The 55,529-nt window shown below is 60.9% G+C and carries 50 protein-coding genes and 6 tRNA genes; 18 read left to right on the plus strand and 38 right to left on the minus strand.

Annotated elements, in window-relative coordinates:
• Window positions 1-129 precede the first annotated feature (129 nt).
• Window positions 130-1,395: a putative Na+/H+ antiporter gene (locus tag B9Z43_RS04100; protein WP_108322825.1), complete on the plus strand. Its 1,266-nt coding sequence runs from the start codon at window positions 130-132 to the stop codon at window positions 1,393-1,395.
• 4 nt (window positions 1,396-1,399) lie between these two features.
• Here the strand turns inward: B9Z43_RS04100 and B9Z43_RS04105 are convergent, their stop codons facing one another.
• Genes B9Z43_RS04105 through B9Z43_RS04130 form a run of 6 tightly spaced genes read right to left on the minus strand, consistent with a single transcriptional unit; the run spans window position 1,400 to window position 6,799 of the window.
• Complete coding sequence (locus B9Z43_RS04105) at window positions 1,400-2,035, minus strand: ABC transporter ATP-binding protein (RefSeq protein ID WP_108322826.1); 636 nt, start codon at window positions 2,033-2,035, stop codon at window positions 1,400-1,402.
• Window positions 2,022-2,816, minus strand: coding sequence for an ABC transporter ATP-binding protein (locus B9Z43_RS04110; RefSeq protein ID WP_108322827.1), 795 nt, complete (start codon window positions 2,814-2,816; stop codon window positions 2,022-2,024). The genes B9Z43_RS04105 and B9Z43_RS04110 overlap by 14 nt, the downstream gene beginning before the upstream one ends.
• Window positions 2,813-4,669 carry an ABC transporter permease gene (locus B9Z43_RS04115; protein WP_108322828.1) on the minus strand — a complete coding sequence of 619 codons (1,857 nt, stop codon included), beginning with the start codon at window positions 4,667-4,669 and terminating at the stop codon, window positions 2,813-2,815. The genes B9Z43_RS04110 and B9Z43_RS04115 overlap by 4 nt, the downstream gene beginning before the upstream one ends.
• Before the next feature lie 29 nt (window positions 4,670-4,698).
• Window positions 4,699-5,436, minus strand: a complete 738-nt coding sequence (locus B9Z43_RS04120) for a nitroreductase (protein WP_108322829.1) — start codon at window positions 5,434-5,436, stop codon at window positions 4,699-4,701.
• The gene (locus tag B9Z43_RS04125) at window positions 5,433-5,873 is read right to left on the minus strand and encodes a thioesterase family protein (RefSeq protein ID WP_108322830.1); all 441 of its coding nucleotides are present in this window, start codon (window positions 5,871-5,873) and stop codon (window positions 5,433-5,435) included. Before B9Z43_RS04125 ends, B9Z43_RS04120 begins: the two co-directional genes overlap by 4 nt.
• The gene (locus tag B9Z43_RS04130) at window positions 5,870-6,799 is read right to left on the minus strand and encodes a histone deacetylase (protein WP_108322831.1); all 930 of its coding nucleotides are present in this window, start codon (window positions 6,797-6,799) and stop codon (window positions 5,870-5,872) included. The genes B9Z43_RS04125 and B9Z43_RS04130 overlap by 4 nt, the downstream gene beginning before the upstream one ends.
• Window positions 6,800-6,992: 193 nt before the next feature.
• On the opposite strand from B9Z43_RS04130, the gene B9Z43_RS04135 reads away from it, so the two are divergent.
• The gene (locus tag B9Z43_RS04135; RefSeq protein ID WP_108322832.1) at window positions 6,993-7,523 is read left to right on the plus strand and encodes a phasin family protein; all 531 of its coding nucleotides are present in this window, start codon (window positions 6,993-6,995) and stop codon (window positions 7,521-7,523) included.
• A 142-nt stretch (window positions 7,524-7,665) separates the two neighbouring features.
• Here B9Z43_RS04135 and B9Z43_RS04140 read toward each other — a convergent pair whose 3' ends face one another.
• Window positions 7,666-8,613: a patatin-like phospholipase family protein gene (locus B9Z43_RS04140; protein ID WP_233250008.1), complete on the minus strand. Its 948-nt coding sequence runs from the start codon at window positions 8,611-8,613 to the stop codon at window positions 7,666-7,668.
• 105 nt (window positions 8,614-8,718) lie between these two features.
• Between B9Z43_RS04140 and B9Z43_RS04145 the strand changes: the two genes are divergently transcribed.
• The 5 genes from B9Z43_RS04145 (at window position 8,719) to hemP (ending at window position 14,071) form a co-directional block, all read left to right on the plus strand.
• Entirely contained in the window at window positions 8,719-9,762 is a 1,044-nt protein-coding gene (locus B9Z43_RS04145) for an extracellular solute-binding protein (RefSeq protein ID WP_108322833.1), read from the plus strand.
• Between the two features lie 142 nt (window positions 9,763-9,904).
• Window positions 9,905-12,070, plus strand: coding sequence for a TonB-dependent siderophore receptor (locus B9Z43_RS04150; protein WP_108323284.1), 2,166 nt, complete (start codon window positions 9,905-9,907; stop codon window positions 12,068-12,070).
• A gap of 14 nt (window positions 12,071-12,084) precedes the next feature.
• Complete coding sequence (locus tag B9Z43_RS04155; RefSeq protein WP_108322834.1) at window positions 12,085-12,780, plus strand: Fe2+-dependent dioxygenase; 696 nt, start codon at window positions 12,085-12,087, stop codon at window positions 12,778-12,780.
• Window positions 12,781-12,791: 11 nt separating this feature from the next.
• Window positions 12,792-13,877, plus strand: coding sequence for an alpha-hydroxy acid oxidase (locus B9Z43_RS04160; protein ID WP_233253946.1), 1,086 nt, complete (start codon window positions 12,792-12,794; stop codon window positions 13,875-13,877).
• Complete coding sequence (gene hemP / locus B9Z43_RS04165) at window positions 13,874-14,071, plus strand: hemin uptake protein HemP (RefSeq protein WP_108322836.1); 198 nt, start codon at window positions 13,874-13,876, stop codon at window positions 14,069-14,071. Before B9Z43_RS04160 ends, hemP begins: the two co-directional genes overlap by 4 nt.
• Before the next feature lie 62 nt (window positions 14,072-14,133).
• On the opposite strand, the gene ahpF is transcribed toward hemP, so the two are convergent.
• The 3 genes from ahpF to B9Z43_RS04180 form a co-directional block, all read right to left on the minus strand.
• A complete protein-coding gene (gene ahpF / locus B9Z43_RS04170; protein ID WP_108323286.1) occupies window positions 14,134-15,684 on the minus strand; it encodes an alkyl hydroperoxide reductase subunit F in 1,551 nt (516 codons plus the stop codon).
• 183 nt (window positions 15,685-15,867) lie between these two features.
• Window positions 15,868-16,431, minus strand: coding sequence for an alkyl hydroperoxide reductase subunit C (gene ahpC, locus B9Z43_RS04175; protein WP_108322837.1), 564 nt, complete (start codon window positions 16,429-16,431; stop codon window positions 15,868-15,870).
• Window positions 16,432-16,537: 106 nt separating this feature from the next.
• Window positions 16,538-16,924 carry a DUF423 domain-containing protein gene (locus B9Z43_RS04180; RefSeq protein WP_108322838.1) on the minus strand — a complete coding sequence of 129 codons (387 nt, stop codon included), beginning with the start codon at window positions 16,922-16,924 and terminating at the stop codon, window positions 16,538-16,540.
• A 130-nt stretch (window positions 16,925-17,054) separates the two neighbouring features.
• Here B9Z43_RS04180 and B9Z43_RS04185 point away from each other — a divergent pair, with 130 nt between their 5' ends.
• On the plus strand, window positions 17,055-17,183 hold the full coding sequence (locus B9Z43_RS04185) for a DUF3149 domain-containing protein (RefSeq protein ID WP_199222241.1): 129 nt from the start codon (window positions 17,055-17,057) through the stop codon (window positions 17,181-17,183).
• A 14-nt stretch (window positions 17,184-17,197) separates the two neighbouring features.
• On the opposite strand, the gene cfa is transcribed toward B9Z43_RS04185, so the two are convergent.
• The gene (gene cfa, locus B9Z43_RS04190; RefSeq protein ID WP_108323290.1) at window positions 17,198-18,367 is read right to left on the minus strand and encodes a cyclopropane fatty acyl phospholipid synthase; all 1,170 of its coding nucleotides are present in this window, start codon (window positions 18,365-18,367) and stop codon (window positions 17,198-17,200) included.
• 213 nt (window positions 18,368-18,580) lie between these two features.
• On the opposite strand from cfa, the gene B9Z43_RS04195 reads away from it, so the two are divergent.
• Both B9Z43_RS04195 and B9Z43_RS04200 read left to right on the plus strand, forming a co-directional pair.
• The gene (locus tag B9Z43_RS04195; RefSeq protein WP_108322839.1) at window positions 18,581-19,339 is read left to right on the plus strand and encodes a 3-hydroxyacyl-CoA dehydrogenase; all 759 of its coding nucleotides are present in this window, start codon (window positions 18,581-18,583) and stop codon (window positions 19,337-19,339) included.
• Between the two features lie 89 nt (window positions 19,340-19,428).
• On the plus strand, window positions 19,429-21,237 hold the full coding sequence (locus B9Z43_RS04200; protein ID WP_108322840.1) for a gamma-glutamyltransferase family protein: 1,809 nt from the start codon (window positions 19,429-19,431) through the stop codon (window positions 21,235-21,237).
• A gap of 8 nt (window positions 21,238-21,245) precedes the next feature.
• Here the strand turns inward: B9Z43_RS04200 and B9Z43_RS17005 are convergent, their stop codons facing one another.
• Window positions 21,246-22,421, minus strand: a complete 1,176-nt coding sequence (locus tag B9Z43_RS17005) for a hypothetical protein (RefSeq protein WP_146186073.1) — start codon at window positions 22,419-22,421, stop codon at window positions 21,246-21,248.
• A 252-nt stretch (window positions 22,422-22,673) separates the two neighbouring features.
• Window positions 22,674-24,635 (minus strand): acetate--CoA ligase, encoded by a 1,962-nt coding sequence (gene acs, locus B9Z43_RS04215; RefSeq protein WP_108322843.1) that lies wholly within the window; start codon window positions 24,633-24,635, stop codon window positions 22,674-22,676.
• Window positions 24,636-24,811: 176 nt separating this feature from the next.
• Here acs and B9Z43_RS04220 point away from each other — a divergent pair, with 176 nt between their 5' ends.
• From B9Z43_RS04220 to murI, 3 genes are read left to right on the plus strand one after another with little or no spacing between them, the layout of a single operon-like run.
• A complete protein-coding gene (locus B9Z43_RS04220) occupies window positions 24,812-25,414 on the plus strand; it encodes a TIGR00645 family protein (protein ID WP_108322844.1) in 603 nt (200 codons plus the stop codon).
• Window positions 25,415-25,450: 36 nt separating this feature from the next.
• On the plus strand, window positions 25,451-27,004 hold the full coding sequence (locus B9Z43_RS04225) for a fumarate hydratase (RefSeq protein WP_108322845.1): 1,554 nt from the start codon (window positions 25,451-25,453) through the stop codon (window positions 27,002-27,004).
• Window positions 27,005-27,049: 45 nt separating this feature from the next.
• The gene (murI, locus tag B9Z43_RS04230) at window positions 27,050-27,901 is read left to right on the plus strand and encodes a glutamate racemase (protein WP_108322846.1); all 852 of its coding nucleotides are present in this window, start codon (window positions 27,050-27,052) and stop codon (window positions 27,899-27,901) included.
• Here the strand turns inward: murI and B9Z43_RS04235 are convergent, their stop codons facing one another.
• From B9Z43_RS04235 to B9Z43_RS17245, 5 genes are all read right to left on the minus strand, one after another.
• Window positions 27,902-29,209, minus strand: coding sequence for an MFS transporter (locus B9Z43_RS04235; protein ID WP_108322847.1), 1,308 nt, complete (start codon window positions 29,207-29,209; stop codon window positions 27,902-27,904). It abuts the gene before it with no gap.
• A gap of 11 nt (window positions 29,210-29,220) precedes the next feature.
• The gene (locus B9Z43_RS04240) at window positions 29,221-29,844 is read right to left on the minus strand and encodes a DUF6806 family protein (RefSeq protein WP_108322848.1); all 624 of its coding nucleotides are present in this window, start codon (window positions 29,842-29,844) and stop codon (window positions 29,221-29,223) included.
• Between the two features lie 19 nt (window positions 29,845-29,863).
• Window positions 29,864-29,955: transfer RNA gene (locus B9Z43_RS04245), tRNA-Leu, on the minus strand.
• Between the two features lie 40 nt (window positions 29,956-29,995).
• Window positions 29,996-30,388 (minus strand): MAPEG family protein, encoded by a 393-nt coding sequence (locus B9Z43_RS04250; protein ID WP_108322849.1) that lies wholly within the window; start codon window positions 30,386-30,388, stop codon window positions 29,996-29,998.
• 97 nt (window positions 30,389-30,485) lie between these two features.
• Window positions 30,486-30,656 carry a hypothetical protein gene (locus B9Z43_RS17245; RefSeq protein ID WP_199222242.1) on the minus strand — a complete coding sequence of 57 codons (171 nt, stop codon included), beginning with the start codon at window positions 30,654-30,656 and terminating at the stop codon, window positions 30,486-30,488.
• 199 nt (window positions 30,657-30,855) lie between these two features.
• Here B9Z43_RS17245 and B9Z43_RS04255 point away from each other — a divergent pair, with 199 nt between their 5' ends.
• Together B9Z43_RS04255 and B9Z43_RS04260 are read left to right on the plus strand one after the other, a co-directional pair.
• Entirely contained in the window at window positions 30,856-31,134 is a 279-nt protein-coding gene (locus B9Z43_RS04255) for a cupin domain-containing protein (RefSeq protein ID WP_108322850.1), read from the plus strand.
• Window positions 31,135-31,157: 23 nt separating this feature from the next.
• Window positions 31,158-32,057, plus strand: coding sequence for an alpha/beta hydrolase (locus B9Z43_RS04260; RefSeq protein ID WP_108322851.1), 900 nt, complete (start codon window positions 31,158-31,160; stop codon window positions 32,055-32,057).
• 45 nt (window positions 32,058-32,102) lie between these two features.
• On the opposite strand, the gene B9Z43_RS04265 is transcribed toward B9Z43_RS04260, so the two are convergent.
• From B9Z43_RS04265 to B9Z43_RS04315, 11 genes are all read right to left on the minus strand, one after another.
• Window positions 32,103-32,176: transfer RNA gene (locus tag B9Z43_RS04265), tRNA-Cys, on the minus strand.
• 81 nt (window positions 32,177-32,257) lie between these two features.
• Window positions 32,258-32,333: transfer RNA gene (locus B9Z43_RS04270), tRNA-Gly, on the minus strand.
• Window positions 32,334-32,405: 72 nt separating this feature from the next.
• Window positions 32,406-32,479 (minus strand) — tRNA-Cys (locus B9Z43_RS04275).
• 95 nt (window positions 32,480-32,574) lie between these two features.
• A tRNA-Gly gene (locus tag B9Z43_RS04280) sits at window positions 32,575-32,650 on the minus strand.
• 97 nt (window positions 32,651-32,747) lie between these two features.
• Window positions 32,748-35,171 (minus strand): endopeptidase La, encoded by a 2,424-nt coding sequence (gene lon / locus B9Z43_RS04285; RefSeq protein ID WP_108322852.1) that lies wholly within the window; start codon window positions 35,169-35,171, stop codon window positions 32,748-32,750.
• A 99-nt stretch (window positions 35,172-35,270) separates the two neighbouring features.
• Window positions 35,271-36,536 carry an ATP-dependent Clp protease ATP-binding subunit ClpX gene (gene clpX, locus B9Z43_RS04290; RefSeq protein WP_108322853.1) on the minus strand — a complete coding sequence of 422 codons (1,266 nt, stop codon included), beginning with the start codon at window positions 36,534-36,536 and terminating at the stop codon, window positions 35,271-35,273.
• Between the two features lie 107 nt (window positions 36,537-36,643).
• On the minus strand, window positions 36,644-37,252 hold the full coding sequence (clpP, locus tag B9Z43_RS04295) for an ATP-dependent Clp endopeptidase proteolytic subunit ClpP (protein WP_108322854.1): 609 nt from the start codon (window positions 37,250-37,252) through the stop codon (window positions 36,644-36,646).
• Between the two features lie 121 nt (window positions 37,253-37,373).
• The gene (tig, locus tag B9Z43_RS04300; protein WP_108322855.1) at window positions 37,374-38,687 is read right to left on the minus strand and encodes a trigger factor; all 1,314 of its coding nucleotides are present in this window, start codon (window positions 38,685-38,687) and stop codon (window positions 37,374-37,376) included.
• A 64-nt stretch (window positions 38,688-38,751) separates the two neighbouring features.
• Window positions 38,752-38,838 (minus strand) — tRNA-Leu (locus tag B9Z43_RS04305).
• 150 nt (window positions 38,839-38,988) lie between these two features.
• Window positions 38,989-42,150: an efflux RND transporter permease subunit gene (locus tag B9Z43_RS04310; protein WP_108323292.1), complete on the minus strand. Its 3,162-nt coding sequence runs from the start codon at window positions 42,148-42,150 to the stop codon at window positions 38,989-38,991.
• 5 nt (window positions 42,151-42,155) lie between these two features.
• Window positions 42,156-43,310, minus strand: coding sequence for an efflux RND transporter periplasmic adaptor subunit (locus B9Z43_RS04315; protein ID WP_369910051.1), 1,155 nt, complete (start codon window positions 43,308-43,310; stop codon window positions 42,156-42,158).
• An 85-nt stretch (window positions 43,311-43,395) separates the two neighbouring features.
• Between B9Z43_RS04315 and B9Z43_RS04320 the strand changes: the two genes are divergently transcribed.
• Window positions 43,396-44,478, plus strand: coding sequence for a squalene/phytoene synthase family protein (locus tag B9Z43_RS04320; RefSeq protein ID WP_108322857.1), 1,083 nt, complete (start codon window positions 43,396-43,398; stop codon window positions 44,476-44,478).
• A gap of 14 nt (window positions 44,479-44,492) precedes the next feature.
• Entirely contained in the window at window positions 44,493-45,332 is an 840-nt protein-coding gene (hpnD, locus tag B9Z43_RS04325; protein ID WP_108322858.1) for a presqualene diphosphate synthase HpnD, read from the plus strand.
• Window positions 45,333-45,357: 25 nt separating this feature from the next.
• On the opposite strand, the gene B9Z43_RS04330 is transcribed toward hpnD, so the two are convergent.
• Window positions 45,358-46,008 carry a glutathione S-transferase family protein gene (locus B9Z43_RS04330; protein WP_108322859.1) on the minus strand — a complete coding sequence of 217 codons (651 nt, stop codon included), beginning with the start codon at window positions 46,006-46,008 and terminating at the stop codon, window positions 45,358-45,360.
• A 142-nt stretch (window positions 46,009-46,150) separates the two neighbouring features.
• On the minus strand, window positions 46,151-46,855 hold the full coding sequence (locus B9Z43_RS04335) for an HAD family hydrolase (protein WP_108322860.1): 705 nt from the start codon (window positions 46,853-46,855) through the stop codon (window positions 46,151-46,153).
• 20 nt (window positions 46,856-46,875) lie between these two features.
• Here B9Z43_RS04335 and hemH point away from each other — a divergent pair, with 20 nt between their 5' ends.
• Window positions 46,876-47,964, plus strand: coding sequence for a ferrochelatase (gene hemH, locus B9Z43_RS04340; RefSeq protein WP_108322861.1), 1,089 nt, complete (start codon window positions 46,876-46,878; stop codon window positions 47,962-47,964).
• Between the two features lie 19 nt (window positions 47,965-47,983).
• On the opposite strand, the gene B9Z43_RS04345 is transcribed toward hemH, so the two are convergent.
• The 7 genes from B9Z43_RS04345 to B9Z43_RS04375 all read right to left on the minus strand — a co-directional run bounded on the left by B9Z43_RS04345 (window position 47,984) and on the right by B9Z43_RS04375 (window position 55,482).
• Complete coding sequence (locus B9Z43_RS04345) at window positions 47,984-48,850, minus strand: alpha/beta fold hydrolase (RefSeq protein WP_108323294.1); 867 nt, start codon at window positions 48,848-48,850, stop codon at window positions 47,984-47,986.
• A gap of 7 nt (window positions 48,851-48,857) precedes the next feature.
• Entirely contained in the window at window positions 48,858-49,949 is a 1,092-nt protein-coding gene (locus B9Z43_RS04350) for a branched-chain amino acid ABC transporter permease (RefSeq protein WP_108322862.1), read from the minus strand.
• 10 nt (window positions 49,950-49,959) lie between these two features.
• Window positions 49,960-50,946 (minus strand): branched-chain amino acid ABC transporter permease, encoded by a 987-nt coding sequence (locus tag B9Z43_RS04355; RefSeq protein WP_108322863.1) that lies wholly within the window; start codon window positions 50,944-50,946, stop codon window positions 49,960-49,962.
• On the minus strand, window positions 50,943-51,668 hold the full coding sequence (locus B9Z43_RS04360; RefSeq protein WP_108322864.1) for an ABC transporter ATP-binding protein: 726 nt from the start codon (window positions 51,666-51,668) through the stop codon (window positions 50,943-50,945). Before B9Z43_RS04360 ends, B9Z43_RS04355 begins: the two co-directional genes overlap by 4 nt.
• Window positions 51,665-52,429, minus strand: a complete 765-nt coding sequence (locus B9Z43_RS04365; RefSeq protein WP_108322865.1) for an ABC transporter ATP-binding protein — start codon at window positions 52,427-52,429, stop codon at window positions 51,665-51,667. The genes B9Z43_RS04360 and B9Z43_RS04365 overlap by 4 nt, the downstream gene beginning before the upstream one ends.
• Before the next feature lie 177 nt (window positions 52,430-52,606).
• The gene (locus tag B9Z43_RS04370; RefSeq protein ID WP_108322866.1) at window positions 52,607-53,794 is read right to left on the minus strand and encodes a substrate-binding domain-containing protein; all 1,188 of its coding nucleotides are present in this window, start codon (window positions 53,792-53,794) and stop codon (window positions 52,607-52,609) included.
• 194 nt (window positions 53,795-53,988) lie between these two features.
• On the minus strand, window positions 53,989-55,482 hold the full coding sequence (locus B9Z43_RS04375) for a sigma-54-dependent Fis family transcriptional regulator (RefSeq protein WP_108322867.1): 1,494 nt from the start codon (window positions 55,480-55,482) through the stop codon (window positions 53,989-53,991).
• Between the last annotated feature and the right edge of the window lie 47 nt (window positions 55,483-55,529).

Consider the following 55,529-nt stretch of genomic DNA (forward strand, 5'->3'; position numbering starts at 1 on the left):
GCAAGAGCGTGATATTAACCAGATATTAGCGAGTCAATCTGATCAGCTAATATCGCTATAGGGTGTTACGCCATCGGTGGCGCAACAGGCATGTGCGATGGTCGGGCCGCCTCGCACCGGAGCCTTGCCTTGACTTTTCCCACCGATTCCTTCCTGCAATGGATGGCCGCTGCTGTGTTTGCACTGGCCCTGATCCACTCATTTTCCACACGCTTTTTTGAGCACCTGGCTCACACGCACCCTCGGCATGCCGGTCTTTGGCATCTGCTGGGCGAAGTCGAAGTCGTCTTCGGTCTTTGGGCTTGCTTGTTGATGGCCACGTTCTTCGCGCTGATCGGTCAAGACCGGACACTGAACTACCTCGAGTCGCGCAATTTCACGGAACCCCTTTTCGTCTTTGCCGTCATGGTGATCGCGGGCACACGCCCCATCCTGAGTCTGGCGCGAAACTTCATCCTGCGAATCACCCAGCTATGGCCCCAGCAACCCACGTTGGCGCTTTACATGGTGGTGTTGGTGCTGGTGCCCTTGCTCGGCTCGTTCATCACCGAGCCTGCCGCCATGACGCTTGGGGCTTTGCTGCTGCGAGACACCTTGTTCAGTCGGGATGTGTCAGAACGGCTGAAGTACATCACCTTGGGCGTGCTCTTCGTGAACGTGTCCATCGGCGGAACCCTGACCCCTTTTGCCGCCCCACCCGTGCTGATGGTGGCCCAAGTCTGGCAATGGGATTTCAGCTTCATGCTGTGGACCTTTGGCTGGAAAGCGGCCGTTGCGGTGTTCATCAACGCCTTGGGGGCCACGCTGATGCTGCGGCGCGAATTGAGCGCCTTGGCTCCAAGTGATCCCTCGCACGAGGCGCCTGTGCCTGCCGGCATCATGGTCATGCACCTTCTTTTTCTGGGCGGCGTTGTCTTTTTTGCGCACCACCCGGTGGTTTTCATCGGGCTCTTGTTGCTGTTTTTGGGTTTTGCGAGCGCTTGGCGCCAGCACCAGAGCGAGCTGATTCTGCGAGAGGCGCTGCTTGTGTCGTTTTTCCTGGCCGGGCTGGTTGTGCTGGGCGGTCTGCAGCAATGGTGGCTGGAGCCGCTGCTCATGAGTCTTCCGAGCGATGCCGTTTTCTATGGTGCCACAGCGCTCACGGCCATCACCGACAACGCTGCCATCACCTACTTGGGTTCATTGGTGCCCGGCTTGAGTCAAGAGTTCAAAGTGGCCTTGGTCGCCGGGGCCGTCACAGGCGGCGGCCTGACCTTGATTGCCAATGCGCCCAACCCGGCGGGCGCAGCCATCCTCAAGGGCTATTTCACGGACAACAGCATCGCCCCGCTGCGCTTGCTGCTGGCTGCCTTGCCGCCCACCGTGGTGGCGACACTGGCTTTCAGGTGGCTTTGACCGTTCAAACCACCCGGCCGCCCACCAAAGTCAACACCCGCTGCGCGTGCAAAGCGAGGATCTGGTTTTGCTCGGCCACCAGCATGGTCACGCCCTCGCGGGCCAGTTGCAGCAGCGCATCGCGCATGGCCGCCACCAGCACCGGGGCGATGCCCTCGCAGGGTTCGTCCAGCAGCAGCAAGCGGGGGCCGGTCATCAGGGTGCGGGCCAGGGCCAACATTTGCTGCTCGCCGCCGCTCATCTGGCTGGCGGGGCGCTGCAGCATGGGCTGCAACTGCGGGAACAAAGCCAGCACACGGGCGTAGCGCTCGGCAGGCGTCCCTTGCCCTTCGGTTTGCGCAGCGATCCACAAATTGTCTTGCACCGACAGGCTGGTGAACAGACGCCGGTCTTCGGCCACAAAGCCCAGCCCGGCCCGCGCACGGCGGTGGGCTGGCCAGCTCTGAATGGCCTGACCGTCCCAAGTGATGCGACCCTGCACACGCGGGCCGATGCCGATCAAGGCCTGCAGCAGCGTGGACTTGCCCGCGCCGTTGAGGCCTTGCAACACCACGAGTTCGCCCTCGCCCACTTGCAGGCGCACGTCAAACAGCGCCTGCGCATGGCCCCACCAGGCGTTCAAGCCTTCAACCGCGAGCATCGCGCTGCCCTTTCATGTCGGAATGCATGCCCAGAGACATGTCGAAATCAAGCCCCAGGTAACGCTCGCGCACCTGCGGGTCTTGGGCCACGACCTCGGGCGTGCCGTCGGCCACCAAGCGCCCTTGCATGAGCACCAGCACCCGGTCGGCCACGCCAAAAACGGCGTCCATATTGTGTTCGGTGTACAGCACCGTGACGCCATCGGTGGCCACCTGACGCACCAACGCCATCATGTCGGCGCGCTCAGCAGGGGCCAGTCCGGCCGCGGGTTCGTCGAGCAACAAAATGCGCTCACCCTTCTCTGACAGACCCGCCAATGCCATGGCCAACTCCAGCCGCTTTTTGGCACCGTAGGGCAAATCGGCCACCGCGGTCTGGGCTTGATCGCCCAAGCCCACTTGGGCCAAAGCCTGCAGGGCTTGCGCAGCATGACGGCCCGCCAAGCGATCCCACCACGACAGCCGTTCGCGGGACAAAACCAGCTGCAGGTTTTGCTGCACAGTGAGGGCTTCAAAGGTTTGCGCCACCTGAAAGGTGCGGGCCATGCCCTGCGCCTGACGCTGGGCAGGCTGCAGGCCAGTGACGTCTTGGCCACGCCAGACCACGCGGCCACTGCCGGGCGTTTGCTGCCCTGCCAGGCAAGCAAAGCAGGTGGACTTGCCCGCGCCGTTGGGGCCAATCAGGGCCACGCACTGGCCGAGCGGCACCTCAAAACTCACGCCGTCGAGCGCTTTGACGCCACCGTAGTGGCGCAGCAGATCTTGAACGATCAAGCTCATGCAGGCCTCCGCCGAGACAACCACCAAGACTGCAAACCACCCAGCACCCCGCTGGGCGAGAGCACCATGACCGCCATGATCACCAGGCCCAACACGCCACGCCAGTAATCCAGACCTTGTCCAAGTTCGGCACCACCCCAGACCAACAAGGCGCTGCCCACCAGCGCACCCCACAGTTGGTGCACGCCGCCGAGCAAGATCACCAACAGCGCATCGACCGAGGTGCTCACGCTGGCCACCGACGGGAAGACCGCGCCCTTGATGGCGGCCCACAAGCCACCGGCCAACCCGGCCAAAGCCGCACTCAGCACAAACACCTGGTAGCGCAAACGGTTGACCGGCAAGCCACTGGCGGCCGCACGCAGCGGCGCATCGCGCAAGGCTTGCAAAGCCGCCCCCCGGCTGGACATGCTCCAGCGGCCCAGCATGGCGACCGCTGCCAGCACCCCCGCCAGCAGTACCGCGTCAAAAACAGCACGCGACTCGGGCGCGATCAGCGTGAGCCCAATCAGGCCGTTGTCGCCACCCGTCAGCCCCACCCACTGGCTGGCCCCGGCCCAGATGACTTGCGCCAGCGCCAGCGACAACATGGCCAGGTACACCCCGCTCATGCGCACCAGCACCAAGCCAAACACCGCCGCCACGCCCAGCGCCAGCGCCATGCCTGATGCCAGCGCGGGCAGCAAAGCCCAGCCCCACTGCACATGCACCAGCGCCGCGCCGTAAGCGCCCAGCGCAAAAAAGGCCGCATGGCCAAAGCTCACCAGCCCGCCCAGCGCCATCATCACTTGCAAACTCAAGCCCAACAGCAGCATGACCAGCAGGTCTTCCGTCAGGCTGCGGCTGTAGTCGCCCTGCCCCAGCGCCCAAGCCAGCACCGCCGCCACCAGCGCAGGCCAAAGCCAGCGCAGCGCACCCTGCGGGGCCACTGAGAAAACCGGCACCACCTCGCGCTGCGAGGCCGCCACCGCCGCGCCGCCCAAGCCTTGCGGGCGCAGCACCAAGACCACGGCCATGGTCAAAAACACCAACACCAAGGTCGCTTGCGGCACCCAGGCCACGCCCAGCGCGTGGATCACGCCAATCAGCACCGCCGCCGCAAAGGCCCCGCCAACGCTCCCCAGGCCACCGGTGACCACGACCACAAAAGTCTCAACCACCACGCTCACGTCCATCTGCAAATTGGCCGGTTCACGCGGCAGCTGCAAAGCACCGGCCAGCCCCGCCAGTGCACAGCCGAGCATGACCACGCCCAACATCAGCGGCGCGGGCTTGACGCCCAATGCGTCCAGCATGTCGCGGTCTTGCGTGGCGGCTTTGACCTGCTTGCCCCACAGCGTGCGGGTCAGCAGCGCGTGCAAGCCCCACCAAACCAAGGGGCCCAGCACCAGCGTGAAAAGTTGCCAGGTCGGGAAATACGCCTCGCCCAAAGCCACCGCACCCTTGAGGCCCGGAAAGCGCGGGGCAAAAACTTCGTCGGGCCCGAAAAACCAGCGCATCGCGTCGTGCAGCGCCAGCGTGAGGCCGAAGGTGGCCACCAATTGGTAAAGCTCCGGGGCTTGGCGCATGCGGCGCAGCAAAGCGAATTCGGCCAGCGCCCCGACCAGCGCCGCCACCGCCGCCCCCAACAGCATGGCCCCGGCATAACCCCATGCAGAATCGGCCAAGACCGGCCACCAGCGGGTCACCGCATGGGCCGAGACCAGCGCCCCGAGCATGAAGAAACTGCCGTGCGCGAAATTGACGATGCGGGTGACGCCAAAAATCAGCGTCAGCCCGGAAGCCATGAGAAACAGCGTGGTGGCGTGGCTCAGCCCATTGAGCAACTGAAGCGCAAAACTGTCCAGACCCAAACCAGCCCCTTAGTTCTAGAACAACGGACTCACGCCACCCAGTGGGTGAAGTCCTGCGCGTTCACGCGGGTGGTCTGGAAGGTGTTGACCAGGGCCGACTCGTCGGCATAGCCCAGGGCCATGCCGCAAACCACCATCTCGTTTTCGCCTGCGCCCACATGGGGCAAGATGATTTTGCTGAAGTTGTTCCAGGCCGCTTGTGGGCAGGTGTGCAGGCCCCGCGCACGGGCCGCCACCATGATGGACTGCAAAAACATGCCGTAGTCCAGCAAGCTGCCCCGGCCCATGACTTTGTCGATGGTGAAGATCAGGCCCACGGGCGCGTCAAAGAAGCGGAAGTTCTGCTGGTGCTGCGCGTGCATGCGGTCTTTGTCGCCCTTGCCGATGCCCAGCACGCCGTACAGGCCAAAGCCGCACTCGCGGCGGCGGTCGATGTAGGGGCTGACCCATTTTTCGGGGTAGTAGTCGTACACCTCGGCGTATTCGGCGGCCAATGCGGGGTTGGCGCTGATGGCGTTGTGCGCGGCACAGGTCTTGGCGACCAGATCATCGCGCTTGGCGCCCTGCAAGACATAGACCTTCCAGGGCTGGGTGTTGGTGCCGCTGGGGGCGCGGGCCGCCACTTGCAGCACTTCTTCGAGCACTTGGCGATCAACCGCCTGGGGCAAATAAGCGCGGGCCGAAAAACGGCTCAGGATGGCGGTGTCCACGCTGGCCGCATCGCTCACGCGGGCGCTGACTTGTTTGTCAATGTGGGGGATGCTCATGTCAAGGTCTCCAGATAAGCTTTCAATGCGGGGGGCAAGGGCACGGGGCGGCGAGTTTCGCGGTCCACGTAAACGTGAACAAAATGGCCTTTGGCGGCGCACAGGGGCTCGTCTTGGGCGAACAAGCCCACCTCGTAACGCACGCTCGATGTGCCCAGCTTGGCCACACGGATGCCCGCGTCGATGGTCTGCGGAAAGGCCAGCGGTGCAAAGTAATTGCACTGGGTCTCGATGACCAAGCCGATGGTGCTGCCGCCGTGGATGTCCAGCACACCCTTTTCAATCAAGGTCGCGTTCACGGCGGTGTCGAACCAGCTGTAGTACACGACGTTGTTCACGTGCCCATAGACGTCGTTGTCCATCCAGCGGGTGGTGATGGCGCGAAACGCCTTGTAGGCATCGCGGCTTTCGGGCTGAGGTTTGGCAGGCGTGTTCATCGCCTGAGATTGTGCCAGCGTTGCCAGTAGTCCAAGGCCACTTGCCAGGTCTGCATTTGCACCTGCACCGTGGTCTCGATGTCGTGGCCATAACCGCCGCCCATACACATCACCACGGGCAAGCGTCGCTGCCAAGCCCAGTCCATGACCACCCGGTCACGCGCCTGCATGCCGTCTGCCGTGAGCTTCAGGCGGCCCAGGCGGTCGCCCTCGTGCGGGTCGGCCCCGGCCAGGTAAATCACCAGGTGCGGGTCAAAGCGATCTTGCAGGGTCTGCAAGGCCTGGTGCAGCGCCGCCAGATACGGCTCATCGGTGCAGCCGTCGGGCAGACCCACGTCCAGATCGCTGGGCTCTTTGCGAAAAGGAAAGTTCTTTTCGCCATGCACAGACAGGGTGAACACGCTCGCATCCCGGGCAAAGATGGCCGCCGTGCCGTTGCCTTGGTGCACATCCAGATCGATCACGGCCACATTCATTGGCCGGCGTTGCTGTCGCCAGGCTTCGGCTTGCATCAGGCGGGCCGTCACCGCGATGTCGTTGAACACACAAAAGCCACCGCCCTTGTCGGCGTAGGCGTGGTGGGTGCCGCCCGCCAGGTTGCCTGCCACGCCTTGCACCAGCGCATCGCGGGCGGCGGCCACACTGGCGCCCACCGAGCGGCGGGCCCGCTCGGCCATGGCCGGGCTCCACGGAAAGCCGATCTCTCTTTGAATGGCCGGATCCAGACTGCCGGTGGCCACGCCCTGGATGTAGGCCGGGGTGTGCACCAGCGCCAGCTCGCCGTCGCTGGCCGCAGGGGCTTCGCGCATCCGCACACCGGGCAGCTCCTGCGTGAGCCGGTCGCGCAGGCGGCTGTACTTGCGCATTGGAAAGCGGTGGCCTTCTGGCAAGGGCAAAACAAAGTGATCGGCGTAATAAGCGTGCATGAAGGCGTGCGAGGGAGCCAGGGCGGAAAGCTCGATTCTAGAAAACGCTCTCTAAACTGCTGCGCGAAGCGGCTAAACCCCTTGCCAGCGAGCTGAGAAACCCTAAAATTGAAACCATGCTGCACTGCAACAAAGTTGTACGGCCCCGGCCAGTTTCGGCGCAGTCCCTTTGAAAACTTTTTTGGAGATTCTCATGATGACCGCTGAACAAATCGTCGCCTCGCACAAAGCCAATGTGGAAACCCTGTTTGGTTTGACCGCCAAAGCCTTCGAAGGCGTGGAAAAACTGGTCGAGCTGAACCTGACCGCTGCCAAAGCCGCTTTGGACGACTCCTCCAGCAACACCCAAGCCGCTTTGAGCGTGAAAGACGCCCAAGAACTGCTGGCCATGCAAGCCAACCTGTTCCAGCCTTTGGCTGAAAAGACCGCTGCTTACAGCCGTCACCTGTACGACATCGCTTCCGGCACCGGTGGCGAATTCACCAAGGCTTTCGAAGCCCAAGCTGCGGCCGCTCAAAAGCAGTTCTCCTCTTTGGTGGACAGCGCTACGCAAAACGCACCTGCAGGCTCCGAGCAAGCCGTGGCCATGATGAAGGGTGCCGTGACTGCCGCCAACACCGCTTTCGAATCCGTGCAAAAAGCCGTCAAGCAAGCCACCGATCTGGCCGAATCCAATCTGGCTGCCGTTTCGGCTGCTGCCCCTAAAGCTGGCAAGAAGAAGTGATTTTTCACAGGCGGCTGGTTTTGCAAGGACCTGCCCCCTGAATTTGCAAGTTGTCTCCTCGGATCCTTTTGAATTTCATCTGGGAAACAGGGATCCCTTCAAGGGCTGATCGCAAGATCAGCCCTTTTTTTATGCCCACCGATCAGTGCCCGGCTTCAAACGCCGCCAGACGCTCCTTCAAGCGCGGCAACTGCGCCAGCATGGCCACGCGGCCCGCTTCGATCGAGCGGCGACGGGCACTGAAGTCGGCGCTTTTGACGCCGCTGAGCGCCGGACGGATCACGATGTCCGCGTCCTTGAGCGCCAAGGTGTTGATGCTCTTGCCCATGATGGTGAAGGTTTGCAGCAGGATCTGGAAGGTGTCGCCCGCAGGGTTGCCCTCCGGGTCGCTGGAAATGTCCACGGCGATCACAAAATTGGCCCCCATCTCGCGCGTTTGGCGAACAGGCACCGGGGCCACCAGGCCGCCGTCCACATACTCTCGGTCGCCAATGCGCACCGGCTGGAACACGGCGGGCACCGCACTCGATGCGCGCACAGCCGAGCCGGTATTGCCCCGACGGAAGGTGATGGCCTCTCCGCTGCGCAAATCGGTCGCCACAATGCCCAGCGGGATCTTCATGTGCTCCAGATTCCGCCCGCCCACTTGGGAGTTCACGTATTTGGCCAAGGCCTCACCCCGCAGAGCGCCCCGGTTGAGCAAGGGCACCATCCAGTCGGTGATTTCTGCCTCCTCCATGGTTTCGGCGGCCTTGCGCAACTCGGGCACACTTTTGCCGCTGGCATACAGCGCGGCCACCAAAGAGCCAGCCGATGTGCCCACCACGTGGCTGGGCTTCAAACCGGCCTCTTCCAGCACCTGGATCACGCCCACATGGGCAAAGCCCCGCGCAGCGCCGCCGCCGAGGGCCAAGCCCAAATGAACCGGGCGGCGAATCGGCACAGGCTGGACCACCGTCACCGGGGGGGTGACCACGGTCTGATGGGGGGGCGCTTCGGTGGTCACCACCGGCACAGGTGCCACGCTCGCGCAGCCCGTCAGCACCAAGGCCCACAGCCATCCGCAGCCCATCCCGAGCCGACGCAGCATGGTCTTGTTCTTCTTCATCTTTTCCCTGACTTCCAAAAAGTTATTGATAATGATTCGCATTTGAGATAAGATCACGACAACGAAACAAATTCCGAGAGCACCACCATGCGCCTCCTGTCTGCTGCCCTTGCTGTGTCTTGCCTGATGGCCTCGTCCATGGCCTTGGCCCAGGACAAAGTCGTCAACATCTACTCGGCCCGCCACTACCCGACCGATGAAGCGCTCTACAGCGACTTCACCAAGGCCACCGGCATCAAGATCAACCGCGTCGATGCCGACGATGCCGGTATTCTCGCTCGCCTCAAGGCCGAAGGCGCCGCCTCCCCTGCGGACGTGATTTTGCTGGTGGATGCGGCTCGCCTGTGGCGTGCCGAGGTGGATGGCCTTTTCCTGCCGGTGCAATCGAAGACACTGCAGGCGGCCATTCCCGCCAACTTGCACGCCAAACCAGCCGACAACGGCGGCATTGCCTGGTTTGGCTTGTCCACGCGAGCCCGCGTCGTGGTCTATGACAAGCTCAAGTTCAGCAAGTCCGACGTGGACAGCTACGAAAAATTGGCCTCCCCCAAGCTCAAAGGCGCTTTGTGCATCCGCTCCGGCTCGCACCCCTACAACCTGAGCCTGTTTGGCGCGATGACCGAACACCTGGGCGCAGAAAAAACCGAAGCCTGGCTCAAAGGCCTGGTGGACAACATGGCGCGCAGCCCCAAGGGTGGCGACACGGATCAGATCAAGGCCGTGGCCGCTGGCGAGTGCGGTGTGGCCGTGACCAACACTTATTACCTGGCCCGCATGATGCGCTCGACCAACCCGGCCGACAAAGCCGTGACCGAGAAAATTGGCGTGGTCTTCCCCAACCAATCGAGCTGGGGCACCCACGTGAACGTGGCAGGTGGCGCAGTGGCCCGCTACGCCAAGAACACCGACAACGCGGTCAAGTTCCTGGAATACCTGGCCAGCCCCAGCGCGCAAAACCACTTTGCCAACGGCAACAACGAGTGGCCCGTGGCCAAAGGCGTGAGCTTTGACAACCCGGCCCTCAAAGCCATGACCGGCGGCAGCTTCAAAAGCGAGCTGATCCCGATCAGCGCCGTGGGCATGAACCAGATCAAGGTGCAGCAAATGCTGGACCGCGTCGGCTTCAAGTAAGCCCCCAGGTCGGCGCCTTATCGCCCGACCGTCTCTCATTCTTCAGCCAGCCACTCACCCCGGACCAGCCGGGGGTGATAGCCAGCCATTGCCTGTTTTCCCGAAAACCGATGTTTTCGGCCGCCTTGGATTGGACTTCACCATGCACACCACCTCTACAAAAACGCCCTTGTTGCCCCTGGCCGCGCTGATGCTGGCCGGCGCTGTCAGCCCCATCGCGCAGGCCCAATCCGACCGCGAGATGGGCACCGTGGTCATCAAGGACTCGCGCATCGAAGACGCCAAAAGCGTGCTGCGCGTGCGCGAAACCAGCATCGGCAAAGGCCGCCAGGCGCTGCGCGACATCCCGCAAACCGTGACGGTGATGACCGAGCGGCTGATGCAAGACCGCAACCTGGACGACTTGCGCGAGGTGCTCAAGACCACGGCGGGGGTGACGTTTCAGGCCGGAGAAACCGGCGAAGAAGATGTGCGACTGCGCGGCTTTTCGCTGGGCCAGGCGGGCGACATTTATGTGGACGGCCTGCGCGACGCCCCGCTCATCGAGCGCGACACCTTCAACCAGGACCGGGTCGAGGTGCTCAAAGGCTCGGCCTCGATGTTGTTTGGCAAAGGCTCCACGGGCGGAGTGGTCAACCAGGTCAACAAGGCGCCCCAACTGCTCGAGGAGCACGAACTCAACCTCACGGTGGGCAGCGGCCAGCAGCGCCGCCTAACGGGCGACTTCAACTGGGTGACCGGCGAAGACGCCGCGTTCCGCCTGAACGCCATGACGCACCAAGCCGACAATTGGGGGGCCAAAGTGGACAAACGAGGCATTGCGCCGACTTTCCGCTGGGGCATCGGCCACCGCGACGAATTCAGCATCGGCCTGTACCACTTGGAAACCCAGGGTCGCCCGCTCTACAACCACCCTTGGTTCATCCAGAGCGGCGTCATCGTGCCAACCTTGGCCGCCCAAAACTACTACGGGCTGGCCAGCGACCACCTGCGCACCGAAAGCACCTACGGCACCTTCAGCCATGTGCACCGCTTTGACGCCGACAGCCAAATCAAGACGCAGCTGCGCCAAGGGCACTACGAACGCGACCTGTGGGCCAGCGCCATCGCTTTTGTCAACCCGATCACCCGCTTGGCCGACATCAGCGCCAGCACCGCGCTCAAGCGCACCCCCAAAGGCCGCGTGGGCGTGAGCGACTTGACCCAAGTGCAAAGCGACTACTCGGGCAAGCTGCAAGCTTGGGGCCACACACACCAGCTGATCACCGGCGTGGACGCTTACCGCGAAAACGCCCAGCGCAACCAAAGCTTTGCAGGTGCAGCATCGGGCCTGAACACCACCGTGGGCACCCCCGACGACGGTGCCTGGCGCGCCGACACACGGGGCAACGCCCCCATGAACACCTTCAAGGCCCAAGGCCTGGGTGTCTATGCACAAGACACGGTCGAACTGCTGCCGCACCTGAAATGGGTGGCGGGTTTGCGCTTTGACCACTTCGCGGGCGACTACCGCGACCCCAGCGGCAACAGCTTTGCCATGAGCGAAAACCTCTGGAGCCCGCGCACCGGGCTGATCTTCCAACCTGACGAACTGAGCAGTTATTACGCCAGCGCAGGCACCTCCTACAACACCTCGGGCGACACCTACCAGTTTGCCTTGGGCAGCTTTGGCGAGGGCAGTGCCAACGCCAAACTGGCCAATACTCCACCCGAAAAGAGCCGTAACTTCGAGTTGGGCGGCAAGTGGGAAATCTTCAACAAGAAAGCCTCGCTGGGCGTGGCCCTGTTCCACTCGGAAAAATACAACGAGCGCAACACAGACCCGGATGCCGCTGCCGCGCAAATGCTCTTGTCGGGCAAGCGCCATGCCAGCGGCATGGAATTCAACCTGGCCGGGCGCATCACGCCGAAATGGGAAGTGTTCTACAACCAGACCTGGATTCCGAGCGCCAGCATTGATGAGAGCACCATCACCACAGGCAACGCCCAGCGCCTGGGCGACCGCCCGGCCCTGACGCCCAAGCACAGCGCCAGCCTCTGGACCAGCTACTTGCTCAGCAGCCAGTGGCGCGTGGCCGGGGGCATCAACCACCGGGGCGAACAATCGCCCGAAGGCAACCGCCATGTGGTGGCCCCCGCCTTCACCACCTTGGACGCCATGGCCGAGTACAGCTTCAGCGACGCCACCGCGCTCAAGCTCAACGTCAACAACCTGACGAACAAACTGTATGCCGACACCTTGTACCGGGGCTTCTACGGCCCGGGCGCGCCGCGCACCGTGCAGCTGTCGCTCAAAACACGGTTCTGAGACAGGCACGCCCCATGATCCTTCACCGGCCCCAACTGCTCAGCCCCGATGAAGTGCACAGCGCACGCGCCGGGCTGGGCGACGATGCCCCCTGGATCGACGGGCGCAGCAGTGCGGGCGCCCAAGCACTTGTGCAAAAGCACAACCTGCAGCTGGCCCAAGACAGTGACAGCTGCCGCCGCTTGCAAGGCCTGGTGCTGGCGGCGGTGCAGCGCGATCCCCTGCTGCTCTCAGCTGCACTGCCCAGGCGGATTTTTCACCCTCTCTTCAACCGCTACGACAGCGCGCACAGCCATTACGGCCCGCACATCGACGGCGCGGTGCTGCGTTCGCACAACGCACAGGGCATGCCGGAATGGGTGCGCTCAGACCTGTCGTGCACGGTCTTTCTGAGCGATCCGCAGGATTACGACGGGGGCGAGCTGTGCATACAAGACCACGGCGGTGAACGCCGCTTCAAGCTGGCAGCGGGCGACGCCATCCTTTACCCCGGCACGCGGGTGCACGAGGTCACGCCCGTCACACGGGGTGCACGGCTGGCCAGCTTTTTCTGGATCGAGAGCATGGTGCGCAGCCAAGAGCAGCGCCGCATCCTGTTCGACCTCGACATGAACCTGCTCAAGCTGCGTGCGCAACTGGGCGAAACCACCGAGACCACCGCCTTGACGGGCGTGTACCACAACCTGCTGCGCCAATGGGCAGACACGTGAGCGTGGCCCGCATGAACGACACACCGATCAACCTGTACGACCACGAAAAACTCGCCCACGCTGCGCTGGATGAGGCGGCGTGGGCGTACTTTTCGGGCGGTGCCGCAGACGAAATCACGCTCCAGAACAACACCCGGGCCTGGCAAGACATGGGCCTGGCGCCCCGCGTGCTGCAAGACTTGCAGGGCGGGCACACCCACATACAACTGCTGGGGCGCTCGTGGCCCACCCCCATGCTGGTGGCGCCCATGGCCCACCAGCGCTGGGCCCACGCCGATGGCGAAGCAGGCATGGCACTGGCCGCGGCTGTGCAAGGCTGCGGCATGGTGTTGTCGCACCAGACCAGCACCCCCTTGCAGACCGTGGCCGATCTGGTGCAGGGCGAAGCCGAGCGCGGGCCGCTGTGGTTCCAGCTCTACTGGCAGGCCGACCACGGGGCGCTGCGCGCCTTGATGGCACAGATTGAGGACGCAGGCTACGAGGCCTTGGTGCTCACCGTGGATGCGCCTGTGCAAGGCGTGCGTGACCGAGAGCGGCGCCTGGGCCCCGGCCTGCCGCTGCCTGAACACGCCCGCCCAGTGCATTGGCAAGCCCAGCCGCCCACCGAGAGCGCTGGCTTGTGCGCCGGGCACGGCAACGCCGCCCCCACCTGGGACGATGTGGCGCGGCTGCAAAGCTGGACCCGGCTGCCCGTGCTGCTCAAGGGCATCACACACCCGTTGGACGCAGCGCAAGCGGTGCGCCTGAACCTGAGTGGTCTGATCGTCAGCAACCATGGCGGCCGCACCCTCGACACCCAGCCCGCCAGCGCCCGGCTGCTGCTGCCCGTGGTGGATGCGGTGCAAGGCGATGCGGCAGTTTTGGTGGACGGCGGCATACGCCGAGGCACCGATGTGTTCAAAGCCCTAGCGCTGGGGGCGGATGCGGTGCTGGTGGGGCGCCCCTGCCTCTATGGCCTGGCCCATGCGGGTGCGCGTGGCGCGGCCCATGTGCTGCGGCTTTTGCGAGACGAACTCGAAATGGCCATGACCCTGTGCGGCTGCCGAACCCCGCAAGACATCACCCCCGCACACCTTCACTGGCAAGGCCGGTCATGACCCCAGCGAACAAGCCTCAGGGCCAAGCCCCCAAACTGAGAGCACCCGGCAAGAGGCCACAAGTGGCACAAGCCGTGCGCACCATTGACAGCCAGACCTTGTTCGAGGCGGCCCATCAGGTGCTGATCGCGCACCAGGGCGAAACCTACAAACTCCAGATCACCCGGCAAGGCAAGTTGATCTTGACCAAGTGAGGCGCTGAAAACAAAAAAACCGGACTGCAAGCAGCCCGGTTTTCGTTAAGCGCACCTGAGAATCAGGAACGGATCAGGTGGTCAAAAGCGCTCAAAGCTGCCTTGGCACCTTCGCCTGCGGCGATCACGATCTGCTTGTACGGCACCGTGGTGCAGTCGCCTGCGGCGAACACGCCGGGCACATTGGTGTGGCCCTTGGCGTCCACCACGATCTCGCCAAATTTGCTCAGCTCGACCGTGCCCTTCAGGAACTCGGTGTTGGGCACCAAGCCGATTTGCACGAACACGCCCGCCAATTCGACATGGTGCTCGGTGCCGGTCGCACGGTCCTTGTAACGGATGCCGTTGACCTTGCTGCCGTCGCCGGTGATCTCGGTGGTCTGGGCATTGGTGTGCACCGTCACGTTGGGCAGGCTGTGCAGCTTGTTGACCAGCACAGCGTCGGCTTTGAGTTGCTCGGCAAATTCGATCACGGTGACGTGCTCGACGATACCCGCCAAGTCAATCGCCGCTTCGATGCCGGAGTTGCCGCCGCCGATCACGGCCGTGCGCTTGCCCTTGAACAGCGGACCGTCGCAGTGCGGGCAGTACGCCACGCCCTTGTTTTTGTACTCGGACTCGCCGGGCACGTTCACGTTGCGCCAACGCGCACCCGTGGACAAGATCACGGTTTTGGCTTTGAGCGTCGCGCCGTTTTCCATCTGGATGTGCACCAAACCATCGGCACCTGCGGGGGTCAGTTTGTCCGCACGCTGCAAGTTCATGATGTCCACGCCATAGTGGCGCACTTGCGCTTCGAGCGCGGCGGCAAACTTGGGGCCGTCGGTCTCGAGCACCGAGATGTAGTTCTCGATCGCCATGGTGTCGTTGGTCTGGCCGCCAAAGCGCTCAGCCGCCACGCCCACGCGGATGCCCTTGCGGGCAGCGTACACAGCCGCAGCCGCACCAGCGGGGCCACCGCCCACGATCAGCACTTCATAGGGGTCTTTGGCGTCCAACTTGGCCGCTTCGCGGGTGGCTGCACCCGTGTCGAGCTTGGCCACGATTTCTTCCACGCTCATGCGGCCCGAACCGAACACCTGACCGTTCAAGAACACCATGGGCACGGCCATGATCTGGCGCTCTTCCACTTCTTTTTGGAAAGCACCGCCTTCGATGACCACGGTTTTGACCTTGGGGTTGAAGATGGCCATGAGCGACAGGGCCTGCACCACGTCTGGGCAGTTGTGGCAGCTCAGGGACATGTAGACCTCGAAGCTGAAGTCGCCGTCCAAGCCTTTGATCGCGTCGATCACTTCAGGCTCGACCTTGGGCGGGTGGCCGCCAGTCCAGAGCAAGGCCAAGACCAAGGAGGTGAACTCGTGGCCGAGTGGCAAACCGGCAAAGCGCACGCCTTGCGTTTCACCTTCACGCAACACTGCAAATGAAGGCTTGCGCGCATCGTTGCCCGAGGTGTCCAGCGTGACTTTGTCCGACAGGCCCACGATGGTCTCGAGCAGTTCTTTCATCTCGGCGCCAGTTTCGCTGTCGTCGAGCGAGGCGACCAAGCGGATGGGCTGGCGCAACAAGGCAAGGTATTGCTGCAATTGGGCTTTGAGGGTGTCGTCGAGCATGGTTTTCTCCTGTTTCAGGCTGCACATATCCAGGGTCCCGCTTGTGGCGGAGCCTCAGAAAAAAGGGTTTGGGGGAATCGTTGAGGACAGCGCACACCGGGCGGGTGGCCTGGTTGCGCTGTGCTCAACGCCCTGCGCTGCAGGGTGTTGAGAGCCCTGAAGAACAGGGCTTGGGGTCAAGATTTAGATCTTGCCGACCAGGTCGATGGAAGGAGCCAAAGTCTTGGCGCCTTCTTTCCACTTGGCTGGGCACACTTGACCGGGGTTGGCGGCGGTGTACTGGGCAGCGGTCAGCTTGCGCAGGGTTTCCGACACGTCACGGGCGATTTCGTTGGAATGGATTTCCAGGGTCTTGATGGTCAACTCAGGGTTGATGATGAAGGTGCCGCGCAGTGCCAGGCCTTCTTCTTCGATGTGCACGCCAAAAGCGCGTGTCAGGGCGTGTGTTGGATCGCCAACCAATGGGAACTTGGCTTTGCCCACAGCAGGCGAAGTCTCGTGCCACACTTTGTGCGAGAAGTGGGTGTCGGTGGTGATGATGTACACCTCGGCGCCGGCTTTCTGGAAAGCTGCGTAGTTGTCAGCCGCGTCTTCAATCTCTGTAGGGCAGTTGAAGGTGAAAGCGGCTGGCATGAAAATGAACACGTTCCACTTGCCTTTGAGGCTGGCTTCGGTCACTTCGATGAACTTGCCGTTGTGGAAAGCTTGGGTTTTGAAGGGCTGAACTTGCGTGTTGATCAGGGACATGGTGTTTCCTTGGGTTGGTTGAAAAAAACTATCGAATGAGAAAACTCATTGGGTTGAATCATAAATCGAATCCACCCCGACTGGCAGGTCGAGACCATTGGAAGTTTCAATGGGTGTCATAGCCAGGACGGAATGCCCCCACGGCCAGGAGCAGCCAGGCGGCGATCCAGGCGCTACCGCCCCAGGGCACCAGGGCTCGCCAAGCATCAAACCCCAGCAAAGCGCGGGCGTAAATGTTGAAGCTGAACAAGGCCATGCCCAGCGCCATGAGCCAGCCCGAGGCCAACCACCAGCGCGAGGGGCCACGCCCGCCCAAGGCCAGCCCCACCAAGATCAAGCCCAGGGCATGGAACTGCTGCTGATTCAAAGCGGTTTGCACCATGGCCGGGATGCCATTGGCAAATGCGGGCAGATGGGCGAAGGCAGCACTGAACACCACGCTCAGTGAGGCGCTCAAGGCGCCCAGGATCAGAAAAATTCGGGAAGAAGACATGGCCAATCAGCGAGATAAGTTTGACAAAGATCAGAGGCCGCAGGGATTGTCTCGCGGCGCTTGACACAGATCAGCCCAAGTCTGACAGATCGGCGCACAGTGAAGACGTCGCCCCATTTAAGGACCTGAAATGAAAATGCTGATTGACTTGTTCTCTACCGACTATGGCCTGATGAGTGTGGGCGTGATCGTGTTCATGCTGCTCATGGCCGCCTTCTTCCTGCGCATGTTTGTGCACAAAATGAACGCCAACGAGTAAGGCACCTGCCGCGCTCAGGCCAGTGGTCGGCGGTAACCGCCCGACTGCCCCCGGGGCGAGAAGACCACCTGCCAAAGCTGGTTGTCCCGTGACCGGAAGGTGCCCGCGCAACACAGCAGGTAGTAGCGCCACATGCGGTAAAAGCGCTCACCGTACTTGGCCCACAAATCGGGCCAAGCCGCTTCAAACCGTTGGTGCCATGCCATCAGGGTCTTGTCATAGTCCACACCAAAGTTGTGCCAGTCCTCCATGACGAAATCGTGCTCGCTGTAAAACCCGATCTCTGAAGCCGAGGGCAACACCCCGTTGGGAAAGATGTAACGCTCAATCCACGGGTCGATCGCTGAGCCCGCATGGTTTTTGCCAATCGTGTGCAACAAAAACAAGCCATCGTCATGCAAACAGCGCTTGGCCATGTCGAAGTAGCTGCGGTAGTTCTTGTGCCCCACATGCTCGAACATGCCGATCGATGCAACCCGGTCAAAGCGTTGCGCCCCTTGCAGATTGAACTGTCGGTAATCGGCCAGCTCAAAGCGAACGGGTAATGTGCCTGCTTTGTGCGTGCCCAAGCGGGCCTGCTCTTTGGAAATGGTCAGCCCCACGCAGTGCACGCCGTAATGCTGGGCCGCAAACAGCATCAGGCTGCCCCAGCCACAACCAATGTCCAACAAGGTCATGCCGGGGCGCAATTGCAACTTCTGACATATCAGGTCCAGCTTGGCTTGCTGCGCCGCCTGCAAATCGCTCGCTTGCGCCCAATAGCCACAGCTGTAGGCCATGGACGGGTCAAGCATGGCCTCATAGAGATCGTTGCCCAGGTCGTAATGGACTTCACCCACCTGCCAGGCTCGGTGCTCGGACTGCAAATTGGTCAAACGCGCCTTCAGCGATGCCCAAATCCAGCCTGCACGGCCGACCTGCTGGTCCAGCCGTGCCCGCAAAATCCTGGCGATGAATTCATCCACCGCCTCGCAATCCCACCAGCCGTCCATGTAACTCTCGCCCAAACCCAAACTGCCACGGGTCAGGATGCGGTCAAAGGTCGCCGGGTGGTGAACTTGCATGTCCCAAGGCTGACTCCCCCCCACCGTGATGCCGGCGGTTGACAACAAATCAGCCGCCCTGCGCCAGTTTTCATCGGTCTCGACCAAACGATCTGGGCCCAACGCCAAGCTTGAAACCATGCATGCCTCCTGTGGGGTCTTCATTGCGCTGCGCCAGACCGATGGGTCCGACGGACAAGCCATGCTAAGCAGCGGCGGCGAGCCAGCCAATCCACTTTTTGACGTAGGCGCCGTACTTGAAAACCGTTACATCCGCACGCGTGGACTACCCGAACAGGTCACGAATGTGCATAATTGACGTTTACGTAACGTCAACTGAAACAGGAGTGAGACATGGACATTCAAGGCAAAGTTTTCATCGTCACCGGCGGCGCATCGGGTCTGGGTGAAGGCACCGCACGCATGCTGGCGGCCAACGGCGGCAAAGTGGTGATCGCCGACATGCAAGCCGAAAAAGGCGAAGCGGTCGCCAAAGAACTCGGCGGCGCCTTCGTCAAGTGCGATGTGAGCAACGAAGCAGACGGCCAAGCTGTTGTGGCCAAAGCTCTGTCCATGGGCAAGCTCATGGGCCTGGTCAACTGCGCAGGCATCGCCCCCGCTGAAAAAACCGTGGGCAAAAACGGCGCGCACAGCCTGGCCGTTTACACCAAGACCATCATGGTCAACCTGGTGGGCACCTTCAACATGATCCGCCTGGCCTCGGAAGCCATGTGCCAAAACGAACCCGAAGCCACCGGCGAACGCGGCGTGCTGATCAGCACCGCCAGCGTGGCCGCCTATGACGGCCAGATCGGTCAAGCCGCTTACGCCGCGTCGAAAGGCGGCGTGGTCGGCATGACGCTGCCCATCGCCCGCGATCTGGCCCGCAACGGCATCCGCAACATGACGATTGCCCCCGGCATCTTCGGCACCCCCATGCTGTTTGGCATGCCCCAAGAGGTGCAAGACGCCCTGGCCGCAGGCGTGCCCTTCCCCAGCCGCCTGGGCACCCCCCAGGACTACGCCAAATTGGCCAAACACATCATCGAAAACGACATGCTCAACGGCGAAGTCATCCGCCTGGACGGCGCGATCCGTCTGGCACCGAAATGATCTGAAGGCTTCACGCTCCCCAACCAAGCAGGCCCTTCGGGGCCTGTTGTCGTTTTGGGGCTAGCATGCGAGGACACGGAGGCCTCCTCATGAACAAAACCCTGCCACTGAGCTTGATCACCTTGGCGCTGCTTGGCGCTTGCGCATCGCCAACACCCAACGCCAACTGGCGCTACAGCGTGCCCGAGCAACCCGAAGCCGCCAGCGGCATCAGCACCAAAGCGGGATGGGCTTACACCCGACAGGCGGTGGCCGCGGCCAACCCACTGGCCACCGATGCAGGGCTGCAGATTCTGCGGGCGGGTGGCTCGGCGCTGGATGCCGCGATCGCCGTGCAGATGGTGCTGGGTCTGGTGGAGCCGCAGTCCAGCGGGATTGCCGGTGGGGCTTTTTTGCTGCACTTTGATGGTCAAAAAGTCACAGCCCATGACGGGCGAGAAACCGCGCCGGCAGCAGCCACGGGTGACATGTTCATGGGCACGGACGGCAAGCCTTTGCCTTTTGACGATGCCGTGCTCAGCGGACGATCGGTCGGCGTGCCTGGTGCGGTGCGCATGCTGGAAGCGGCACACCGGCAACACGGTCAGCTGCCCTGGGCGCAGCTGTTGGAGCCAGCCATCCGCCTGGCCGAGCAGGGCTTCAAAGTCAGCCCGCGGCTGCACACGCTGCTGCAAACCGATCCGCATTTAAAGAAAGACCCACTGGCCGAGCGCTTCTTTTTCAACACCGAGGGCCAAGCCTGGCCGGTGGGCCATGTGCTGCGCAACCCGGAATATGCGCATGTGCTGCGCCGCATGGCCGCCGAAGGCAGTCGTGCCCTGCACGAAGGCCCGGTGGCCCAGGCCATCGTGGCCCGCAGCGCCCAAGCGCCTCGGCCAGGTGCATTGAGTTTGCAAGACCTGCGCGACTACCAAGCCCGTGAACGCGAAGCCTTGTGCTTTGACCACATGGCCCAAGCGCGCCTGTACCGCATCTGCGGCTTTCCACCGCCGTCCTCAGGCCAGATCGCCATCGGGCAGATTCTGGGCATGCTGGGTCACACCTCGGCTCAAGGCGCAGCATTTTCAAGCGGTGTGCCCTCCCCTGACTTTTTGCACCGTTACACCGAAGCCTCGCGCCTGGCCTTTGCCGACAGGGCGCAGTACGTGGCCGACCCGGACTTTGTGCCAGCGCCTGCCGGTGACTGGCGCAGCTTGCTGGCCCCAGGCTACCTGCGCGATCGCAGCCAACTCGTCGGCACGCAGTCCATGAAAGTGGCCAAGCCAGGGCTGCCCGGTGGTGTCCAAACGAGCTGGGCGCCCATGCCCATGCAAACCGAATACGGCACCAGCCACATCAGCGTGGTCGATGCCAAAGGCCGCGCCGTGGCCATGACCACCACCATTGAAGCGGCGTTTGGTGCGCGGCGCATGGTGACAACGGACCCATCCCGCCCGGGTGGCTTTTTGCTCAACAACCAGTTGACCGATTTCAGCTTTGTGCCTGCCGATGTGCAAGGCCGTCCCATCGCCAACCGGGTCGAGCCCGGCAAACGGCCCCGCTCGTCCATGTCGCCCACGCTGGTGTTCGACAAGGCCACCGGACAGTTGCTGCTGAGCGGTGGCAGCCCGGGGGGCGCACTCATCATCCACTACACGGCCAAGCTGCTCACCGGCACGCTGCATTGGGGCTTGAACGCACAGCAAGCGGTCAGCCTGCCCAACTTTGGCTCTCTCAACGGCCCCACCCTGCTCGAAGCCAAAGGTTTTCCAGCCAGCACCCTCGATGCGCTCAAAGCCCGTGGGCATGAGGTGCGTGAGATGGACATGACCAGCGGTTTGCAAGCGATCGAGCGCACACCCACGGGCTGGTTTGGCGGCGCTGACCCGCGCCGCGAAGGGGTCGTGTTGGGTGACTGAGATCCTTGTCAGCTTGCGCTGACAAGGGACTTCAGGTTCATCAGCATTTCGTGCGCTTGCTGCTGCTCGTGAGACAGCTGGCTCCACCGTTTTTCAAAGTCCATGACCCTGTCCTGAACTGCCTGCTTCTGATGGTGTGAAGCATGCAACTGCATCTCCAGCGCAGCACGACTTTGACCAAGCTCCTGGAATTGCTGTTGCAGGCTGGTCAATTCGTTTTGTGTGCGGGCATGTTCTTGTGCGTGCGTCTGGGCCATGCCTTGCATTTTCTCCATCAAGGATTTTTCCAACGTTTGCAGCTCATTGGCAGCACCAGACAAAGCCTGAGCCAACGAATTTTGGTGCGACTGTCCAAGCTCTTGCAATTGAGCTTGATGCACAGACTGCTGCTGCTCTAACGCCTTTACCCAAGTTCCTTTTTCTTGCTGCCATGACTCCTGCAATTGACGGTTGGCTTGCTGCAGTTGCTGGGTTTCGGTTTGCAACTGCGACACCCTGACTTGAGACGTGGCCAAATCCTGAGCTGACTGCTGAGCTTTCATGTCACTGCGTTCGGTCAAAACCAGTTGTTGTTTCAGTCGTTCATCAGTTTCATGGTGCAGCGCCTCCAATTGTTCGACCTTGAGGCGAAGCTCTTGCGACAGTTGAACAGCCCGCACATGCTCATTCTGGGTCGTGCGCAATGATGCTTGCACACCTTGAAAATCAGCGGTCAGCGCAGATGTGTGCTGCGTCATTTGATTGATTTTTTCCTCAGTCAAATCAAGTTGCGCCTGATGTCGCTGAAGGTGTTCTGCTTCCTTGTCTTTCAAGACTCGGGCATGCTCAATTTTCAAGGCATCGGTTTGACTTTGAGACTGCACATGGGCAGCGCGAGCACCTGACAGCGATTGTTCCAACTGACTAACCTGGCTTTTGACCCCAAGCAGTTGAGACTGCAGCTCAGTTGTGTTCCGATTGGCAGCATCCAGACTCTGCAATGCCACGGCATGCTGGTCATTGAGCTGGCGTGCATCTTCTTCGTGGAGATTGATCCTGTCGCGCAACTCGGCTTGCAAACGCGCAAGATCACGAATACGTGCCTGCTCAGCAAACAATTCGCGTCGGCTCGACAGCAACTGAAAGTGCTGTAAGACGATCCATAAAACCAAAATTAGTCCGATCAGGACAGTCAAAACAGTCATAGCTTGGAAGTTCATTGACAGTGGACCAAGTCTTATCAACAAGGTATAGAGTAAGACGTCATTTGAACATGTAAATGCAATGTTTATGCTCCACTACACTCATCAGATAGATGTTTTTTGTACTTTTTACAAATAGATTCATATGCGCGTCCAAACTGTTGCTGCGGTGCCATCAACAGCCTTGGATCAACCACAAAAAAACGGCAGCCGAGGCTGCCGTTTTTGTGGGCGGCGGGCGTGCGCCCGCGCAAATCAGTAAGCCTGACCCAGCTGGCCAAGGATGGCTGGGTTTTCCAGGGTAGAAATGTCTTGCGTGATCTCTTCGCCTTTGGCCAGCGAGCGCAACAGACGGCGCATGATCTTGCCCGAACGGGTCTTGGGCAAGTTCTCGCCGAAGCGGATGTCTTTGGGCTTGGCGATGGGGCCGATTTCCTTGGCGATGTGATCGCGCAATTGCTTGGCGATGGCCTTGCCTTCGTCGCCATTGGGCAACGAACGCTTGAGCACCACGAAGGCGCAAATGGCTTCACCGGTGGTGTCGTCAGGGCGGCCCACCACGGCGGCTTCGGCCACCAGCTCGGTGCAGCTCACCAGTGCCGATTCGATTTCCATGGTGCCCATGCGGTGACCCGACACGTTCAGCACGTCGTCGATGCGGCCGGTGATGGTGAAGTAACCGGTTTTCTCGTCGCGGATCGCGCCGTCGCCAGCCAGGTAGTACTTGCCCTTGAAGTCTTCAGGGTAGTAGCTCTTCTTGAAGCGCTCAGGGTCGCCCCAGATGTTGCGGATCATGGAAGGCCATGGGCGCTTGACGACCAAAATGCCGCCTTGGCCGTTGGGCATGTCTTCGCCGGTTTCGCTCACGATAGCGGCCTGGATGCCGGGGAAAGGCAGTGTGCAAGAACCTGGGACCATGGGCGTCACGCCAGGCAGCGGGGTGATCATGTGGCCGCCGGTTTCGGTTTGCCAGAAGGTGTCCACGATGGGGCAACGGCTGCCGCCCACGTGCTGGTGGTACCACTCCCAAGCGGCGGGGTTGATCGGCTCGCCAACCGAGCCCAGCAAACGCAAGCTGGTCAGGTCGTAGCTCTTGGGGTGCACGGCGTCGTTGGCTTCAGCGGCTTTGATCAGCGAGCGGATCGCAGTGGGCGCGGTGTAGAAGATCGAAACTTTGTGGTCCTGGATCATCTTCCAGAAGCGGCCTGCGTCGGGGTAAGTGGGCACGCCTTCGAACACGATTTCGGTGCCGCCCAGGGCCAAGGGGCCGTAGGTGATGTAGGTGTGGCCTGTGACCCAGCCGATGTCGGCGGTGCACCAGAACACGTCGTCAGCCTTCAAATCGAAGGTCCACTTGGTGGTCAACGCAGCGTGGAGCAGGTAGCCGCCAGTGCTGTGCTGAACGCCTTTGGGTTTGCCGGTCGAGCCCGATGTGTAGAGCAAGAACAAGGGATGCTCAGCGCTCACCCACTCTGGCTCGCAGGTGGTGGCTTGCTGGTCGGCCACGTCGGCCATCCACAGGTCGCGGCCTGCGGTCATGGCGATGTCAGCGCCCGAGCGCTTGACGACCAGCACGTTCTTGATGGCGTCGCAGCCGCCCAGGGCGATGGCTTCGTCAACAATGGACTTCAAAGGCAGCAGCTTGCCGCCGCGCACTTGGTTGTCGGCGGTGATCACGGCCACAGCGCCGGTGTCTTCGATGCGGTCGCGCAGCGACTGGGCCGAGAAGCCACCGAACACCACCGAGTGGGTGGCGCCGATGCGGGCGCAAGCTTGCATGGCGGCCACGCCTTCAATGGACATGGAGATGTAGATGACGACGCGGTCACCTTTTTTGATGCCCAAGCTCTTCAAGGCATTGGCGTACTGGCAAGTCTTGGCCAGCAACTGGCTGTAAGTGACCTTGGTCACTTCGCCGCCGTCGGCTTCGAAGATGATGGCGGTCTTGTCGCCCAAGCCTTTTTCAATGTTGCGGTCCAGGCAGTTGTAAGACACGTTCAGAGTGCCGTCTTCAAACCACTTGAAGAAAGGGGCATTGGACTCGTCGAGCACCTTGGTGAAAGGCGTCTTCCAGGTGATCAGCTCTTTGGCCAGACGGCCCCAGTAGCCTTGGTAGTCGGTTTCAGCTTCTTTGCACAGGGCTTCGTAGGCAGCCATGCCCGAGACGTTGGCGTTTTTAACGAAATCAGCGCTCGGTTGGTAAATGGTGGAACTCATCAGATTTGTCTCCTCAATGACATGGTGTTTTTAAACTGGTGCAAATGTCTGCTTTCGCTCTTACAAAGCACTGACTGACATCAGACTTGCACGCCTTGGGGGCGAAATTGCTGTTCTACCGCCTAAAATTCGGGTCTGCCAGAAGCCACAGGCTTCAGGAAAGTTTCAGGAAAACCATGTCCAAATCATCTTCGGGCGTCAAACGCGCCACCAGCCCCCTCAATAACTTCATCTTTGCCAGCCGCTGGCTGCAATTGCCGCTGTATCTGGGTCTGATCGCAGCGCAGGCGGTGTATGTGTTCCATTTCTGGGTGGAGCTGGTGCACTTGCTCGAAGCCGCTTTTGGCAACCAGCACGCACTGCAATTGCTGATCAGCAGCATTGGCTACAAGACCGATGCGACCATCACCAGCCTCAATGAAACCGTGATCATGTTGGTGGTACTGGGCCTGATCGATGTGGTCATGATCTCCAACTTGCTCATCATGGTCATCGTGGGCGGCTACGAAACCTTTGTCTCGCGCCTGAACCTCGAGGGCCACCCCGACCAGCCCGAGTGGCTGGACCACGTGAACGCCTCGGTGCTCAAGGTCAAGCTGGGCACGGCCATCATCGGCATCAGCTCGATCCACCTGCTCAAGACCTTCATCAACGCGGCCAACTACGACGAAAAAGTGTTGATGTGGCAAACCATCATCCACATCGCCTTTTTGCTCAGCGCGATTGCCATTGCCTATGCGGACCGCCTGATGTCGCACCACGACAAAGCTGGCCACTGAACCCTGTTTTCTGACTCTCCACTGGACTCACACACCATGACCACCCTGATCAAACAAGACGACCTGATCGAATCCGTTGCTGCCGCGCTGCAGTACATCAGCTACTACCACCCGGCCGACTTCATCTCGCACCTGGCCAGCGCCTACGAGCGCGAGCAAAGCCCTGCGGCCAAGGACGCCATTGCGCAGATTCTGACCAACAGCAAGATGAGCGCTTTTGGCCACCGCCCGATTTGCCAGGACACCGGCATCGTGAACGTGTTCCTTGAAGTGGGCATGGACGTGAAATTCGACGGCTTCACCGGCAGCCTGGAAGACGCCGTCAACGAAGGCGTGCGCCGGGGCTATAACCACCCCGACAACATGCTGCGCGCCTCGGTCGTGTCTGACCCGCACTTCAACCGCAAGAACACCAAGGACAACACCCCTGCCGTGATCTTCACCAAGATCGTGCCCGGCCACCATGTGCATGTGACCGTGGCAGCCAAAGGCGGCGGCAGCGAAAACAAGTCCAAGCTGATCATGCTCAACCCCGGCGACAGCATCGTTGACTGGGTGCTCAAAACCGTGCCCACCATGGGCGCGGGCTGGTGCCCGCCGGGCATGTTGGGCATCGGCATTGGTGGCACGGCCGAAAAAGCCGTGCTCTTGGCCAAGGAAAGCCTGATGGACGACCTGGACATGTACCAGCTGCTCGAAAAATCCAGCAAAGGCGAGAAGCTCGACCAAGTCGAAGAAATGCGCTTGGAGCTGTACCACAAGGTCAACGCCTTGGGCATTGGTGCGCAAGGCCTGGGCGGCCTGACCACCGTGCTCGACATCAAAATCAAGATGTACCCCACACACGCGGCCAGCAAGCCCGTGGCCATGATCCCCAACTGCGCGGCCACCCGCCACGCGCACTTTGTGCTCGACGGCTCAGGCCCCAGCTACCTCGAAGCGCCTTCGCTCGACCTGTGGCCCAACGTGGGCTGGACGGCCGACACCGAAAAGAGCCAGCGCGTGGACCTCAACACCCTGACGCCCGAGCAAGTCGCTGCCTGGAAACCCGGCCAGACCCTGCTGCTCAACGGCAAGATGCTGACGGGCCGCGACGCCGCGCACAAACGCATCCAGGACATGCTGGCCAAGGGCGAGCCGCTGCCTGTCGACTTCAAAAACCGCGTGATTTACTACGTGGGCCCTGTTGACCCCGTGGGCGACGAAGCCGTCGGCCCCGCAGGCCCAACAACCGCCACCCGCATGGACGGCTTCACAGAAATGATGCTGGCCAACACCGGCCTGATCGCCATGATCGGCAAGGCCGAGCGCGGCCCGGTTGCCATCGAGGCCATCAAGAAGCACAAGTCGGCATACCTCATGGCCGTGGGCGGCGCGGCTTACCTCGTGTCCAAAGCCATCAAGCACGCCAAAGTGGTGGGCTTTGCGGACATGGGCATGGAAGCCATTTACGAATTCGACGTAGTGGACATGCCCGTGACGGTGGCCGTCGATGCGGGCGGCACCAGCGCCCACATCACCGGCCCAGCCGAATGGCAAAAGCGCATTGCCACCGGCGAGTTCAAGGGCATTGGCGTAACCGCTGCCTGAATGTGATGCGGCGGTGGCCCGCAAGTCACCGCCCTCACCCGATTCATGACCGAATCCCCCATCGGCGTTTTTGACAGCGGCATCGGCGGCCTGAGTGTGCTGCAGGCCCTGCAGGCCGAGCTGCCCCATGAACACTTTGTGTACTGGGCCGACAGCGGTCATGCGCCCTATGGTGAAAAAGGCGATCTCTTCGTGCGCCAGCGCAGCCTGGCCATTGCTCAGCACCTGATTGAGCATCACCACATCAAAGCCTTGGTGGTGGCCTGCAACACCGCCACGGCAGCCGCCATTCACACCTTGCGTGCGCAGTACCCGCATTTGCCCTTGATCGGCGTCGAGCCCGCGCTCAAACCGGCCATCGCGCTGAGCCAAACCAAACGCATCGGCGTCATCGGCACGAAGGGCACGTTGTCGAGCGAAAAATTCCATCGGCTGCTCGCCAGCCTGCAAGACCAGGCCGACTTCGTGGTTCAGCCCTGCAAGGGTTTGGCGCTGGCCATTGAGCAAAGCACACACGCCCAATCGGGCACACACGACGCTGACCAGATCAGCGCATTGCTTGGGGACTACACCGGACAGATGGGCCGATTTGGCACGGCACCGGGTGAGATGGACACTTTGGTGCTGGGCTGCACGCACTACGTCTTTGCAGAAAACGCGTTGCGCAGATGGCTCGGGCCGGATGTGCAACTGGTCTCCACCGGCAAACCGGTGGCCCGCCAAACGCGCCGCTTGCTGGAGGCATCGGCCCAATTGCGCAGCGGGCCTGCACCCCATGCGGCTTCTGCACGCATGCGCTTGATGACCAATGGGGAACTTGGCGCACTGCAAGCGGCTGCTTTGCGTTGGCTGAAACTGCCCCACTCGGCCTGCCACAAGGCCGACCCGCACGTTTGATCAGTGGTCGGTCTGGCCCAGCGCCATGCGGCGTCCCCGCTCAACGCTCACCGGCATCAGCAAGACCAAGCCCAACACAAAGAGCAACGATGTCGAGCCAATGGCCAGGCGCTGGTTGCCACCGCTGAGCCAAGTGATGAGGCCATAGCTCAAAGGCCCCAGGATGCTGGCCAGACGGATCGCAAAGGTCCACAAGCCAAAGAATTCACCCAGGCGCGCAGGCGGCACCATCAGGCCCGCCATGGCGCGACCTGATGACTGGCTGGACCCCATGCACACCCCGGCCAAGGCCGCCGCCCACCAAAACACCTCTTTCGTGCTCGACAAGGCTGCGATCACGCAGGTCAAAATCCAGCCCAGCAAGGTCAGGGCCAAAGCCAATTTGTGCCCGATGCGGTCTTGCGCATAGCCCAACACGAAGGCGCCCACAAAAGCCGCGATGTTCAGCACAAAAATCAGCACCATGGTCTCTTGCGGCTGAAAGCCAATCACCTGTTCGGCATAAATGGCCGCCAGCGAAATCGCCACCGCCACCCCACCTTGGTAGGCCACCGCACAGGCCATCGAGCGTGTGAAGTCCTTGTAAGGTCGAGCATCCCTGAAGGTCTGCTTCAACTGGCGCAGGCTTTGCAGCATGCCCACCACAGGCGCATCGGGCTGCGGGGGGGAATGCTCCTTCATCAAGGCAAAGGTCACGCAAGCCGCTGCGCCATACACCACCGCCGTGATGAGCATGGTCACAGGCACGAACTGGCTGCCGCTCTCGCCTCGCGCTTGTGCAGCCATCACATAGGCCAGGCAAACGCCCAAGGTCAACATGCCGCCGATGTAGCCCAAAGCCCAACCCCAGCCGCTGACACGCCCCATGGCCTCTGGCCTGGCCAGCTCTGGCAAAAATGAAGCCGTCAAGGACTCGCCAAAAGAAAAGAAGGTGTTGGAGATGATGAGCAAGCACAGTCCCAGCACCACCTGCCCGGGGCCTACCCAAGCCAGGGCAGCGGTGCTGAACACGCACGCTGCGGTCACGGCCATGAGCAAACGTTTTTTACCTGCCGTGCGATCGGCCCACGCCCCCAAACCCGGCATGGTCAGCATGACGATGGCGTAAGAAATGCTCAGGCCGACCGTCCAGGCCAATGTGGCCCAGGAGGCGCCTTGCGCCACACCACCGACGAAATAAGCCGCAAACACGGCGGTGATGACCACCGTGGTGTAGCCCGAATTGGCGAAGTCGTACATCGCCCATCCAAACACCTCTCGAAATCGAACACCGGGGTTCAGCGCATCGCTTGAGAATCGCGGCTTCATGGCAAGGCCTCTCAGTGCAGGTGTCGGGGGCGGCGGTTGCCACCGCCATGGCCGTTGCCACCCGAACCTTTGGGTGGCTTGCCAATGTCCAGCGAACTGACCAGGTTGTCAAAACGCTGGCTGAACAGTTTGTCGATCTCAGACACCACACCACCCAGCTCAGCACCATCGAAATGGCGCTCCATCATGTTGATCACGTCATGCACCAGCAAATCACGCTGCGCCTGCATGATGGCACCGGGATCGGGGCCGACGAACAGCATCACAAAATCGTCGCGCGACTCGCCGCCGTTGGCCTCGTCTTCGTCGTCGAAATCGGTGTCGTAGAAAGTGACCTCGATCTGGGTACCAGCGGAAGACAGTTCATTGAGGTTCATGCACAGATCGTCCAGAACCATGCGGAAATCATCATCGCCGCGCACCGTCCAGCACATGTGCAAACGATGCGTGTTCAGATCGAAACGGATGCCTGGCTCTTCTTCATACAGGCTGAGCGAGCCCTCGCTCAGGCTGCGCGCACCTGCGTAATGCCAAAGCGGCTTGAGCGCTTCTTGCACCGCCTGGAGATCGGTGCCAGGTTTGATCGGCACATCACCATGCACGTGGATCTCAAACGGTGCGTTGTCGTGGTTCATGATGATGTTCTTCTGACTGTGGTGCCTCGGGCCGGAATCGAACCGGCACGCCCCTGTTACGGAAGCAACGGATTTTAAGTCCGGTGTGTCTACCAGTTTCACCACCGAGGCTGGGGCTCTATTGTGCCCTGATAAAGAGGGTTTTCCGCTCTCAGCCGATCTGTAAATTCAGCATCGCCATGACGTACAAAGCCAACACGGCGATGTAGCCCACAGCCCAGAAAAGCGAGCGAAACAAGGCTTTGTCCTTGAGGTAGCAAGCCACATAAGCCACACGCGCTGCGGTAAACAACACACACAGCAGGTCCACCACAAACGGATCCACCCCAGTCAACAGGGCCAGCACCACACCGACCGCAAAAAATGGGAACGCCTCCAGACTGTTGGCTTGGGCAGCATTGGCGCGAGCGCGGTAACCCGTCTGATGCGCCATCCATTCACGCGGATTGTGGTTGTCATAGCCTTTGGCACCTGCTTTGGCAATGCCTGCACACACCAGAGGCGTCAAACCAGCCAGCAAAATGGCTGCATAAGAAATCATCATGTTTGTCTCCTGTGAAGAAACTCAAAATGCCAACAAAAAAGCCACTGAGGATCAGTGGCTTCTTGAAAAGATCGACTTCGCGCCGGATCTTGGCAGATCAACCGCCCTTTTTCGAGCGTTTGCCTGGGTTTTTCTTGCTGCGCGTTGCCACGCCGCGCTCCAGGCTCACGCGCTGGCCACGGCCATGGGTGCGCAGTGTCACGCCGGGCAATGCGGGCAGTGGAGGTGTGAATTTACGATCTGCTTCGGTAACGATTTTATTGCCCATCTGTGGCTCCAGGAAAATAATGCAAACCGTTATTAAGCCACAAGAATGAGCCGTTTTGCGGTGCGCCGCGATCAAACTGCACAACACGCCCGATGACAGCTCAGCCAAGCTGTCCCCTGCACACTGGACAAAACAGCCTCCACTCCGTCAAGATGGGCCTGCCCCAGTCACACCATCACATTCACGGACAGAATGCCCCATGAGTACACCGACATTTGAAAAATTCAGCCAGCAAGCGCTCTCTGAGGGTTTCGATGAAATCATCGTCAGAGAATGGGCGCCCCTGCTTCACTTGGATACACACACGCACCCTTTCGATGTCAGTGCCTACGTTGCCCGTGGTGAATACTGGTTAACCACCGGCGAAGAAGTTCTGCATCTGAAAGCCGGGGACACTTTCCGCTTGGTCCGCAACGTGCCTCATGCCGAGCTGTATGGCCCTGAGGGTGCCACGGTTTGGGTGGCCCGCGCCAATTGACACGCTGATCAACGACGACAAACATGATCTCCATTGGCCGCGCCACACGCCAACTGTGGGCCCTGTTGGTGTTTTGCACAGCTGCACTGCCTGTGTTCTCACAAGACCTCAAGGCGCAATTCATTCAGATTGATCTGGGGCGGGAATTCGGATTTTTCAGCAAATCCCCCGCGCACTTGCGTGCCGTTGCCATGGCGTCCAACCAAAACCCATCATCAACAGCATTGCTGTTTTTCCCGGGCTGGCCGGGCCAGCTTTGGTTGCCTGAGAACATGCAAGCCGAGCGCTTCATCACCAACGCCCCCAACAGCCGTTTCTATGCCACCCGCCACATTGATTTGATGCCCTCCAAAGGCATCACGTTTGTGATGGTCGACTGCCCTACTGATCAATGGGGCAGCAGCCAGCGATCTGCCGATCCCACAGGCTGCAGCGACAGTTACCGCTCAAGCCAACAACATGCTGACGATATTGCGCATTTGATCGCGCACCTGAAAGCGACACAAGGCATCAAGCGCATTTTCATCATGGGGCACAGCTACGGGAGCATTTCATCGCGTTGGCTCGCCATGCGGCTTGGCGACCAAATTCAGGGCAGCATCCATTCCGCATCCATGTCGTATGCCGCAGGCATGCGGTTCGCCGATTACGGCAGCAGCATTTCACGCATGGACATGGCGCAGGCCAAGGCCCCTTGGATCTTCGTCCACAATTTGAACGACCAATGCAAAGCCACGCCCTATGTCCCCATCCAAACGGTTGCCGGCACGCAGCTGATCACCGTGCGCGGGGGGACCCCTCAAGGTGACCCATGCGGTGCGGGCCATTTCCACTCCTACCAAGGCCGTGAATTGGCTGTGCTTGATGCCGTGGCACGTTGGATCACAAGCGATGAGATCACCCTTTTCGCAGGCGACCCATGATCATGAAAAAAGCCGCTACAGCCTATGCTGCAGCGGCTTTTGATCTGGAGGCGCGACCCAGAGTCGAACTGGGCTAGACGGATTTGCAATCCGTTGCATAACCGATTTGCTATCGCGCCATGTTCGGAAATATTCCGACAAAAAAGGGAAGCTTTTGGCTTCCCTTTTTGCTGAAAGAGATTGGCACTTCTTTCAATGTTTGGAGCGGGAAACGAGGCTCGAACTCGCGACCTCAACCTTGGCAAGGTTGCGCTCTACCAACTGAGCTATTCCCGCATTTGCAAGACTCAAATTATACATCGCTTAGCGGCTCTTTTGAGAACTCGCACACGTTAATTTGAATTTTTCTGGAGGCGCGGGCCGGAGTCGAACCGACCTACACGGATTTGCAATCCGGTGCATAACCGCTTTGCTACCGCGCCCGATTTTCAGAACCCAAGCACTGAAAATTCCGACAAAAAAGGGAAGCAATTGCTTCCCTTTTTGGCTGAAAGATGTTGGCACTTCTTTCAAAATTTGGAGCGGGAAACGAGGCTCGAACTCGCGACCTCAACCTTGGCAAGGTTGCGCTCTACCAACTGAGCTATTCCCGCGTATCAGTGAATTCAGCATTATATGCTTTGTTCGCTGCAATGAAAGAATTATAGCGTCATTTCCGGGGTGTTTTGAAAAGCCCCCGGAAATTTTGCATCAATGTTTCACCGCATCGGCCTTGGGGGTGGCCGCGACAGCCGTGACCGCAGCAGCAGCCACTTCTTCTTCACTCAAAGGCACGGGCTTGGCTTCCAGCGCCACGTCCAGCACCTGGTCAATCCACTTGACAGGGACGATCTCGAGACCGTTTTTGACGTTCTCGGGAATGTCTTGCAAATCCTTGACGTTGTCCTCAGGGATGAGCACGGTCTTGATGCCGCCACGCAAGGCGGCCAGCAACTTTTCCTTCAAGCCACCAATGGCGGTGACTTCGCCACGCAAGGTGATCTCACCGGTCATGGCCACATCGGCGCGCACCGGAATGCCCGTCATGGCCGACACCATGGCCGTGGTCATGGCGGCACCCGCACTGGGGCCATCTTTAGGCGTTGCGCCATCGGGCACGTGGATGTGCAGGTCTTTCTTTTCAAAGACCTCATCCTTGATGCCCAGCAGGCGCGAACGGCTGCGCACCACTGTGCGGGCAGCTTCCACAGATTCTTTCATCACATCGCCCAGCGAACCGGTGCGAGTGATGACCCCTTTGCCTGGCATCAAGGCAGCTTCGATGGTCAGCAAATCGCCGCCCACTTCTGTCCAAGCCAGACCGACCACCTGACCGACCTGATTTTTTTGCTCAGCACGACCGTAGCTGTACTTGCGCACACCCAAGAAATCGTTGAGGTTGTCCACCGTCACTTGAACTTGTGGCTTCATCTGCTTGAGCAACAAGGCCTTGACGACTTTGCGACAAATCTTGCCCAGCTCGCGCTCAAGCGAACGGACACCGGCTTCGCGCGTGTAGTAACGCACCACATCGCGAACGGCATCTTCGGTCACGTTCAGCTCTTCGGGTTTGACACCGTTGTTGGCCAATTGCTTGGGCAGCAAGTACTTCATGGCGATGCTGGTCTTTTCATCCTCGGTGTAACCCGACAGGCGAATGACTTCCATCCGGTCCAGCAAAGCCGAAGGGATGTTCATCGAATTGGAGGTGGCCACGAACATCACATCGCTCAGGTCGAAATCGACCTCGACGTAGTGATCACCAAAGGTGTGGTTCTGCTCAGGGTCCAGTACTTCCAGCAAGGCGCTCGAAGGATCGCCCCGGAAGTCGGTGCCCAGCTTGTCAATTTCGTCCAGCAAGAACAAGGGGTTCTTGGTGCCGACCTTGTTCAGGTTTTGCAGGACCTTGCCTGGCAAAGCGCCAATGTAAGTACGGCGGTGACCGCGGATCTCAGCTTCGTCACGCATGCCGCCCAAAGCCATGCGCACGTACTTGCGGCCCGTGGCTTTGGCGATCGACTGGCCCAGCGAGGTTTTACCCACACCGGGTGGCCCAACCAGGCACAAGATAGGCGCTTTGACCTTGTCCACGCGTTGCTGCACAGCAAGGTATTCCAGGATGCGGTCTTTGACTTTGTCCAGGCCAAAGTGGTCCTGGTTCAGCACGTCTTCGGCATTGCCCAGATCGTGCTTGAGTTTGGTCTTCTTGCTCCAAGGCAAACCGGTCAGCACTTCGAGGTAATTGCGCACCACAGAAGCCTCGGCCGACATGGGGGACATCAGCTTGAGTTTCTTCAACTCGCCTTCGGCTTTTTTACGGGCCTCAGCCGACATCTTGGCGGTCTTGATCTTTTTCTCGATCTCCTCGATGTCCGCACCGTCTTCGCCCTCGCCCAGTTCTTTCTGGATGGCTTTGACCTGCTCGTTCAAATAGAAGTCGCGCTGGTTCTTCTCCATCTGGCGCTTGACGCGGCCACGGATGCGTTTGTCCACATTCAGGATGTCGACTTCATGCTCCAGCTGCGCAAACAGGTTTTCCAGACGCGCCTTGATGCTGGCCAAATCCAGCACTTGCTGTTTGTTTTCCAGCTTGAGCGGCAAATGGGCTGCGATCGTATCGGCCAAGCGGCCGGCATCGTCGATGCTGGAAATCGAGGTCAAGATTTCTGGCGGGATCTTCTTGTTGAGTTTGACGTACTGGTCAAACTGCTGCATCACCGCACGGCGCAGCGCTTCGATCTCGCTGCTGGGCTCGGACTGCTCTGCAGCCGGCTCCACAGGTGTGACCTTGGCCACAAAGTGGGCCTCACCATCCACAATGGATTGCACCGTCGCACGCTGTTGACCTTCGACCAGCACCTTGACGGTGCCATCGGGCAACTTGAGCATCTGCAAGATGGTCGAGACGCAACCCACATCGAACATATCGTCGATCGCAGGTTCGTCCTTGGCGGCAGTCTTTTGAGCCACCAGCATGATGCGGCGCTCGGCGGCCATGGCCGACTCCAGCGCCTTGATGCTCTTGGGGCGTCCCACAAACAAGGGAATCACCATGTGAGGGAAAACGACCACATCGCGCAAAGGCAACATGGGCAGTTCAATCGGGGTGGGCGGCAAAGGTGTGTGTCCAGACATGGTATGTCCCTTGGTTCAATTCAGCTTCACATGGATGCTGCACCAGCGATTTCAACCCATCGATGAGAAGGGTTATTGATCGCCGGGCCACACATGGGGTCAGGCCTGTTTGGCCGACTCGCGGTAAACCAGCAGCGGCGGCTTGTTGTCGTCGATGGCGGACTCGTCGACCACCACTTTTTCAACGTTCACCGCGTTGGGCAACTCAAACATGGTGTCGATCAAGGCCTGTTCCATGATGGAACGCAGCCCACGGGCACCTGTTTTGCGGGCCAAGGCCTTGCGGGCAATGGCCGTCAGTGCATTGGGGCGCACTTCCAGCTCAACGCCTTCCATGGCCAAGAGTTTGGTGAACTGCTTGACCACCGCATTCTTGGGCTCGGTCAAGATCTGCACCAAAGCGTCTTCGGTCAGTTCGGCCAAAGTGGCGACCACCGGCAGACGCCCGACCAATTCAGGAATCAGGCCAAACTTGATCAAATCTTCGGGCTCGACTTCATTGAACACTTCGGTCAATGAACGTTGCTTCTTGCTTTTGACGGTGGCGCCAAAGCCGATACCGCCCGATTCGGTGCGGTTTTCGATGACTTTTTCCAAGCCAGCAAACGCGCCACCGCAAATGAACAGGATGTTGGTCGTGTCGATCTGCAGGAAATCCTGGTTGGGGTGCTTGCGCCCGCCTTGTGGAGGCACGCTGGCCATGGTGCCTTCGACCAGCTTGAGCAAGGCCTGCTGAACGCCCTCGCCCGACACGTCACGGGTAATCGATGGGTTGTCCGACTTGCGGGTGATCTTGTCGATCTCGTCGATGTAGACAATACCGCGCTGGGCGCGCTCCACGTCGTAGTTGCAGGTCTGCAGCAGCTTGGCCACGATGTTCTCGACGTCTTCGCCCACATAACCGGCTTCGGTCAAGGTGGTGGCATCGGCCATCACAAAAGGCACATCCAGCATGCGGGCCATGGTCTGGGCCAGCAAGGTCTTGCCCGAGCCGGTGGGGCCGATCAGCAAGATGTTGCTCTTGGCCAGCTCGACATCGTCTTTCTTGGCGCCATCTTTGTGCTTGAGGCGTTTGTAGTGGTTGTACACCGCCACCGCCAAGCTGCGTTTGGCCTTTTCTTGGCCAATCACGTAGTTGTCTAGGTTGTTCTTGATGTCCAGTGGCGTTGGCAAACCATCTTTGGCAGCATCCGCTACTGTGGTCGTGGCCAATTCATCGCGCACGATGTCGTTGCACAAATCAATGCATTCATCGCAAATGAACACCGATGGACCTGCGATCAGCTTTTTGACCTCGTGCTGGCTCTTGCCGCAAAAGGAGCAGTACAGGTTTTTCTCAGTGGTAGAGCCTTTTTTGTCGGCCATAAAAGTTGCCTCGGAATCCGGATATTCGCAATGATAGCGAAAGAAAAACGGCGCTCACCTCGGGAGGTAAACGCCGTCAGATTTTGAGCCGGTCGAACCGGCTTGCATCAGCTGCGCTTGGAGATCACCTGATCGACCAAGCCATAGTCTTTGGCCTCGTCGGCAGACAGGTAATAGTCACGCTCGGTGTCCAGCTCAATCTTCGACAACGGCTGGCCGGTGTTCTCGGCCAGGATTCGATTGAGATGCGCACGGGTTTTGACGATTTCTCGTGCCGCGATTTCGATCTCGGTGGCCTGACCACGCGCACCGCCCAAGGGCTGGTGAATCATGATCTTGGAGTTAGGCAGCGAAAAACGCTTGCCCTTGGCACCCGAAGACAGCAAGAAAGCGCCCATGCTGGCGGCCATGCCGTTGCACAGCGTGGACACATCGGGCTTGATGAAGTTCATGGTGTCGTAAATCGCCATGCCCGCGCTGACCGAGCCGCCAGGCGAGTTGATGTACAGCGAGATGTCCTTTTCAGGGTTTTCGCTCTCCAAAAACAGCAACTGCGCCACGATCAGGTTGGCCATGTGGTCATTGACCTCGCCCACCAAAAAGATCACGCGCTCTTTGAGCAAACGCGAATAGATGTCGTAGGCGCGCTCGCCACGGCCCGATTGCTCGACGACCATGGGCACCATGCCTAAATTTGTGATGTCCAGTGCGCTCATCTTTTCTCCAAGAATTTCTATGGTGACTTTAACCCGATTTCAAACCCACCAATGAGATGGGGCTTGTCTGCCAGACTGCAAGCCCGGCACAAGCCCCATTCTTCAGGGATTCAAAGACCGATCAGCCTTGTTGACCCATCAGCTCTTCGAAAGAGATGGCCTTTTCTGTGACCTTGGCTTGCGCCAGCACGAAATCAGACACATTGCTCTCGATGACCACGGCTTCGACTTCGGCCAAGCGCTGGTTGTCGCTGTTGTACCAACGCACCACGTCGTCTGGACGCTCGTAGCTGGCCGCCAACTCTTCGATGTGGGCTTTGATCTGCTCAGGCTTGGCGTGCAAGGTGTTGCCACGCACGACTTCGGCCACCACCAGGCCCAAGCGCACGCGCTGCTCGGCTTGAGGGCGGAAGATGTCGTCAGGGATCGGGGCCTTGTCAGCGTCTTTGATGCCGCGCTGCTTCAGGTCGGCACGGGCGCCTTCTTTCAGTCGCTCGATTTCGCTTTGCACGATGGACTGGGGCAGGTCGAGCTCGGCCTTGGCCACCAAAGCGTCCATGGCCGCTTGCTTGTTGCGGGCCAGCAAGCGGAATTTCACTTCGCGCTCGAGGTTTTTGCGGATGTCTGCACGCAGGCCGTCGACGGTGCCGTCGGCGATGCCCAAGGACTTGGCCAGCGCGTCGTTCACTTCGGGCAGGTTGGCGGCTTCGAGTTTCTTCACGGTGACCAGGAAGTCAGCGGTTTTGCCGGCCACGTCTTGACCGTGGTAGTCGGCAGGGAAAGCCAAGGGGAAAGTCTTGCTTTCGCCGGACTTCATGCCACGCACGGCGTCTTCGAATTCCTTGAGCATCTGGCCGTCGCCCAGGATGAACTGGAAGTCTTCGGCTTTGCCGCCAGAGAACACTTCACCGTCGATCTTGCCTTCGAAGTCGATGGTGGCGCGGTCGCCGTCTTGTGCAGCGGTGTCTTGTGCGCGTTGGGCGAAGGTGCGGCGCTGCTTGCGCAGGATGTCCAGCGTTTTGTCGATGGCGGCGTCAGACACTTCAGCGGTCAACTTCTCGACCACGGTGTCGGACAGGTTGCCCAGCTTGACTTCGGGGTACACCTCGAAGATGGCTTCAAAGTTCAGTTCGCCTTCGGGCGCGCCTTCTTTTTCAGAAATGCGGGGCTGACCGGCCACGCGCACTTGGGCTTCGTTGGCGGCCACGGCAAAAGCCTCGCCGACTTTGTCGTTCAGCACTTCGTACTGCACCGAGTAGCCATAGCGCTGGGCCACCACGTTCATGGGCACTTTGCCTGGGCGGAAACCGTCCATCTTGACCGTGCGGGCCATTTTCTTCAGGCGTGCATCGACCTCGGACTGGATGGCCGTCACAGGCACAGTCAGGGTGATCTTGCGTTCCAGCTTTTCAAGGGTTTCAACAGTCACAGTCATCGTCGTTCTCGGTTAAATGAATTTCTCTCATGCCTCAGGGTTGCCCCTGTGGCCCAAAGTCGGTTGGTGCGCGGGGCGGGACTCGAACCCGCACAGTGTTGCCACCGTCAGGACCTAAACCTGGTGCGTCTACCAATTTCGCCACCCGCGCGGGTCCAAACAAAAAGGGCGAACAGGCCGGAATGGATGCCACCCGCAGGCCTGACCGCCCGTTTGAAATCGGTCAACTTTCTATTTTAGCCGTTCCGAACCCCGATTTCGGGGTCGGCCGCTGCTGGTTTTCCCCTCTCCAGACCCGTTTTCAAAGGCTTGAAGGCCCATGGGCCGGGCGCGGCACCCGGAACCAGGCTGCGTACATCGCAGGCAGCGCCAGCAAAGTCAGCGCCGTGGCCACGATCAAACCGCCCATGATGGCCACAGCCATCGGGCCCCAGAACACGCTGCGTGACAGCGGAATCATGGCCAGCACCGCCGCGGCAGCTGTCAGCACAATGGGCCGCAAGCGGCGCACCGCCGACTCGACGATCGCCAGCCAGGGCTCGACGCCCGCCGCGCGGTCTTGCTCGATCTGATCGATCAGGATCACCGAGTTGCGCTGGATCATCCCCATGAGCGCGATCACGCCCAACAAGGCCACAAAGCCAAACGGACGGTTCAGCGCCAGCAAAGCCGCCGCCACACCCGCCATGCCCAAGGGGCCGGTCAGGAACACCAGCACCGAACGGCTGAAGCTTTGTAGCTGCAGCATCAGCAACGTGAAGGTGATGAACAGCATGATCGGCACGCCCGCCGCAATCGATGCCGAGCCCTTGGAGCTTTGCTCCACAGCGCCGGCCACTTCGATGCGGTAATCGGACTGCCCATTGGCCACCCATTGGGCCTGCAGCTTTTTCAGCTCAGGCTGCAGCTGGGCCGTCACCGTCGCGCCCTGCACGCCTTCGGAAATGTCCGACTGCACCGTGATGGCGTATTGACGGCCTTCGCGCCACATCACGCCCGGCTCCCAACCCAGCACGGGCTTGGCAATTTGCAACAGAGGGATGAACTTGCCCGACGCGGTCGGCACATAGGCCTGGCCCAAGTCGGACAAGGCATCGCGCTCGCTCAAGGGTTGGCGCAGCACGATGTCGATCAATTTGTCGCCATCGCGGTACTGGCCCACCGGGGCGCCAGAGAGCAAGGTGCGCGAAGCCTGGGCGATCGATTGGCTGGTCACGCCCAAAGCGCGGGCCTTGGCTTGGTCCACTTCCAGACGCACCGACTTGACCGACTCGTTCCAGTTGTCGTTGACGCCGCGTGTGCTGGCGTTTTGGCGCATCACGGCCTTGACCTCCTCGGCCTTTTGGCGCAAAGCAGCTGGCTCTGTGCCGACCACGCGGAACTGCACCGGATAAGGCACAGGCGGTCCATTGGGCAGCAACTTCACGCGGCCACGGATCTCCGGGAATTCTTGCGCCAGCAAAGCAGGCAGTTTGACCCGCAGGCTCTCACGAACTTTCAGGTCCTTGGGCAAGACAATCAGTTGCGACACGTTGGTCTGCGGAAAAACCTGGTCCAGCGGCAGGTAAAAACGCGGCACACCCGAGCCCACCCAGGTGGTCACCGAACTGACGCCCTCCTCTTGTGCCAAGCGCTTTTCCACACGCTTGGCCACCTCTTCGCTGGCCACAAAGGGCGCGCCTTCAGGCAACCACAGGTCCACCAAAATTTCGGGGCGGCTTGAATCCGGGAAGAACTGCTGCTGCACCTTGCCCATGCCCACAATGCCCAAGGCAAACAGGGCGATGGTGATGCCAATCGTCTTCCAGCGGTGGGTCACGCACCAGGTCACCCATTGGCGAAAGTGCCGGTAAAACGGGGTGTCGAACATCTCGGCCGAATCGTGGTGCGCACCGACCACCGCATGCGCTGGCGGCTTGAGCAACCAGGCGCCCAAATATGGCACAAAGTAAACCGAAGCCACCCAGCTGACGATCAAGGCGATCACCGTGACCGCGAAGATGGCGAAGGTGTATTCACCCGTGACCGACTTGGCAATGCCAATGGGCAAGAAGCCCGCCGCCGTGATGAGCGTGCCTGTGAGCATGGGCATGGCCGTCAGCTCATAGGCAAACGTCGCAGCGCGGAACTTGTCGTAGCCCTCTTCCATCTTGCGCACCATCATCTCGACCGCGATGATGGCGTCGTCCACAAGCAAGCCCAGCGCGATGATGAGCGAGCCCAGCGAAATCTTGTGCAGGCCGATGCCAAAGTAATTCATGGCCAGAAAAGTCACCGCCAGCACCAGCGGGATGGTGATGCCCACCACCAGACCGGGGCGGATGTCCAAGGTCCAGCGCTTCCACAAGGGGTGGTGTCCGGGCCGCTTGTGCAAACCCAGCGCCAAGAAGCTCACCGCCAGCACGATCACCACGGCCTCGATCAGCACCTTGATGAATTCGTTGACGGATTTGGACACCGCCGACGGCTGGTCCTGGATCTGCGTGAGCGTCAAGCCCAGCGGCAAACCCACTTCAATCTCTTTGACGCTGGCTTGCAAAGCATGCCCCAGGGCGATGATGTCTCCCCCCTTGGCCATGCTCACGCCCAAGCCAATGACCTCTTGGCCCTCGTGGCGCACCTTGACAGACGGCGGGTCCACATAGCCACGGCTGACCTGCGCAATGTCCGACAGACGCAACTGAGCGCCCGAAGCACCGCGGATCGGCATGGCGCGCAAATCGTCCAGATTCTGAAACTGACCGCCCACACGCACTTGCACCACATCCTGTGGCGACTGCAAGTTGCCGGCCGACTCCACCGCGTTTTGTTGGCCCAGTTGTGCCAGCACTGCGCTCATGTCCAAGCTCATCTGTGCGAGCTTTTTTTGCGAGATGTCGATGAAAACTTTTTCGTCTTGCACCCCGAACAGCTCCACCTTGGCCACATCGTGCACACGCAACAGCGTTTGCCGCACACGGTCGGCCTGGAACTTGATCTCGGCCGGGGTGAAACCCTCGCCGCTCAAGGCATAAATCACGCCGTAAACATCGCCAAAGTCGTCGTTGAAAAACGGACCCTGCACGCCCTGCGGCAAGGTGGCACGCATGTCGCCCACCTTCTTGCGCACGGTGTACCAGACCTGCGGCACCTCGCCGGGCTTTGAATAGTCTTTCAACTCCAGAATGATCTGCGACTCACCCGGCTTGGAGTAGCTGCGGATCTTGTCGGCGTAAGGCACCTCTTGCAAGGTGCGTTCCAATTTGTCGGTCACCTGCTCGGCCACCTGCTGCGCCGTGGCACCGGGCCAATAGGTGCGCACCACCATGGCCCGGAAGGTGAACGGCGGATCTTCGTCTTGCCCCAGCTGGAAATAAGACGCCATGCCCAACACCATCAGCGCCACCATCAGGTAGCGCGTCAGGGCCGGGTGCTCCAGCGCCCAGCGCGAGAGGTTGAAACGGGTGTTGTCGGTCTCTTGCATGGGCATCACCGCTGCGCCGCGTTGGATGCAGGCGCTGCTGCGGGCTTGGTCACTGCTGCGTATTCAGAGACCTTCTGGCCCGGGGTCAACACATGCACACCGGCACTGACCACCTTCTGGCCCGGTTTCAGACCCGAAGCGATGACCACCTCGTTGCCGTCGATGGCCCCCACTTGAACCGCTTGCGAGCGCACCGTCATGCTGGCTTCGTCCAGCACCCACACCGCTGTGGCAGCGCCGTCCTGACGCAAGGCGCTGGTGGGCAGCTTGAGCGCCCCGGCCTGGCTGCCCGGCAACTGAGCCGCCAGCACATTCACCGTGGCCCCCAGGGGCAACTGCTCGGCCTTGTCCAGCGCCAGCTTGACCACATAGGTGCGCGTCACAGGGTCCGCACTGGCCCCCACTTCACGCACGCGGCCTTTCAACAGCTGACCGGTGCTGCCCAGTTGGGCCTGCATGTCCTGCCCCGCCTTGAAAGCCAACACCGCCTGTTCGGACACCGAGAACACCGCGTCGCGCGGGCCATCGTGCGCCAGGCGCACCACCGGCTGCCCCGCAGACACGACCTGGCCAATTTCCGCCTCCACCGCCGTGATCACACCCGCAGCGGTGGCATTCAAATGGGTGTAGCCCGCCTGATTGGTTTGCGTTTGCGCGAGCGCTCTGGCCTGCGCAAGGGCCGCTTCAGCGGCCTTCAAAGTGGTCTCGCGGCGCTCCAGCTCGGCACCGCTGATGAAATTCTGGGCCTTGAGGGATTCGTAGCGCTTGAAGTCAGACAAGGCCAAATCGCGCTGCGTCTGGGCCGCAGCAACCTGCGCCAGCGCCGCTTGAGCGCCCAATTGGTAATCTTGCGCATCGATTTGCGCCAGCACCTGTCCGGCCTTCACACGCTGGCCCGCTTCGGCTTGGCGCTGGACTAATTTGCCCCCCACCCGAAAGCCCAAGCGCGACTCCACCCGGGCACGCACTTCGGCGGCGTATTCGCCCTGCACATTCAAGTCAGACCCACCCACGGTCATCAGCTTGACGGCGCGCACCGGCTCCTGAACAGCCTCTTGGCGCGAGCAAGCCGATAGGAACAAGGCGGCGCATACCGCAGAAATGGCGCTCAAGCGCCACACCCCATGGCCCCAAGGGGCGGGCGAAGACATATGGTTCATGGAAATCCGCTCAAAAATTAATGACTGACTGGTTAGTAATCTAAACAAAGCGATGACCCATGTCAAGCGACAATAGCGATTGACCATGCAAGAACCCGCCACTTTCAGCCCCCGGCAAAACGCGCATCAGAGGGCTCAGCACCTGAAACTGCTGCAAGGCGTCTCGCGCTCGTTTCACCTGTCCATCCGCTTGCTGCCGCAGGCTTTGCAAGCCCCCGTTGCGGTGGGCTATTTGCTGGCCCGAGCCACCGACACCGTGGCCGACACAAGCGCCCTGCCCTTGCCTGAGCGCCAAACACTGCTGGACGCGATGAGCCAAGCCATCGCCAGCCAACAGCCTGCAACGGCAGCCCTGAGCGCACAGGCGCAAGCCTTTGCCGCCCAACAAAGCGACCCGCACGAACAAGCCCTGATGTTGGCCCTGCCCCAATGCCTGGCCTGGCTGCACCAGCTGAGCGCGCCCGACCAAGCCAGCGTGCGCACGGTTTTGGGCCACATCACCCGAGGGCAAACGCTGGACATGACACGCTTTGGCACAGGCCTGCACGCCCTGAAAACCGAGAACGAGCTCAGCGACTACACCTGGCTGGTGGCCGGCTGCGTGGGCGAGTTCTGGACCGAACTGTGCGACCGGCATCTGCCAGGTTTTGCCAGGCTGCCCACCCCCGACATGATGGCGCTGGGCCGTGCTTACGGCATGGGCTTGCAGCGCCTGAACATCATCCGCGATGCAGGGGCCGACCTGATCGCAGGCCGGTGCTATTGGCCCGAGGCCACCCTGGCCGCCGCAGACCTGAGCCCCCAAGCGCTGGCAGACTGTGCACGCGACAACGATCCGTCTACTCGCCAAGCGCTGGGCCCCTTGTGGACCGCCTGGCTGGACCAGACCCAGGCCCAACTGAACGACGGATTGCTTTACAGCTGCGCTTTGAACGGTTGGCGGCTGCGACTGGCCAGCGCCTTGCCCGCCCTGATCGGCGCCCGCACCGTGGCCCTGCTGCGCCAAGCTGGACCACAGGCCCTGGCCCAACGCGTGAAAATGCCGCGCCGTGAAGTGCGGGCCTTGCTGTGGCGACTGGCCTGGGGCCTGGTCAGCCCCGATGCCTTGCGCCGCGAATTCGAACGACTATCGGGCCCCTCGTCCCGCCAGACCCCGGACAAGCAGTGAGAAAATCCCCACCCATGAATCCGCAAGACTACGTCCAGCAAAAAGCCGCCGCCTCGGGCAGCAGCTTTTATTACGCCTTCCTCTTCCTCCCGCCTGAGCGCCGTGCGGCCATCACCGCCTTTTATGCGTTTTGCCGCGAAGTGGACGACGTGGTCGACGAAATCAAAGATCCCAGCGTGGCCGCCGCCAAGCTCGGCTGGTGGCAAAAAGAAGTGCAACAAGCCTATGCGGGCCAGCCGACTCACCCGGTCATGCACGCCCTCATGCCCCTGGCCCCGAGTTTTGGCATTGAAAGCCACCACCTGATGGCCGTGATCGAAGGCTGCCAAATGGACCTGAACCAGACCCGCTATCTGGACTTTGCGGGCCTGACGAAATACTGCCACCTGGTGGCCGGCGTGGTGGGCGAAGTCGCCGCCCGCATCTTTGGGCAAACCGACGAAGCGACCACAGCCTACGCCCACAAGCTGGGCCTGGCCTTTCAGATGACCAACATCATCCGCGACGTGGGCGAAGACGCTCTGCGCGGGCGCATCTACCTGCCGCTCGATGAGCAGCAACGCTTTGGTGTCAAGGCGCAAGACCTGATCCAGCGCACGTATTCGGACAACTTCACCACGCTGATGAAGTTCCAAACCGAACGCGCCCACGCCCTGTACGACGAAGCCCTGGCCCTGCTGCCCGCCGCCGACCGCCGCGCCCAAAAACCCGGCCTCATGATGGCCAGCATCTACCGCACATTGCTGCGCGAGATCGAGGCATCGGGCTATCAGGTGCTGCACCAGCGCATAGCCCTCACGCCGCTGCGCAAGCTGTGGCTGGCTTGGAAGATGCAGGCGTTGGGGCGGTTTTGAGCCGCCACCCCAGCCACTGACAGCCTTACTTCATCGCCCGCGCCTGCGTCTGAGCAGGCCGGTCCACACAGGCCCTGACCCAAGCGGCCACCGCCGGGTATTGCGCCAGCAGCGCAGCGGCTGGGCGAATCCAGCTGGCGACGCTGGCCACGCAGACATCGGCCACGGTAAAGCGGTTGGCGGCCAAATAGGCTTCGCCTTTGGCGTGTTGGGCTTGCAGGTGTTGCTCCAGCACGGCCAGTGGCACTTTCAGGCGGCTTTCGGCCTTGTCGGCCAGCTCGGGTTTGCGCTGGTCTTCGGGCATGGCCATGCGGTGCATCAGCACGGTGAGTGCGTCACTCTCCAGCTCGGACACGGTCCAAAAGCTCCAGCGCAGGGCTTCGGCTTCTTCACGGGGCGTGGCGGGTGTGATCGACTGGCCATCGGCTGTGCCGTGCACGCGGGCAATGTAGAGGGCGCAGGCCATGCTTTCCCACACGGTGATTGCACCATCGGCCCGCTCGTCGATCAGCACCGGAATGTGCCCATTGGGGTTGATGGCCAAAAACTCGGGCGTGCGCGTTGCGCCACCGGCGTAAGGTGTGGAAATCAATTCAAACGGCACGCCCAACTCCAATGCCGTCCAGATGGGACGCACCGCGCGGGATGGGCCAATGCCGTAAATCTTCAAAGTCATGTCGGTCTCCTATGGGTTGAATTCATGCCCGTCACTGCGAGTGAGCCTGCGACGCGGCAGTCCAGTTGGTTTGTTCGTACAAGTCCTGTCACCCCATCAACCGTTGGCATCTGGATTGCCACGCTGCGCTCGCAATGACCACTCAAACGTATTCAGGCCAGCTGGCACACAGCGCGTGCAAGTCTCGCACTTCCAGGTGCGGGCGCGTGTCACCGTGGCTCCAGTCGTGGCCTTCGCGGTTGAGCCAGGCCACCTGCATGCCTGCGGCCAATGCGCCCACGCAGTCGGCGTGGGCATCGTCACCCACGTGCAGCACCTCGTGCGGGGCCACGCCTGCGGCCTCGGCTCCGGCCACAAAGACCCGCAAATCCGGCTTGGCCACGCCCATGGAATTGGCGCTCACGCTGGCGTGAAAGTGCTGGCCAATGCCCACGCGGTGCACATCGGCGTTGCCATTCGACAGGGCCACCACCGGGTAGCGCTGGCTCCAGAACGCCAAGGCGGGCAAGGCATCGTCAAACAAATCGACCCGCTGGCGCTCGGCAAAAAAGACTTCAAACGCGGGCTCGGCCAAATGCGCTGGATCACCCGCTTGCAGCAACATGGCGCGAATGGCTTCAAGCCGCAAAAAAGACAAATCGTGTGCCCGGTCAGCATGGCGGGCGTTGATCTCGGCGCGGACCGCCTTTTTAACTTCGGGCTGGTTGGACAGCGCGGCTGTGGCGGGCGCGTGCTGGGCCAGCCAGTCGGTCAGCACCTGTTCGGCCCGGTGGATGGTGGGCCAGACGGGCCACAAGGTGTCGTCCAGATCAAGGGTAATGGCGCGGATTCGTGAGATGTCGAGCATGGTGAGGGAGAATACCCGACATGGCATTCAACAAAGAACCCTCCTTTCAGCATGGTCAAGCCGCACGCACGGCCGTTTTGTATTGCAACCTGGGCACGCCCAGCGCACCCACAGCCCCGGCCCTGCGCAAATACCTGGCCGAATTTTTAGGCGACAGCCGCGTGGTCGAGATCCCCAAACCCATCTGGTGGCTGATCTTGCACGGCATCATCTTGCGCGTGCGCCCCAAAAAGTCGGCCGCCAAATACGCCAGCATCTGGACCGAGGGCGGCTCGCCGCTCAAGGTCTTCACCGAACAACAAGCCCAATCGCTGGGCACCGCCTTGCAAGAGCGCGGCCACAGCGTCACTGTGCGTTACGCCATGCGCTATGGCCAGCCGTCCATTCCTGAGCAGCTCGACGCCCTCAAAGCCGAAGGCGTGCAGCGTGTGCTGATCGTGCCGGCCTACCCGCAATACAGCGGCACCACCACGGCCAGCGTGTTCGATGCGGTCTACCGCTGGGGCCTGAAAACCCGGCTCGTGCCCGAAATCCGCTTTGTGAACCGCTACCACGACGACCCGCGCTACATCGCCGCGCTGGCACGCACGGTGCGTGAACACTGGGCAGCGAACGGCCAAGCCGAACAGTTGGTGATGAGCTTTCACGGTGTACCCGAGCGCACGTTGTATCTGGGTGACCCCTACCACTGCGAATGCATGAAAACCGGCCGTCTGCTGGCCGAGGCGCTGGGCTTGAGCAAAGACCAATACAAGCTCACTTTCCAGTCGCGCTTTGGCAAAGCCAAGTGGCTGGAGCCCTACACCGAACCCACACTGATCGCCATGGCGCAGCAAGGCGTGAAAAAAGTCGACGTGATCTGCCCCGGCTTCACCGGCGACTGCTTGGAAACGCTGGAAGAAATCCAGCAAGAAGCGCAAGAAGCCTTCCTGCAAGCGGGCGGCGAAAGCTTCAGCTACATCCCCTGCCTGAACAACCATGCGCAGTGGATCGAGGCACTGGCCGACATCAGCCTGGGGCACATGCAGGGCTGGGATTTGTCTGCACCGAATGAGCAGGCTTTGGCCGCCAGCCGGGCGCGGGCTTTGGCACACGGCGCAAAGACCTGAGCCCCAGCAGCTCAGTGGTTCAAGCGGATTCGATGAATTCGCTGACCCACTCCAGTTGCTGCAAAACATTGAGCGCCGGGGCATGACCGCAACCGGGCACTTCGATGTGTTTGAGCAAGCCCAAGGCACCGGGACCACGGCGACGCATGTCATTGACGGTCTCAGGCAGCACCAGATCCGATTGCGCGCCTCGCAACAACAGTACAGGCGTCTTGATGGCGTCGTAATGCGACCAGATCAGGTAGTCGTTCGGATGGGCTGTGAACTGGCTCACCATGGCAGGGTCGTAGTGCGGTGTGACACGGCCATCGGACAGACGGCGTGTGGACGTTTCCGTCAAACGCCGCCACTGCGCATCGCTCAACCAGCCGTAGGGTTTGTAGACCTGACGGAAAAACGCCTCCAACTCGGTCACTGTGGCAAAAGCCGGGGGCGTGCCCGCATAGGCTTTGATGCGGTCAATGGCGGCTTGCGCCAATTCGGGGGCGTTGTCGTTGAGTGTCAGGCTCAGAATGCGGTGCTTCAAGCTCGGCTCCACCAGCCCTGCCGCGCACACAGTGCCAATCGCGCCGCCCATGGAGGTGCCCACCCAATGCACGGCGCGCAGCTGCAGGCCGTCCATCAGTTCGCGGGCGATGCGGGCGTAAAACGCCAGGCAGTACTCCTGCTCGGGGGCACTGCTCCACTGCGACAGCCCGCGCCCCACCGTGTCGGGGCAAATCACGCGCCAGCCACGGGCGCTCAGGTGCGCGGCCAGCTCGTCCATGTCCCGGCCCGTGCGGGCCAGGCCGTGCCAAGCAATCACGGTGCCCTTTTCGGCCTTGCCCCAGTCGGTGTAATGGATTTCGAGCCCGGCGCAGGTGATGTAGTTGGATGTGAAAGTCATGTCCACCTCAAGCCTGTTTCGCCGATGCCAATGCCCGCAGAGCAGCGCGTGTGCGCAAACGCCCCACCACCCCGGTCGGAAAGTAATACACCGACAGCACAAACAACAGGCCCAGCCAAAGCAGCCAACGGTCAGGCGACAGCAGGGCCGACAGCAAAGGTAAAGACGTTGTAGCTTCGCTCGCCAGGCGCAGCAAATCCTGCAAATAGCTTTGCGCCAGCAAAAACAGCACCGCGCCAATCGCCGCGCCATAGATGGTGCCCATGCCGCCGATGACCACGATCAGCAACACGTCCATCATGATTTCAAAACTGAGCGAAGTGTCTGGTCCGTTGTAGCGTAACCAAAGCGCCAACATGGCCCCGGCCACACAGGCATACAGCGCAGACAGCACGCTCGACAGCGTGCGGTAGACCACCACGCGGTAGCCAATGGCCTCGGCGCGGAACTCGTTTTCGCGGATGGCCTGCAGCACGCGGCCAAAGGGCGAATTGACGATGCGCAAAAGCGACAGCAACATGCCCACCGCCAGCACAAACAGCAGGTAGTAGCAGAGCAAGCGCCCATCCAGCGACACGCCGAAGAACGGTTCATCGCTGAACTCGGTGCTGGGCAGCAGCAACTCAGGCAGCTTGAAGCTCAGGCCGTCTTCGCCGCCCGTGAAGTCCGACAACTGCGAGGCCAGCGTCTGAAAGGCCGCCGCCACAGCCAGCGTGATCATGGCAAAAAAGATCGCCCGCACACGCAGCGAAAACAGGCCAATGGCCAGCGACAGCACCAGCGTGAGCGCCAGCGACAGCCCAAAGCCCAGACCGATCGCGCCCCAAGTCGGTCCCCAGGTGTTGGACGAAATGGCGATGCCATAGGCCCCGATGCCAAAGAACATGGTGTGGGCAAAGCTCACGATGCCGGTGTAACCCAGCAGCAGGTCAAAGCCCGCCACCAGCACCACAAAAATCAGCACCTTGGCCGCGACCGACAAGGCCTTAACCCCGGGAAAAAGGAACGGCGCGAACGCCAACCCGAGCAAGATGACGATGAGCAAAGCGGCCAGCAGGCGGCTGCGTGGCTGGTCGTTGGAAATGAGTCGATTGAACATGTCTGGCCTTTCAGCGGTTGGCCACGGGGTACACGCCCTGCGGACGCCACAGCAAGATGCCCGCCATCAGCGCGATGTTGGAAAACAGCGCCAACTTGGGGGCCAGAAAGCCGGTGTAGTTGGCCATCAGACCCACCAGCAAAGCACCGATCAAGGCCCCGCCGGTTGAGCCCAGCCCGCCGATGATGATGACGATGAAAATCAACACGTTGACCTGCGCGCCCATCTGCGGCACCACGTTTTGCTGGTACAGCCCCCACATGACCCCGCCCAGGCCCGCCAGCGCGCTGCCCGCCACAAACACGCCCACAAACAGACGGCGGATGCGGTAGCCCAGCGACTCGACCATTTCGCGGTCTTGCACGCCAGCGCGAATCAGCAAGCCAATTTTGGTGCGGCCCAGCACCCACATCTGCAACGCAAACACGGCCAGCCCCACGGCCACGGCCAGCAAGCGGTATTTTTCAATCGCGGCATCGCCCACCAGCACCGCGCCGCGCATGGCCTCGGGCAATGGCAAAGCGATCTGCTGCGGGCCCCAGATGACCTTGATGAGTTCTTCGCCAATGATCATGCCGCCCATGGTGATCAGGATCTGCTTGAGGTGCTGGCCATAGACCGGCCGCACAATGAAGCGCTCAAACGCCAGGCCCACGGCAGCGGCCACGGCCATGGCGATCAGCATCGCAGGCAGCACCGCCACCATGTTGCGCCACCACTCACCCGAGCCGGTCCAGTCGCCCATGGCACCCAGCACGCTGGTGGCCACAAAAGCGCCCAGCGCAATGAACAGGCCATGGCCGAAGTTCAGCACGTCCATCAGGCCAAACACCAGCGTCAGGCCCGAGGCCATGATGAAGATGATCATGCCCATGGCCAAGCCCGCCACGGTGAGCGTGAGCCAAGTCGAGCCTGAGCCAATCAGCGGGAATGCCAACAAAGCCAGCACCGGCACCAGCAGCAAGGGGCGCGTATCGATGTCTTCAAACAATTTCATAAAGCCAGCCCCAACAAGGATTGCTGCAAAGCCGTGTCTTCGGCCAGCGCTTGCATGCGCCCGGCATGCACCACGCGGCCGTTGTCCATCACGGCCACGGTGTCGCCCAGCTGCTGAGCGAAGTGGATGTTTTGCTCCACCAACAAAATCGTCACGCCACTGGCCTTGAGCTGCTGGAACGCCTCGATCATGTTTTGGATGATGGCCGGGGCCAGGCCCTTGCTGGGCTCGTCGATGATCAGCAAATCACGCGGCTCCACAATCGCCCGCGACACGGCCAGCATCTGCTTTTGCCCGCCCGAGAGCTTGCCCGCAGGGTGGTTCCAAAACTTTTCGACCGCTGGGAACAGTTTGAAAATCCATTGCAAACGCGCGTCGTCCATCTGACCTGCATGCTTGGCATTGCGTGCAGCCAAGAGCATGTTTTCCTTCACGGTCAGGTCCGAGAAGATGCCCATGTTTTCAGGCACGTAGGCGATATTTTTTTGCGCAATGGCGGGGGTGTTCAGTGCCGTGATGTCTTCACCACCAAAGGTGATGCGCCCTTGAGAGGCTTGCCACAGGCCCATGATGGTGCGCAGCGTGGTGGTTTTGCCCGCACCGTTGCGGCCGAGCAGCATGGTCAGCTCGCCACGCGGCACGAGTAAATCCACCCCGTGCAGGATATGGTACGCCCCGATGTGCGTGTGCACGCCTTCTAAGGTCAAGAGGTTCTGGTTCATGCGGCCTCCTTCGCTTTGCCCAAGTAGGCTTCCTGAACGATGGGCGAAGCGATCACTTCACCCGGCTCGCCATCGGCCACCAGCTGGCCGTTGTGCAGCACGATGATGCGGTCGGCCAACTCGCGCACCACGTCCATCTTGTGCTCCACAAGCAAAATGGTTTTGCTCTTGTCTTTTTTCAGCTGGCGGATCAAATCCAGGATCACCGGCGCTTCGTCGTGGCTCATGCCGGCGGTGGGCTCGTCGAACATGTAGACAGAAGGCTCCAGCGCCATGAGCAGCGCCACTTCGAGCTTGCGCTGGTCGCCGTGCGGCAGACTCGCCACGGGGGCGTCTTGCTGCGCGGTCATCGACACGGATTGCAAAATTTCCAGCGCCCGGTTCGTGAGCTGCGCGTGATCACTCCAGATGCTCCAGAGGTTGAGGCCCCGGCGGTGGGCACCCTCTTTCGTGGCCTGCACCGCCAAACGCACGTTTTCGAGCACCGACAAGTTCGGGAACAAATTGGTCAACTGAAACGCCCGGCCCAAGCCAGCCCGTGTGCGCGCCGATGCAGGCAAGCCCGTCAGCTCACGCCCGTTCAGGTGCACCGAGCCTGCAGTGGCAGGCAACTGCCCCGAGATCAGGTTGAAGTAGGTCGTTTTGCCCGCCCCATTGGGGCCGACAATGGCTGTGAGCGTGCCGGGTTCAAAGCGGCACGACACCGCATTCACGGCCACATGACCGCCAAACCGCACCGTCAGGTTTTGGGTTTCAAGCATGAAGTGGGCTCAATAAAAGAAACTCTGGGACGGAAGACATGGACCCCGGATCAAGTCCGGGGTGACAAGTCCAGGATGACACGTCCTGGGTGTCATCCCCTGAATCGGTCATCCCGGGCTTGACCCGGGATCCATCCTATGAATCGGTCATCCTGGGCTTGACCCGGGATCCATGTTTCAGCGTTTGTTGCGAATCGGCACGTTCATTTCTTCGGGCTTGATCTCGCGGATCAGCTCAGGCACGCCCCAGGCAAAAGCCGGATCGACCTTGATCTTGAAGTGGTACATGCTTTGCATGGCCTGGTGGTCTTCCTTGCGGAAGGTCATCTTGCCCTTGGGCGTGTCAAAGCTCATGCCTTCCATGGTGCTGATCAGCTTGTTGGTGTTGGTGTCGCCATTGGTTTTCTTCAAGGCCGTGACCAAAGCCATGGCCGACGAGAAGCCGCCTGCGGTGAAGAAGTCCGGCGGTGTCTTGAACTGTTGATAGTGTGAGGCCACCATGGCGTCGTTCACCGGGTTCTTGGGCATGCCGAAGTAATAGTAGGCCGCACCTTCCATGCCGGGGAACTGCTTGTAGGCCACCATCGCGGGCAGGATGTTGCCGCCCGTGGCGATCTCGATGCCATAGCGCTTCAAGTCCATGTCGGCGATCTTGAAGGGGTTGCCACCGGCCCAGATGATGAAAATGATCTTGCGGCCTGGCAGCGCCTTGAGCTTGTCGATCATGCGCTGGGCACCGGCGGTGAAGTCGGTGGTGGCAGGCGGCAGGTACTCTTCGTGCACCAGCTTGGCTTTCTTGACCGAGTCCTTGAAGGCCTTCACGCCATCACGGCCAAAAGCCGAGTCCTGGGCCATGGTGACGATGCTCACGCCGTCCTTGTCCACCGCCACGGCGTTGGCAATCGCGTCCTGGCTGCTGTTGCGGCCCGTGCGGAAGATGTATTTGTTCCACTTCTCGCCAGTGATCGAGTCGGCTACAGCGGGCTCGACCAGCAAAATCTTTTTGTACTCTTCGGCCACCGGCAGCATGGCCAGCGCCACGGGCGAAGCGGTCGGGCCGACAGCCAGGTCCACCTTGTCGTCACCGTATGCGGCAGCCAACAGGTTTTTGCCCAGATCAGGCTTGCCCTGGTCGTCTTTTTCGATCACCACAATCTTGCGGCCCGCCACTTCCATCGTCCCGCCTGTCGCATAGCTCAGGCCCATCATCAAACCGGTTTGCGTCTGCTTGCCGTAGGCCTCCAGTGGGCCAGTCTTGCTGTAGATGTGAGCGATCTTGATGTCTTTGCCCTGGGCCATGGCGGCGGGTGCCAGCAGGGCACAAGTGCTCAATGCGGCCAGAGAAATGAGGTGTCGACGGATCATGCGGGTCTCCTGATAAATGGTGTTGCACCTGCATCTTTGCACAAGCCGTGCCAGCGGGCCAGTCACCCAAGCGATGGGCTAAGTGCTTGTCAACACGGTATTTTTGCCATATTGGCTTGTGAGCCGCCAGCACGGATGTCTGAATTCGATACAACCATTGCCTAAAATAAAGACAATGCCTTAAATTCAGACAATCAAGCCAAGCGTTGGTACAGCTTGGCTCGGGACATGCCCAAGAGTTTGCTGGCCGCCAATTTGTTGCCCGCAGTCGCTTGCAAAGCGGCTTCGATCGCTCGGGTCTCCAGTTCCAGCACCTGCTCGCCCAAGGGGCGCAGCAAACCCAAAGCATCGGCAGAAGCCTTGGAACCGCCGTTGGCAGGCGCGTTGGCGGGCGCGGCAATCTGGCTCAGCCCCGACTCCTGCAAGACCATCGCCACCGCCTTGTCGTCGATCAAGCTGCCATCGCAACGCAAAAGCAACTGCTCGATCACATTGCGCAACTCCCGCACATTGCCCCGCCAATGCTGGGCGCCCAGCAAGGCCACGGCCTGGGGTGTGAACTCTGGGTGTGGCAAGGCATTGCGCAAGGCCAGCTCTTCGGTCACCACCTCCAGCAAAGCCGGAATGTCCACCGCTCGATCGCGCAATGGCGGCACCCGCAATGGCAAGACGTTCAAGCGGTAGTACAAGTCTTCGCGAAAGCGCCCTTCCCTGACCAATTGGGCCAGATCGCGGGAAGTGGCCGCGATGACGCGGGCATCAAAATGCTCGAGCCGGTTGGAGCCCAGCGCTTCGAATTCGTTTTCCTGAAGGGCGCGCAACAATTTGGCTTGCAAGCCCAAGGGCATGTCTCCGATTTCATCCAGAAACAAGGTGCCGCCATCGGCCAGCTTGAACTTGCCCTCGCGCCCCTTGCGGTCAGCGCCTGTGTAGGCGCCCGGTGCCACACCAAAGAATTCGGCCTCCAGCAGGGTGTCGGGCACGGCGGCGATGTTCACACTCACCAGCGGGCCACGCGCCCTGGGCGATGCGGCATGGATGGCGTGGGCCAGCAACTCCTTGCCCGTGCCGGTCTCGCCCAACAACAAAATCGGGCTGCTCGATTGCGCAGCGCGACGCGCTTGCCGCTTGAGATCGGCCACCACCGCACTGCCGCCCACAAAACTGGCAAAGCTGTGCTTGGCCTGCCGCAAACCAGCGTTCGAGCGGCGCTGCACCGCCAAGGCATCACGCGCCTCGTCCAGCTCGCGCTGCATCAGGGCAAACTTGGCCATCAAGGGCTGCAAGTTCGATTGCGGCTGGTCAAACAACACCACCCCTAGAGCACCAATCACACGCCCGGCATCGTCGCGCAGCGGATAGCGACTGACAACAAAGGTGCCCGCCTTGTTGTCCAACAAATCGATCAGGATGGGCTTGCCGGTTTCCAGCACCTGGTGCATCAAGGTGTTCTGCACCACCGAGGAGACCGGTTGACCGACAAAGTCTTCTTCCCGCGCAAAACCCAAGGCGGGCAAATAGCGGCGGTACTGGTCATTGATCCAGACCACGCGCCCCGAACGGTCCACCAGCAACATGCCTTCGCTGGCGTTGGCAAACACATCAAACAAGGAACGCGCAGCCAAATTCAGGATGCTTTGGGCATCCTTGGGCAGATCGACCAGCAGGTCCACATCAGATGAAGGCATGGCGCCATCTTACTGTTGGCCCAGCCCATGAAAATAAACACCAAAGA

The sequence above is a fragment of the Limnohabitans sp. MMS-10A-192 genome (genome assembly GCF_003063335.1).
GTDB lineage: Bacteria > Pseudomonadota > Gammaproteobacteria > Burkholderiales > Burkholderiaceae_C > Limnohabitans_A.

What these genes read in the sequence shown, in the direction of transcription:
- B9Z43_RS04320 (WP_108322857.1), top strand. Translation starts at nt 43,396, where the DNA reads ATGCAAGAACCCGCCACTTTCAGCCCCCGGCAAAACGCGCATCAGAGG.
- B9Z43_RS04200 (WP_108322840.1), top strand. Translation starts at nt 19,429, where the DNA reads ATGAACAAAACCCTGCCACTGAGCTTGATCACCTTGGCGCTGCTTGGC.
- B9Z43_RS04160 (WP_233253946.1), top strand. Translation starts at nt 12,792, where the DNA reads ATGAACGACACACCGATCAACCTGTACGACCACGAAAAACTCGCCCAC.
- B9Z43_RS04195 (WP_108322839.1), top strand. Translation starts at nt 18,581, where the DNA reads ATGGACATTCAAGGCAAAGTTTTCATCGTCACCGGCGGCGCATCGGGT.
- hpnD (WP_108322858.1), top strand. Translation starts at nt 44,493, where the DNA reads ATGAATCCGCAAGACTACGTCCAGCAAAAAGCCGCCGCCTCGGGCAGC.
- B9Z43_RS04310 (WP_108323292.1), bottom strand. Translation starts at nt 42,150, where the DNA reads ATGCAAGAGACCGACAACACCCGTTTCAACCTCTCGCGCTGGGCGCTG.
- B9Z43_RS04315 (WP_369910051.1), bottom strand. Translation starts at nt 43,310, where the DNA reads ATGAACCATATGTCTTCGCCCGCCCCTTGGGGCCATGGGGTGTGGCGC.
- clpP (WP_108322854.1), bottom strand. Translation starts at nt 37,252, where the DNA reads ATGAGCGCACTGGACATCACAAATTTAGGCATGGTGCCCATGGTCGTC.
- ahpC (WP_108322837.1), bottom strand. Translation starts at nt 16,431, where the DNA reads ATGTCCCTGATCAACACGCAAGTTCAGCCCTTCAAAACCCAAGCTTTC.
- ahpF (WP_108323286.1), bottom strand. Translation starts at nt 15,684, where the DNA reads ATGCTCGACGACACCCTCAAAGCCCAATTGCAGCAATACCTTGCCTTG.
- B9Z43_RS04140 (WP_233250008.1), bottom strand. Translation starts at nt 8,613, where the DNA reads ATGCTGCGTCGGCTCGGGATGGGCTGCGGATGGCTGTGGGCCTTGGTG.
- acs (WP_108322843.1), bottom strand. Translation starts at nt 24,635, where the DNA reads ATGAGTTCCACCATTTACCAACCGAGCGCTGATTTCGTTAAAAACGCC.
- B9Z43_RS04240 (WP_108322848.1), bottom strand. Translation starts at nt 29,844, where the DNA reads ATGAACCACGACAACGCACCGTTTGAGATCCACGTGCATGGTGATGTG.
- B9Z43_RS04345 (WP_108323294.1), bottom strand. Translation starts at nt 48,850, where the DNA reads ATGACTTTCACATCCAACTACATCACCTGCGCCGGGCTCGAAATCCAT.
- B9Z43_RS04180 (WP_108322838.1), bottom strand. Translation starts at nt 16,924, where the DNA reads ATGTCTTCTTCCCGAATTTTTCTGATCCTGGGCGCCTTGAGCGCCTCA.
- hemP (WP_108322836.1), top strand. Translation starts at nt 13,874, where the DNA reads ATGACCCCAGCGAACAAGCCTCAGGGCCAAGCCCCCAAACTGAGAGCA.
- tig (WP_108322855.1), bottom strand. Translation starts at nt 38,687, where the DNA reads ATGACTGTGACTGTTGAAACCCTTGAAAAGCTGGAACGCAAGATCACC.
- B9Z43_RS04220 (WP_108322844.1), top strand. Translation starts at nt 24,812, where the DNA reads ATGTCCAAATCATCTTCGGGCGTCAAACGCGCCACCAGCCCCCTCAAT.
- lon (WP_108322852.1), bottom strand. Translation starts at nt 35,171, where the DNA reads ATGTCTGGACACACACCTTTGCCGCCCACCCCGATTGAACTGCCCATG.
- B9Z43_RS04235 (WP_108322847.1), bottom strand. Translation starts at nt 29,209, where the DNA reads ATGAAGCCGCGATTCTCAAGCGATGCGCTGAACCCCGGTGTTCGATTT.
- clpX (WP_108322853.1), bottom strand. Translation starts at nt 36,536, where the DNA reads ATGGCCGACAAAAAAGGCTCTACCACTGAGAAAAACCTGTACTGCTCC.
- murI (WP_108322846.1), top strand. Translation starts at nt 27,050, where the DNA reads ATGACCGAATCCCCCATCGGCGTTTTTGACAGCGGCATCGGCGGCCTG.
- B9Z43_RS04135 (WP_108322832.1), top strand. Translation starts at nt 6,993, where the DNA reads ATGATGACCGCTGAACAAATCGTCGCCTCGCACAAAGCCAATGTGGAA.
- B9Z43_RS04155 (WP_108322834.1), top strand. Translation starts at nt 12,085, where the DNA reads ATGATCCTTCACCGGCCCCAACTGCTCAGCCCCGATGAAGTGCACAGC.
- B9Z43_RS04125 (WP_108322830.1), bottom strand. Translation starts at nt 5,873, where the DNA reads ATGAACACGCCTGCCAAACCTCAGCCCGAAAGCCGCGATGCCTACAAG.
- B9Z43_RS04105 (WP_108322826.1), bottom strand. Translation starts at nt 2,035, where the DNA reads ATGCTCGCGGTTGAAGGCTTGAACGCCTGGTGGGGCCATGCGCAGGCG.
- B9Z43_RS04250 (WP_108322849.1), bottom strand. Translation starts at nt 30,388, where the DNA reads ATGATGATTTCTTATGCAGCCATTTTGCTGGCTGGTTTGACGCCTCTG.
- B9Z43_RS17245 (WP_199222242.1), bottom strand. Translation starts at nt 30,656, where the DNA reads ATGGGCAATAAAATCGTTACCGAAGCAGATCGTAAATTCACACCTCCA.
- B9Z43_RS04185 (WP_199222241.1), top strand. Translation starts at nt 17,055, where the DNA reads ATGAAAATGCTGATTGACTTGTTCTCTACCGACTATGGCCTGATGAGT.
- B9Z43_RS04225 (WP_108322845.1), top strand. Translation starts at nt 25,451, where the DNA reads ATGACCACCCTGATCAAACAAGACGACCTGATCGAATCCGTTGCTGCC.
- B9Z43_RS04370 (WP_108322866.1), bottom strand. Translation starts at nt 53,794, where the DNA reads ATGATCCGTCGACACCTCATTTCTCTGGCCGCATTGAGCACTTGTGCC.
- B9Z43_RS17005 (WP_146186073.1), bottom strand. Translation starts at nt 22,421, where the DNA reads ATGACTGTTTTGACTGTCCTGATCGGACTAATTTTGGTTTTATGGATC.
- B9Z43_RS04120 (WP_108322829.1), bottom strand. Translation starts at nt 5,436, where the DNA reads ATGAGCATCCCCCACATTGACAAACAAGTCAGCGCCCGCGTGAGCGAT.
- B9Z43_RS04355 (WP_108322863.1), bottom strand. Translation starts at nt 50,946, where the DNA reads ATGAAATTGTTTGAAGACATCGATACGCGCCCCTTGCTGCTGGTGCCG.
- B9Z43_RS04150 (WP_108323284.1), top strand. Translation starts at nt 9,905, where the DNA reads ATGCACACCACCTCTACAAAAACGCCCTTGTTGCCCCTGGCCGCGCTG.
- B9Z43_RS04365 (WP_108322865.1), bottom strand. Translation starts at nt 52,429, where the DNA reads ATGCTTGAAACCCAAAACCTGACGGTGCGGTTTGGCGGTCATGTGGCC.
- B9Z43_RS04260 (WP_108322851.1), top strand. Translation starts at nt 31,158, where the DNA reads ATGATCTCCATTGGCCGCGCCACACGCCAACTGTGGGCCCTGTTGGTG.
- B9Z43_RS04255 (WP_108322850.1), top strand. Translation starts at nt 30,856, where the DNA reads ATGAGTACACCGACATTTGAAAAATTCAGCCAGCAAGCGCTCTCTGAG.
- B9Z43_RS04335 (WP_108322860.1), bottom strand. Translation starts at nt 46,855, where the DNA reads ATGCTCGACATCTCACGAATCCGCGCCATTACCCTTGATCTGGACGAC.
- cfa (WP_108323290.1), bottom strand. Translation starts at nt 18,367, where the DNA reads ATGGTTTCAAGCTTGGCGTTGGGCCCAGATCGTTTGGTCGAGACCGAT.
- B9Z43_RS04375 (WP_108322867.1), bottom strand. Translation starts at nt 55,482, where the DNA reads ATGCCTTCATCTGATGTGGACCTGCTGGTCGATCTGCCCAAGGATGCC.
- hemH (WP_108322861.1), top strand. Translation starts at nt 46,876, where the DNA reads ATGGCATTCAACAAAGAACCCTCCTTTCAGCATGGTCAAGCCGCACGC.
- B9Z43_RS04145 (WP_108322833.1), top strand. Translation starts at nt 8,719, where the DNA reads ATGCGCCTCCTGTCTGCTGCCCTTGCTGTGTCTTGCCTGATGGCCTCG.
- B9Z43_RS04330 (WP_108322859.1), bottom strand. Translation starts at nt 46,008, where the DNA reads ATGACTTTGAAGATTTACGGCATTGGCCCATCCCGCGCGGTGCGTCCC.
- B9Z43_RS04110 (WP_108322827.1), bottom strand. Translation starts at nt 2,816, where the DNA reads ATGAGCTTGATCGTTCAAGATCTGCTGCGCCACTACGGTGGCGTCAAA.
- B9Z43_RS04350 (WP_108322862.1), bottom strand. Translation starts at nt 49,949, where the DNA reads ATGTTCAATCGACTCATTTCCAACGACCAGCCACGCAGCCGCCTGCTG.
- B9Z43_RS04360 (WP_108322864.1), bottom strand. Translation starts at nt 51,668, where the DNA reads ATGAACCAGAACCTCTTGACCTTAGAAGGCGTGCACACGCACATCGGG.
- B9Z43_RS04130 (WP_108322831.1), bottom strand. Translation starts at nt 6,799, where the DNA reads ATGCACGCTTATTACGCCGATCACTTTGTTTTGCCCTTGCCAGAAGGC.